We start from the raw sequence: 57,093 nt of genomic DNA, 5'->3' as shown, positions 1-57,093 counted from the left end.
TAGGTGTTGATGATCGCGTAGGTTTCCTTCCAGTCCCACTTGCGATTCTGCGCTTCAGTGGCCATGGCCGCGCCCTGTTTCTGACCGACTTCGAATGCGGCCATGCCCAGGTACGGCACGTCTTCCATGAACTTGCCCTTGGCGTCGACGAACCGGTCATCCACTGCCATGACCTTCAGGTCGTTGGCTTTGGCCTTGGCGACGATGGCAGGGCCCAGCGATACGTCAGGCGGGCAGATGACGAAACCCTTGGCGCCGTTGGCGGCCAGGTTATCGATGGCGGTGAGGGTCTTCTCGCCGTCAGGCACGGCGATCTTGATCACTTCAAAGCCGTGATCCTTGCCGGCTTTTTCGGCGAACTGCCATTCGGTCTGGAACCAGGGCTCTTCAGCCTGCTTGACCAGAAAGCCGATCTTGACCTTATCGGCAGCAGTGACGCCGCCGCTCATTCCGACAATGGCGGTGGCAACAGCGGCACAGCACAGGGAACGAATCCCGTGGCGACTCAACATAGCTAACTCCTTATTTTTATTGACTAGCTACAGCGTCCAGCAGTGGATGTCGTGACAGTTGCGCGTGCTTTCGCATCGCAGACCGTACGACTGAAAACAGTCATATCATATTATCAATGACGTCTATGTAACCGAGTGTCACACCCTTGTTGCAGTAAAGGCTCAACCTGCAAAGCGATTCGAAGCCAACCCTCTGATGCCGGTTTCAACCCTGATCACACAGCCGTCCAGTTCCAGCGCGTCGCTGGCAGGTCTGGCACTGGTGACGAACAGGGTCGTCATGTCAGGTCCGCCGAATACACAGCTGGTGGGATGACTCAGCGGTACTTCGACGATCCGGTCGACACTGCCATCCGGGGCGAACCGGATCAGGCAATGGCCGCCCCAGCGTGCATTCCAGACATAGCCTTGCGCGTCCATCGCCGAGCCATCTGGCACGCCGCGAACATGCCTGGCCGCCCAAATGCGCCGTTCGCCAAGAGCACCATCAGCCTGAATCGAGTAGCGGTAAATCACTCCGTCCAGGCTGTCTGCGGTGAGCAGCGTGCTGTCGTCATCGGCCCAGAGCAGGGTGTTGACGATGCCTTGTCCTTGCAGCAACGGCGTGACCTGCGCGTCGCCGTCGACTCGGAACAGCCCACCCGATCGGCGTTCCAGCGGCAAGTCAGCGCCTTGGGCGTCGAGGTTGTTTTGCATGCTGCCCAGCCACAGTCGGCCCCGGCTGTCGCAGCGCGCTTCGTTGGCGCGGTTGCCTGTCACCGGGTCGGCCACGCACAACAAGGATAGCGCCGGCTCATCAGCGTGGGATTCGAGGTTCAGGCGGTATACGCCACTGGCCAACGTCACCAGCGCATCGCCCGCAATGGTGGGAATGAAAGCAGACACTGGCTCGTTGAACTGCCAGTGCCGCACCTGGCCCTGATGCAGGCGCAGTGCGCGGAATCCGGCGATGTCCACCCAGTACAAACTGCCCTGGATAGCATCCCAGAACGGCCCTTCGGCCAATTTGAATCGCTGGTCACAGACCGGTTGCCAATCCATCACGATGTCCTGTTTTTTATTGTTGTCGAGTGTTCAGCCATCTTGTTTCTTCATCACTGTAGCGGCGACACCGGCTCGCCCGGCCCTGCTCCGTCGTCACTGCGCCAGCGAGCGGGAAATCACCTCACTGGCGTTTTCGATCAGGCTCATGCAGGCCCAGACCCCACGGCCCGCATCGCGTGTGGCGATGGCGTCGGCCAGATCCTTGTGCAGCGGCAACGTGCGACCCAGCTCGCCCGGCACGGCCGACGACACCTCGAAGGAAATCGCCAGCAACGCACCCAGCGCAGGCAGCATCTGCTCGATGAACTGGTTGTGACTGGCCGCCAGCACCGCCTCGTGAAAGCACTGGTCGGCGTGGTTGTAGTCACCCTTGTCCGCCACACTGGCCGCCAGCTGCACATAGGCCGCCTGGATCTCGACAATCTGCTGCGGCGTCGCCCGTTCGCACGCCCAGCGCACGGCCATCGGCTCGATGGCGCGCCGCAGGTCCAGCAGATCCATCACAAAGCTTTCCGGCAAACCCTTGGCCGCCAGCCAGCCAACCACCTGTGGATCGAACAGGTTCCAGCTGCGCACCGGCAACACCCGTGTGCCGACCTTCGGCCCGACTTCCAGCATGCCCTTGGCCACCAATGTCTTGATGGCTTCGCGAATCACCGTGCGACTGACCCCGAACTCTTCACCCAATGCCGCCTCGACCTTAAGCGCCTGTCCCGGCCCGACACTGCCTTGAGCAATCCAGGCCCCCAGACGGTCTACAGTCGACGCGTGAAAACTGTTGCTCATGTCATCCGCCCCTTCACGCGGTGTTTTCCGCGATTCGAGGCTAATCATCATACGATTGAGTGTCAAACGCCTGTACAACCTGCAAAACCTGGGCTAAACCTGACCGGCGACTGACGCAAGCTTGAACTTGGGTAAATAGTATTACAATTTATTTTTAAATCGAGAATTTTTGCTCTATAAATCGATAAATCGTTTTTTTGCCTGATGAATAGTATGACCAATTCAAGAGTGAGCTTGCTCGCGATACCCCAGGACCCGGCGACATGAGGTCCATGCCCGGAACCGCATCGCGAGCAAGCTCACTACTACAGAAACGGCTGTATCCATAACAACAAAAGGAAGGACGCAATGAGGAAGACGCTGATCCCTGCTATCGGACTGTCACTGCTGGCTGCGGCACTGCAAGTCAACGCCGCCGGACTGTCCAGCGAACATGCTGCTTTCGGCAAGATGCCGGACGGCACGGCGGTTGAAAAATATACCCTGCGAAACAGTCTGGGCATGCAAGCCACGGTCATCACCTATGGCGCCACGCTTCAGTCGCTGCTGGTGCCGGACAAGCACAAGAAGGCCGAAGACGTCGTGCTCGGTTTTGACGACCTGGACGGTTATCTGCACGGCACGTCCTTCTTTGGCGCCACCATCGGCCGTTTCGGCAACCGCCTGGCGGACGGCAAGTTCAGCCTCGACGGCAAGTCGTATCAGGTTCCGCAGAACGACAAGACCAACGCGTTGCATGGCGGCACCAAGGGCTTTGACAAGCAGATATGGAAAGCCGAGCAGGTCAAGGACAAAGGGTGGGTCGGGGTCAAGCTGACTTACGTGTCGGTGGACGGCGAGATGGGCTTCCCGGGCACCCTCAAGACCGAGGTGACCTACAGCCTCAACGAGAAGAACGAGTTGCGCATTCAGTACCACGCCACTACCGATAAGCCGACCGTGCTGAACCTGACCAACCACAGTTACTTCAACCTGGCGGGTGCGGGCAACGGTGACATCCTCGACCAGGTGGCGATGGTCAAGGCATCGCACTACACGCCGGTCAACGTCAAATTGATCCCGACCGGCGAGTTGCCGCCCGTGGCGGGTACACCGCTGGACTTCCTCAAACCAACTGCGTTCGGCAAACGGATTCGCGAGGACAATGAGCAGTTGAAATTCGCCGAGCCGAACGAAGGCGGCTATGACCACAACTGGGTGCTGGACACCAAGGGCAAGGTGTCGGCACTGGCCGCCGATGTGGTCGATCCGAAGTCCGGGCGACGCCTGCAGCTGTTCACCAGCGAGCCGGGCGTGCAACTGTACACCGGTAACTTCCTCGACGGCACGGTCAAGGGCAAGGCGGGCAAAATCTATCCTCACTGGGGCGCCTTCACCCTCGAAACCCAGCATTACCCGGATTCGCCGAACCAGCCCAACTTCCCGTCAACACGACTGGATCCGGGCAAGGCTTACAATCAGACCACCGTGTTCAAGTTCCTGAGTAAATAAGCCGCCACTGACAAACACTCAGAGCAGTCCAGCTTCACAGCGTGGGTTATCTGGCACTTGCCGGCCAGATAACTACGCAATGCCGGGCTGCTCTTAGTTATCTGGCAACGGCGCGTGAACCATCCATTTGTTCACATCTGCACCATCCTATCCATTCGTTCTGTACGACTCCTAACCGTTTGGTAGTAAAAGCATTATTTCGAGTGAATTTTCCGCGTGACAGCGACTCAGTGGAATGTGAGCGACTGATAGGGAGGTTCGCAAGAGTGGGACAGTACAAGCACTTCAGAATCGATTATCTGCTGCATGGCAAATACAAAAGCTTCTACATCAGCGCCGAGGCCATGGACAATGCATCCGCCTGGCACTGGGCATCGGTGGACGCAGGATTTGGGCAGATACCGAAATACCGTTCGGACAAAGTGCCGAAAGTCAGTAAGCCCAAAGCCGAACAACTTGGCCTGACGGATGTGGAGTGGGCGGAATCCTGATTTGCCGAAGCAGACCTGAATGACCCATCCCCGCCGATACGTTTAACCCACGTATCGGCGGCGCGATGTCAGGCCTATGACCTGACCTCCCGCCTATCGGTCCTGCGCCCCCCGCGCGGGAACTGTTCACCGAGAAACAGCCAATACGCAGTTTGCTGACTCAGGTACAGCCCCTCCCACGCGCTTGCGCGTACACCTGCCTGCCACGAAGCGTGTCAGCCGAGAGAAAGTGCCTGCCCCCCGGCCAATGAGCCATTAAACGCCAGTGAACGCCGTCGCCCCGTCATGGCACATCCCCTGCAATCTTGAGTCCACGTTCAGGCCCATCCTGTTCGCCTCAACTTCTGATGTCGGCACCTCCCCCTCCTGACCGACGTTCACCGAGACGCTTGAATGACCCTTTCGCGCTTTATTCGCCATGGCCTGGCCTCATTGGCCCTGCTCACCCCGCTGGTGCATGCCGCCGCTCCCGTTACCCTGGTGGTGGGCGATCAGAACTACTACAACGTCCGCGCCTCGGTAGAGGCCTCTGGCGTGCTCAAGGACGCCCCCTACACCGTGGAATGGAAGCATTTCCAGTCGGCGGCACCGGTCGCTGAAGGCCTGGAAGCCGGAGCGCTTGACCTGGGCTTTCTGGGCGACTCGGGGTTTATTTTCCTGGCAGCCAAGGGCGCACCGGTGAAGCTGATCGGGGTATCGCGACAAAACCTGGACACCATTGCCTTGCTGGTGCCCAAGGATTCGCCAGCGAAAACCATCGAAGACCTCAAAGGCAAGAAAGTGGCCTATTGGCCCGGCGCCTGGAGCCAGCAATTGACCCTGCGCGCACTGGAGAAAGCCGGACTGCCAAAAGACTATGTGCAGTTCGTCAAACTGATGCCCATCGACGCAGCTGCCGCACTGCCCCAGGGCAGCATTGACGCCTTCCCGGTATGGGAACCCTACATCTCGCAGCAACAGGTGTTCTCAGGCGCCCGACCGATCATCACCGCCCGCGGCCTGATGCCCGGTCTGTCGAGCATTGCCGCCAACGCAGGCTCCATCGAGCCCAAGCGCGCGGCCATCGCCGACTTCCTCACACGTCTGCAACAAGCACGAAGCTGGGTGCAGGGCAACAAGGAAGCGTATGCCGATTTATGGGCCAAGAGGGCCAATCTGGATCAGGCCGTGTCGCGGCACTGGATCGGGCAAGCTGACATGAGCGTCGGCGCGGTCGATCCTGGCGCCGCCAGGGATTATCAAGACACGGCCGATTTTCTGCTGCAGACCGGGGCACTGCCCAAGGCCTTTGACATCAAGAGTGTGATCGACACCTCGTTCAGCGGCGCATTCCACTGAACAGGTTTCTGACAATTGGCCCGCTCGCTCCGGGCCTTTGGACAAACTGATCATTAAACGACCATTGCGAGTAAGGCCTTGCATTTGTTGGCTTACAGCCAGTTATCCACAGAGATATTCACGTTTTCCGTGGACAACTTTTCGAACCAAGTGCCGTTGACTTTTGCTCAAGACAAAGCGTAGGCCGTGGCACCTCAGGCCACATCGGTTTTGGCTTGCTGCTCCAGATGCACCTGCAGTTGAGCGTCGATGTGCAGCGCCGCAGCCAGCTCATCGAGGTACCTGCGCTCGGCGTCCTGCTGATCGTCCACCAGCAGGACGCTGGCCAGATACATCTCGGCGGCCATGCCAGGCTCGCCATTGGCTTGCTGCGCGACCTCGACCGCATCCAGCGGTTTGCCCAGCTCATTTTCCATCCATTGCTGCAGGGCCGGATCATCGGTGTGGCGCGACAGCTCTGCGGCAATGATCCGGTGCTCCTTTTCGTCAACCTTGCCGTCAGCCTTGGCCGCCGCGATCAGGGCGCGCAGGATCGCATGACTGTGATTCTCGGCCTCGGGCCCGGCCAGTTGATCCACCGTGCGCGCCGCCTGCTGCGGCGCCGATGCCTGTTGCTGCTGCCAGGCCTGATAGGCCTTGAAAGCCATCATGCCCAGCGACGCCAGCATCGCGTATTGGCTGCCGCTGCCGGAACGCGTCTGCGCGCCGCCCGCCACGCTGCCTGTCGAACCACCTCCCAGGATTGCTCCCAGCAATCCGCCCAGACCGCCGCCGCTTGCCCCCGAGGAGGCTCCGCCGCGCAGCAAACCGCCCAGCAGTCCGCCCAGACCACCCTGCCCGGTCTGCGCTCCAGTACCGGTGCCTTGCTGCGTGCTTGTGCCTTGGCTGGCACGCAACAGTTGCTCGAGTAGATCGCTGGTATTCATGGTCCTGACCTCATCCGATAAGTGTGACTCCTGAAACCAAACGATAGCCCCCGGACAGTGGTGTGCCATGACCGTCCAGCCGACGCAGGCCCAGGACACAAGCGTTTGCCTGCCGCGCTGTCAGACAGATCGCGTGCTAGCATCGGGTCAATGGTGATTCTGAAGGAGACAACGGCATGCTGGATCAACACTCATTCGCCGCCTTTCTGTTCGACATGGACGGCACGCTGACCAACTCAATCGCCGCCTCCGAGCGCGTGTGGACGAAATGGGCCTTGAGCAAGGGCCTGGATGTCGAGACATTCCTGCCGACCATTCACGGCGTGCGTTGCGTCGAAACCGTGCGAGGGTTGAATCTGCCAGGCGTTGATCCTGAGCATGAGGCGGCGCTGCTCACCCAGGCTGAAATCGACGATGTCGAGGGTGTGGTGTCCATCGCCGGCGCCGCTCAACTGCTGCGCATGCTTCCAGCAGGCCGCTGGGCAGTGGTCACGTCAGCGCCGCGTCGCCTGGCCGAGCGCAGGATTGTCGCCGCAGGCTTGCCAATGCCAGCGCTGGTGATCGCGGCCGAAGACGTTGAGCACGGCAAGCCGGCCCCGGATTGTTTTTTGCTGGCGGCCGAGCGTTTGGGTGTCAAACCCGATCAATGCCTGGTCTTCGAGGATGCGCCTGCTGGCATCGCTGCCGCCGAAGCGGCCGGGGCAAAAGTGGTAGTGATCACCGCGGCGCACAAGCACGCTATCGAAACCGCGCACCCGTCGCTGAACAGCTATGACGGTTACAGGGTGACGCAGGATGAACACGGATGGTTGCAACTGCTTTCACGCTGAAGTCGGGATGCTGTCAAGGGGCCGATTGCCGGCCCCTGCAGCCTTGGACGATCAGACCGCGCCAAGCACCCGCGCCAGGGTCGCTTTGACTTTGTCGATCCCCTGATGCAACGCTTGCTCGATTTCAGCCATGGTAATCACCGCTGCGGACTTGCCCGCAGCCGGGTTGACCACCAGCGCCAGACAGGCGTATTCCAATTCAAGCTCGCGCGCCAGCGCGGCTTCCGGCATGCCTGTCATACCGACGATATCGCAGCCGTCGCGCTCCAGCCGGACGATCTCGGCCACGGTTTCCAGACGCGGTCCCTGAGTGCAGGCGTACACGCCGAAATCGCTGAATGCACAGCCCTCGGCGGCCAGCGCATCAATCAGGCGGGCGCGCAGTGGCGCGCTGTAGGGGTAGCTGAAGTCGATGTGCGTGACCTGCTCAAGATCGTCGGCGAAGAAGGTGTGATCGCGACCGCTGGTGTAATCCACCAGATCATGCGGCACGCAGAAATGTCCGGTGCCCATGTCAGGATGAATACCGCCCACCGCATTGACCGCCAGAATCGCCTGAGCGCCAGCCTGCTTCAGCGCCCAGATGTTGGCCCGATAGTTGACCCTGTGCGGCGGCAGGCGATGCGGGTGACCATGACGGGCGAGAAACATCACCTCGCGGCCGGCGTATTCACCGATCTGGATCTCGCCGGAGGGCGCGCCATAAGGCGTGTTCATCGGCAGCGACTGACGAATCGTCAGGCCTTCGAGTTGCGTCAGGCCGGTGCCGCCGATAATTGCGTAAACAGTCATGGCAAATCCTTAATCGATCAATTGTGCGGCGCGCAAGGCACTCAGCGCTGCCAGCCAGCGTGGCTGCTGGCGATATTCGGTGGTCGCAAGACCCTGCCCGCGCATCCTGGCGAGACGCGCAGCCGGGGTAACTTTCATTCGCTGCGCGGCCGTCAATGCCAGTTCGGCAGCGCCGCGGTCATTGCACACCAAGCCCATGTCACAGCCTGCAGTCAAGGCAGCCTCGATCCGGCTGGCGGCGTCGCCCACCACATGCGCGCCGGCCATGGACAGATCGTCGCTGAAAATCACCCCGTCAAAACCCAGTTCGCCGCGCAGGATGTCCTGCAACCAACGGCGCGAAAAGCCTGCTGGCTGGGAGTCGACCTGCGGGTAAATCACGTGCGCCGGCATCACTGCCGCCAGCTGTTTGCTCAAACGCGCGAACGGCACCAGGTCATTGGCACGGAGGGTCTCCAGGCTGCGCTCGTCATTGGGAATCGCCACATGCGAATCAGCCTCGGCCCAGCCATGCCCCGGAAAATGCTTACCAGTGGCGGCCATGCCCGCTTCATTCATGCCCTGGATGAACGCGCCAGCCAGCAATGCCGCGCGCTCAGGGTCGCCTTCGAATGAGCGACTGCCCACCACTGCACTGCGTTGGTAATCCAGATCCAGCACAGGGGCGAAACTCAGGTCCAGGCCTACCGCCAACACCTCGGTCGCCATCAGCCAGCCACACTGTCGGGCCAGCAATTCGGCATTCGGGTGGTCGGCGATGGCACGCATTGCTGGCAGGCGCACGAAGCCCTGACGCAGTCGTTGCACTCGCCCGCCCTCTTGATCCACCGCCAGCAGCAGGTCAGGACGAATTGCCCGAATGGCGGCGCTCAGTTGGCGAACCTGCCGAGGGGATTCGATGTTGCGCGCAAAAATGATCAGGCCGCCCACCTCGGGCTGGCGCAGAAACTGGCGGTCTTCGGATGTCAGCCAGGTACCGGCGATATCCACCATCAGGGAGCCTTGCAGGCCAGAACGCATATGAAGATCCTTCAACAACCATTGCTCAGTTGCGGCATGGTGAGGGATCGCCGGGTGCGATGCAAATGCTCGGCACCCGTCTGCCAGGCCGTCAGACCTTGGCGGGGGCTGGCGCCGGGCTTTTGCTGCGAGGCTTGAGTTGGGCGCTGATCATCGCCGAGTCAGTGACGCCGGTTTCGGCACGCATGCCGGCGGCCAGAAACGGCACCATCAGGCGCATGACCTGCTCAATCGAAGTGTTGACGCCGAAGTCGGTTTCCGCGATCGCCCGCAGCGCCTTGATGCCGGACATGCTGAACGCCGCGGCACCGAGCATGAAGTGCACGCGCCAGAACAGCTCGATGGGCGGAATACGCGGCGCGGCCTCATTGACCAGCAACATGTAGCGGCGGAACACCTTGCCGTACATGTCCTCCAGATAACGCCGCAAATGCCCTTGGCTCTGACTGAATGCCAGGCCCAGCAGGCGCATGAAAATCGACAGATCATTGCCGCTGCGAGGTTGCACCACCAGCGCCTGCTCGACGAGGATTTCCAGCAGTTCTTCCAGCGAAGGCTTGTGCTCGGGCCGGGCCTGGCGACGCTCCAGCTCCTTGTCGAGACTGATGCAGAACGGCCCCAGAAAACGTGAGAACACGGCCTGGATCAGCGCTTTCTTGGAGCCAAAATGATAGTTCACCGCAGCAAGGTTGACTGATGCCTTGCTGGTGATCAGCCGCAACGACGTTTCGGCAAAACCCTTTTCTGCGAAAAGCTGCTCCGCAGCATCGAGAATTCGTTCAACTGTTTCCGACTGAGCCATGGTGATTCGCCTGACAAACACTTGTTTGAAACATACGTTTCAGCCGACTGCATGTCAACCCTGACTGTCCGTTTTCTGCCTGATCAGTCACGCCATTTAACCATATAAACCGTGGCTGTCAGAGCGTCCTGTGACAAACCCGCAGCGTACGGCGAATGGCGCTTGCGGGCGCCTTGTAAAAAGGAGGATTGCCAAGACGCGATCACTGTATATAATCCCAGTCACTGTATAAAAAGACAGAGCGATGCACATGATCAAACTGACGTCACGCCAAGCCGAGATTCTGGACTTCATCAAACGCTGTCTCGAAGACAACGGCTATCCGCCTACCCGTGCGGAAATCGCTCAAAAGCTCGGATTCAAATCGCCCAATGCGGCCGAAGAGCATCTGAAAGCGCTGGCGCGCAAAGGGGCCATCGAAATGACCCCGGGCGCTTCACGCGGCATCCGCATCCCAGGCTTCGAAGCCAAGAGCGAGGACAGCGGCCTGCCCATCATTGGTCGAGTCGCAGCCGGTGCGCCGATCCTCGCCCAGCAACATATCGAAGAGTCGCTGGCCATCAACCCCGCCTTCTTCCACCCCAGTGCCGATTACCTGCTGCGCGTCCATGGCATGAGCATGAAGGACGTCGGCATTCTCGATGGCGATCTGCTTGCAGTGCATACCACCCGTGAAGCCCGCAACGGCCAGATCGTGGTTGCCCGGATTGGCGATGAAGTCACCGTCAAACGCTTCAAGCGTGAAGGCAGCAAGGTCTGGTTGCTTGCCGAAAACCCGGATTTCGCCCCCATCGAAGTCAACCTCAAGGATCAGGATCTGGTCATCGAAGGGCTGAGCGTCGGCGTGATTCGCCGCTAAGGAGAACGTTTATGCAGTTCCCACAGACACCGCAACAACATGCACAACTGCCGCTGTTCGAAGCATTCATGGCACCTGGCGTGCCAATGCTCGAGGTTCCTCTGCTGCAGGTAGCGGTTCTCGACGAAGTCGTTGAAACGCCCTGGAACAACGAACCAGAAGTCTTCAGTGAATTGTCATTGCGCGGCGCTGCCGGAAACTGCCTGAACCTGCTGGCTCCCATCCTGCGTGATTTGAGCCAGGACAGAAACGACCGCTGGCTGACCTTGATCGCCCCGCCATCGAGCGTCACTCAAGCCTGGTTGCGCGACGCAGGCCTGAACCGCGAACGCATTATCCTGATGCATCCTCGAGGCAAACAGAGCGCGCTGGAACTCACCCGGGAGGCGTTGCGCCTGGGCCGCAGCCACACAGTGGTCAGCTGGATAAACCCGATTACCAGTGGCGCGCGCCAGCAGCTGATCAGCGCGGCACGCATCGGCGACGCACAAAGTCTCAACATCCGCCTGGGCTGAACACCTGAGCAGACTCAACACGTCAGTAACGAGATTTGCATCCGGGCCTCTTGATGGAAAGAAGCCGCCAGAGACAGAACTACGACACTGATCCCGAACAGGATCAGTTGAATCAATGCAGGACCCGTGGCCCCTCTTCTTCTTTGGTCAACTCGCCTTCAGCCAGGCGACCGGCCATCTGCACGCCAACGCTGAGCATCGCCTTGGCGACCTCGACGTGCTGACCTTGCAGGAAGGACTTGGCGTCTTCGGAGAAATTCAAGGTCACCAGAGACCCTTCATCCTCGGCGCGACGCAGCTCAATGCGGCCGTCAGGCAGCTCGACAATTTCCAGAAAAGAGGTTGGCATCAGGACAGTTCTCCACGAAAGGCGGGCATTGTAACAGCCTGATGTCTCAGTCCCTAGTCCATCGATCACTCTGCATCAACACTCGCTCAACCCCTCCCGAAAGCGAATGGCCAGGCTCTTGAGCTGCTGACGCCAGCTTTCCATCTCCTCCCGCGTGATTGCCACCTCAACCTCTTCCTGCGCGCCCACCGCGATAATCAATGGCTGGGTCACGTCACCCTTGGGCTTTTTCGGAGCTCGAGGTGGCAGGAACAAGGCGTTATAGGAAGCCAACAACTGCGCGAGCCAGGTTTCACGATGCTGCGCCAGCTCCACCAGCTCGGCCATCTCGGGAATGGCGATCGCTTCCAGCATTTTCGGAGTCAGCAGGTCTTCGGCACGCGCCGTACTGGCCTGAGGCAGACGATAGAATCCGGCGATCTCGTGGCACAGCCCCAACAACGCGCCATACAGATGAAACACCGCGGATTCACGCTCGGCCTGTTCAAGCCCCTGTGCGTTCATCGCCGGGCTCACCGACGCTTTGGCCATCGCTTCAAGCGCAAGCCCGGCGAAGAAGATCTTCTGATTGGTGCGGGTATAGAGTTCGTGTGCCATGACAGTGGCCTCCACATCAATGAAATTTGAACGAGCAAGCCAGAGGCAAAAAAATCCCTCGATGCACCGCTGCACACCGAGGGACTGTTTTAACGCAAAGCGCAGCCGCTCGCCAGCCGCCCGCGCATCAGAACGAAGCGATCAACGCTTGTCTTCGACCTTCCAGGTGCCGCCATCGTAGAACGCGCGCCAGCCGGTAGGCTTGCCGTCCACTTCGGTCTGCACATATTGCTCCTTGGACTTGCGGCTGTAACGAATCACTGCCGGACGGCCATCAGGGTCTTTCTTCGGTGCCTCGCAGAGGAAGTGATACTTGGGATCGATTTCGTCCTTGTGCGGGACGATTTCCAGTACCAGAGGCGCACGCGTCTCACGATTTTTCGGGAACTGGCTAGCTGCCAGAAACAATCCCGAAGCGCCGTCACGCAGGATGTAGGTGTCGTCGACTTTTTCGCACTTGAGCTCCGGCATCTTCACCGGATCCATCTTCGGCGGCGCCGCCTCACCGCTTTTGAGCAGCTTGCGGGTGTTCTTGCAGTTGGTACAGCCGAAGAACTTGCCGAAGCGGCCAGTCTTGAGTTGCATCTCGCCGCCACACTTGTCGCACTCGACGCTCGGGCCCTCATAGCCCTTGATCCGGTACGTACCCTCTTCGATCTCGTAGCCTGCGCAATCGGGGTTGTTACCACAGATGTGCAGCTTGTGCTTTTCATCGAGCAGGTAAGCGTCCATGGCCGTGCTGCAGATCGGGCAGCGGTGCTTGCCACGCAGCACGCGGGATTCGGATTCGCCCTCATCGTCTTCGGCAATCTCGTCACCCGGGGTCAGGTTGACGGTGGCCTTGCAGCGCTCCTTGGGCGGCAGGCTATAGCCCGAACAGCCAAGGAACACGCCGGTGGACGCGGTACGGATCTGCATTGGACGACCGCACACCTTGCACGGTATGTCGGTCATCACCGGCTGGTTGGCACGCATGCCGCTGTCGCTGGCTTCGGCCACTTCCAGCTTCTTCTTGAAGTCGCCGTAGAACTCATCCAGCACGTTTTTCCAGTCGCGCTCGCCCTGGGCCACGTCGTCAAGGTTCTCTTCCATGCCGGCGGTGAAGCCGTAGTCCATCAGGTTGGAGAAGCTTTCAGACAGACGCTCGGTGACGATGTCGCCCATTTTTTCCGAGTAGAAGCGGCGATTGTGCAGCGCAACGTAACCACGGTCCTGAATGGTCGAGATGATCGCAGCGTAGGTCGAAGGACGACCGATACCGCGCTTTTCCATCTCCTTGACCAGGCTCGCTTCGGAGTAACGCGCAGGCGGCTTGGTAAAGTGCTGGCTCGGGTCGAGCTTGATCAGCTTCAGGTTGTCGCCCTGGGCCATGTCCGGCAACACGTCGTCATCACCAGGCTTGCTCATCTGCGGCAACACCCGGGTGTAGCCGTCGAACTTGAGAATGCGGCCCTTGGCGCGCAGCTCGAAATCGCCGGCAGCCACACTGACGGTGGTCGACAGGTATTGCGCAGGCGGCATCTGGCAGGCCACGAACTGGCGCCAGATCAGCTCATACAGGCGCTCTGCGTCACGTTCCATGCCGGTGAGCTTGCTCGGATGGGTATTGACGTCGGAGGGACGAATCGCTTCGTGAGCCTCTTGCGCGCCTTCCTTGCTGCTGTAGACGATCGGTGACTCGGGCAGGTACTTCTTGCCGAATTCGCTTTCGATGTAAGTGCGCGCCATTTCCACGGCGTCGGCCGACAGATTGGTCGAGTCGGTACGCATATACGTGATGTAGCCCGCTTCGTACAAACGCTGGGCCATCATCATGGTTTTCTTCACGCCGTAACCCAGGCGGTTGCTCGCTGCCTGCTGCAGGGTGGAGGTGATGAACGGCGCCGACGGCTTGCTGCTGGTCGGCTTGTCTTCACGCTTGGCGATGCTGTAGGACGAAGCCTTGAGCTTTTCCAGGGCCGCCATGGCATGGGCTTCGTTCAGCGGCTTGAACGCCTCGCCTTTTTCACGAGCGACTTCGAAACGTACGTTGGCGCCTTTGGCAGTGCCCAGATCGGCGTGCACTTCCCAGTACTCTTCGGGAATGAACGCGCGGATCTCGCGCTCACGCTCCACCACCAGCTTCACGGCAACCGACTGCACGCGGCCAGCCGAAAGACCGCGGGCGATCTTCTGCCACAGTAGTGGCGAAACCATGTAGCCCACCACGCGATCGAGGAAGCGCCGCGCCTGCTGGGCGTTGACCCGATCGATGTCCAGCTCGCCCGGCTTGGAGAAGGCTTCCTGGATGGCTTTTTTGGTGATCTCGTTGAACACCACGCGCTTGTAGCGGTTGTCGTCACCACCGATGGCTTCGCGCAGGTGCCAGGCAATGGCTTCCCCTTCGCGGTCCAAGTCCGTTGCCAGATAGATGGTGTCGGCATCCTTGGCCAGGCGGCGCAGTTCCTCGATCACCTTCTCCTTGCCGGGAAGGATTTCGTACTTGGCTTTCCAGCCATGTTCGGGATCGACGCCCATGCGCGCCACCAGCTGGCGCTTGGCCTTTTCCTTGGGCGACAGCACAGGCGCTTCAGACGCGGTCTTGCCGCGCTTGGCAGCAGGCTCTTTGGCGGCGCTCGCCGAACCGCTGGTGGGCAGGTCTCGGATATGGCCGATACTCGACTTCACCACGTACTGGTTGCCCAGGTACTTGTTGATGGTCTTGGCCTTAGCCGGGGATTCCACAATGACCAGCGATTTGCCCATGGATCGGAAAATTCCTAATGCGAGAAAAAAGACGTTGGAGCCGTCAAGGCCCCGCTATATATAGTGGCTTCAAGGTGAGGTCAAGCACAGGCTACTGCAAGGTCTCCCCTCACGACCTTGAAAAAAGATCAGGTTCGGCCTGAACCAAAGCAAAGCGCGGCACTTGCTCGCCGTCAACCTCGACCGACTCCAGAAACATGCTCAAGGGGCGCACCCAAAGCCCGTATTCGCCATACAGGGCCTGATAGAACACCACCTCATCTTCAGTCTCCGAATGCTTGGCGACACCGAAAACACGGTACTCGGGACCTTTGTAATGGCGGTAGAGACCTGGCTGTAGCGGCATGCTGCGGACCTCACGAATCGACGCAAAAAAAATTCAAAAAACATTTCTTGAGAAAAACAAAAGCCGGGGCACCTGGCCCCGGCTTGCACACTCACATCAGTCAGACGCGTTCAAAGACCGTTGTGATGCCCTGGCCCAGGCCGATGCACATGGTGGCTACACCCAAGGTGCCGCCCTTCTGCTTCATGACGTTGAGCAATGTGCCGGAAATACGCGCTCCCGAGCAACCAAAAGGGTGACCCAAAGCGATAGCGCCGCCGTGCAGGTTAACCTTCTGGTCCATCTTGTCGAGCACTTTTAAATCTTTCAGCACTGGCAGGGCCTGTGCGGCGAACGCTTCGTTGAGCTCGAAGTAGTCGATATCGGCGATCCCCAGACCTGCGCGCTTGAGAGCTTTCTGGGTTGCCGGAACCGGACCGTAACCCATGATTGCAGGGTCGACACCGGCCACTGCCATCGAACGAATGACCGCCAGCGGCTGAATGCCAAGGTCCATGGCACGCTGGCCGGACATGACGATCATGCACGACGCACCGTCAGTGATCTGCGAGGACGTACCCGCGGTCACGGTACCACCTTTTGGATTGAAGGCAGGCTTGAGGGCCGCCAGGCTTTCCAGGGTGGTCTCGGGACGGATGGTCTCGTCGAAGTCGTACATCTTCAGGAAACCGTTCTCGTCATACCCTTGCATCGGGATGATTTCGTCCTTGAAGTTGCCTTCCACGGTTGCCTGCTGCGCCAGACGGTGCGAACGCACACCGAAGGCGTCCTGCGCTTCCCGGGTGATGCCGTGCATCTTGCCGAGCATTTCAGCGGTCAGGCCCATCATGCCCGAAGCCTTGGCGGCATACAGCGACATGTGCGGGTTGGGATCGACACCGTGCATCATGCCGACATGGCCCATGTGCTCGACACCACCGATGACGAACACGTCACCGTTGTTGCTCATGATCGCCTGGGCTGCGGTGTGCAGCGCGCTCATGGACGAGCCGCACAGGCGGCTGACCGTCTGCGCTGCCGAAGTGTGCGGGATCTGGGTCATCAGCGACGCCATGCGCGCGATGTTCCAGCCCTGCTCCAGGGTCTGGTTGACGCAGCCCCAAATCACGTCCTCGACTTCGGCCGGGTCAACCTTGCTGTTGCGCTCCAGCAGCTTGCTGATCAGGTGCGCCGACATGTCCTCGGCGCGGGTGTTGCGGTGCATGCCGCCCTTGGAGCGGCCCATCGGAGTACGACCGAAGTCGACAATCACGACGTCTCTTGGATTCAAGCTCATAAAATTTCACTCTCGCTCAAGTGTTGGACGCTTAACCGAAGAACCGTTGGCCAGTCTTGGCCATTTCACGCAGTTTCGCGGTCGGGTGGTACAGCGCGCCCAAATCAGCGTACTGGTCAGCCAGGGCAACGAACTGGGCGACACCGATCGAATCGATGTAACGCAGCGCGCCGCCACGGAATGGAGGGAAACCAATACCGTAGACCAGACCCATGTCGGCTTCGGCGGCGGTTTCAACGATGCCGTCTTCCAGGCAGCGCACGGTTTCCAGGCACAGCGGGATCATCATCCAGTTGATGATGTCCTCGTCGGTGACTTCGCGCTGCTCGTAAACGATCGGCTTGAGCACTTCGAGCACCGACGGATCGGCAACTTTCTTCTGCTTGCCTTTCTTGTCGGCCTCGTAGGCATAGAAGCCCTTGCCGTTCTTCTGGCCCAGGCGCTTGGCTTCGTACAGCACGTCGATGGCCGAACGGCGGTCATCCTTCATGCGGTCCGGAAAGCCCTCGGCCATGACGTCACGACCGTGATGACCGGTGTCGATGCCGACCACATCCATCAGGTAGGCCGGGCCCATCGGCCAGCCGAATTTTTCCATGACCTTGTCGATGCGCACGAAGTCCACACCGGCGCTGACCAGCTTGGCGAAACCGCCGAAGTACGGGAACAGCACGCGGTTGACCAAGAAGCCCGGGCAGTCGTTGACGACGATCGGGTTCTTGCCCATTTTCTTGGCGTAGGCAACGGTGGTGGCGACCGCCAGCTCGCTGGATTTCTCACCGCGAATCACTTCCACCAGCGGCATCATGTGCACCGGATTGAAGAAGTGCATGCCGACGAAGTTTTCCGGGCGCTTGAGGGCCTTGGCCAGCAAGGTGATAGAGATGGTCGAGGTGTTGGACGCCAGGATGGTGTCCTCCTTGACCTTGTCTTCCACTTCAGCCAGGACCGCCTGCTTGACCTTTGGATTTTCGACGACAGCCTCGACCACCAGGTCCACGTGGCCGAAGTCACCGTAGGACAGGGTCGGACGGATGCCGTTGAGCACTTCGGCCATTTTCGCCGCCGTCATGCGACCTTTATCAACGCGACCGACCAGCAGCTTGGCGGCTTCGGCCAGACCCTGCTCGATACCGTGCTCGTTGATATCCTTCATCAGGATCGGCGTGCCTTTGGAAGCCGACTGATAAGCGATACCGCCACCCATGATGCCGGCGCCCAGTACAGCGGCCTGCTTCACATCGCGAGCGATTTCATCGTACGCCTTGGCCTTTTTCTTCAGCTCCTGATCGTTCAGGAACAGACCGATCAGGCTCTGCGCGGCAGAGGTCTTGGCCAGTTTGACGAAACCGGCGGCTTCGACTTCAAGCGCCTTGTCGCGACCGAAGTTGGCGGCTTTCTGGATGGTCTTGATCGCTTCGACCGGCGCCGGGTAGTTCGGACCGGCTTGACCGGCGACGAAACCCTTGGCGGTTTCGAAAGCCATCATTTGTTCGATAGCGTTGAGCTTGAGCTTTTCAAGCTTGGGCTGGCGCTTGGCCTTGAAGTCAAACTCGCCGGAAATCGCGCGGTTGAGCAGTTCAAGGGCCGCTTGCTGAAGTTTTTCAGGCGCGACAACGGCATCCACGGCGCCCACTTTCAGGGCGTCTTCGGCGCGGTTGTCCTTGCCCGAGGCAATCCACTCAACGGCATTATCGACGCCGATCAGGCGTGGCAGGCGCACAGTGCCGCCAAAACCCGGGTAGATGCCCAGTTTGACTTCCGGCAGACCGATCTTGGCGGTCGCGGACATGACGCGGAAATCCGCTGCCAGGCACATTTCCAGGCCGCCGCCCAGCGCGATGCCGTTGATGGCAGCGACGGTCGGCACGTTCAAGTCTTCGAAGGCACTGAAGATTTTGTTCGCTTCAAGATTACCGGCGACCAGTTCGGCGTCCGGCAGCTTGAAGTTTTCGACGAATTCGGTGATGTCGGCGCCGACGATGAAAACGTCCTTGCCGCTGCTGACGATGACACCCTTGACCGAGGCGTCGGCCTTGATGGCTTCGACAGCCAGGTGCAGCTCGTTGAGGGTGAGGCGGTTGAACTTGTTGACGGACTCACCCTTGAGGTCGAATTTCAGTTCGACGATGCCACTTTCAAGAGCCTTAACCGTGATGGCTTTACCTTCGTAAATCATCAACTGATCTCCACGATATGGAAGCTGAACAATACGCGTCAGACGCTGAAATCCGGCGAAGGACACGACGTTTCCGTCGATACGCACACCAAACGCCAGGCACCCCGTCGACACGCTTCGAGCGTCTGTCAGAGTGTTCTTGCGGCAAACACTCAATTCATACGCCCGTTTGATTTGGGTGCGCCTACCTTCAGGCATATTCCAGCAATTGTCAATTCACCCGACAGCGGGCAAAACCGGCAAAACGCAGGTAAAACACGCTTTTGATAGGCGAGCATTCAAGCTGATGATTGCGGCAACCGCAGGCAAGGCGCAGGCGTATGCGGGAAGCGACGACCGGCGCCAGAATTTCGAGAAATAATTGGATCCGCAGCAGACAAATGCACCAATAAGGTCTACATTCAGCGCACTGCGCATCAAGACGGTTCGTTTTCGGGATTCAACGTGAAACGATTTAGTACGTCTTTTGCGGTATTGCACCGCAAAGCATCACCTATTACGGCCTGCCTGGCCAACCCCAGCCCGATGTTGCTATCGGGCTTTTTAATGCCTGGAATTCGGCTCAGGGCGTTATCCCGTCGTTAAGCCAGCGCCTTGAGCACTGCGCCAATGCGCTGTAACACCTCGGTCTCGCCTCTCTCTGCCCAATACAGTGCAATCAGCTGCCTGCCGGCCTCGATCTTGTAGACGTCGCCCGGCAGGGTCTGCAGGTGCGGCAGCAAACGCGCATCCTCGCAGGGCTCGCGCCACTGGTTGACCCACTGCCCGGGAGACATCTGCCAGTACACCCAGGTGTCTGGCTCGCGTGCGCGGCGCGGATGATGGTACTGCGCGCATGTACCTGGCGGCTGGACCAGCAGCCAGTGCGGCCAGTCCTGTGGAATCAACTGCATCGCCAGCCCCATGCGCCGCGCCTCCATGCGCATGGCCATCCGACCGCTCTGGGAACGCGATGGCCGAAGCCATACCAAAGGGCTCAAGACCACGGCAATGATTGACAGCACTATCCACACCGTCATATGTGTATGCCCCCGCCGCAGGTAGCGGCGCGCAAAACACATCGGCGTGCCATGAGGCGCGTGAAAAGAGCCATAATCAAAACCATCGCAGACCTCAGAAGGAACATCCCATGTCCTATGAACATATCCTGGTAGCCGTGGACCTCACTGAAGAGTGCGATCCGGTAATCAAAAAAGCCATCAACCTGGCCCTGGGCACCCACGCCAAGCTGTCACTGGTGCACATCGTCGAACCCATGGCCATGGCCTTTGGCGGCGACGTGCCTATGGATCTCTCGCAACTGCAACAGCAGCAGTTCGATCAAGCCAAGGAGAAACTCGAAGCCCTGAAACTCAAATACCCTGACGTGAAAACCGGCGACAGTCACCTGACTTACGGCCAGCCTCGTCAGGAAATCCACAACCTTGCCAAGGAGAACCACGTGGATCTGATCGTCGTCGGCAGCCATGGCCGCCACGGCCTGTCATTGCTGCTGGGCTCTACAGCCAATGACGTACTGCACGGCGCGCCGTGTGACGTGCTGGCGGTGCGTCTGGTCAAGCGCGTCGACTAGGCCGCTGCAAACGCCACAGCAAACGGCGGTGCCGGCGCTGTACTAAAAAGCCCGAGCCCTTGAAGGGGCTCGGGCTTTTTGTTGCAACCGACTCAACGAATCACTCGTCCAGTTCAGCCCAGCGCTCAACCAGCACGTCCAGCTCTTTATTCAACTGCTCAAGGAAGGCAAGCACCTTGGCGGTTTCGGACGCCGCAAGCTGATAGAAACCCGCATCGGCGATCTGCGCCTCAACGGCTGCGATCTGCTGCTCCTTGGCGTCGATATCACCCGGCAATGCTTCCAGCTCACGCTGCAGCTTGTAGCTGAGCTTCTTCTTGGCCACTGGCGCTTCGCCAACCGCTGCCGGAGCAGGCGCCGCTGCAGCCACCACGGCGGTGTTGAGTTCGGCCTTGCCCGACTTGCTGTCGCTTACGCCCAGCAAACGCGGGGAACCGCCCTGACGCAACCAGTCCTGATAACCACCGACGAATTCACGAACCTTGCCCTCGCCCTCGAACACCAGGGTGCTGGTAACAACGTTGTCGAGGAATGCCCGGTCGTGGCTGACCATCAGCACGGTGCCCTTGAACGTCAGCAACACCTCTTCAAGCAGCTCGAGGGTCTCGACGTCCAGATCGTTGGTCGGTTCGTCGAGCACCAGCAGGTTGGCAGGCTTGCTGAACAGCTTGGCCAGCAACAGCCGCGCACGTTCGCCACCTGACAGCGCCTTGACCGGCGTGCGGGCACGTTGCGGGCTGAACAGGAAGTCGCCCAGGTAGCTGAGCACGTGACGGCTCTGACCGTCGATATCGATGAAATCGCGCCCTTCGGCAACGTTGTCGATAACGGTCTTTTCCAGATCCAGCTGATGGCGCAACTGGTCGAAGTACGCCACATCAAGGCGCGTACCGACTTCCACGCTACCGCTGGTGGGCTGGAGATTGTCGAGCATCAGCTTGAGCAAGGTGGTCTTGCCGGTGCCGTTTGCCCCCAGCAGACCAATGCGGTCTTCGCGCTGCAGGACCATCGAGAAGTCCTTGATCAGCATCGGACCACCTGGATGCGCGAAGCTGACGTTGTCCAGGACCATGACTTGCTTGCCTGACTTGTCAGCGGTATCCAGCTGGATATTGGCCTTGCCGGTGCGCTCGCGACGCTCGCCGCGCTCGACCCGCAGGGCCTTGAGCGCGCGCACACGGCCTTCGTTACGGGTGCGACGGGCCTTGATGCCCTGACGGATCCATACCTCTTCCTGCGCCAGGCGCTTGTCGAACAGAGCGTTGGCGGTTTCTTCGGCCGCCAGTGACGCCTCCTTGTGCACCAGGAAGCTGGCGTAGTCGCCGTTCCAGTCGATCAGGCCGCCGCGGTCCAGTTCAAGAATGCGCGTGGCCAGGTTTTGCAGGAAGGAACGGTCGTGGGTGATGAACAGCACGGCGCCCTGAAACTCCTTCAAGGCCTCTTCAAGCCAGGCGATCGCACCGATATCCAGGTGGTTGGTCGGCTCGTCGAGCAGCAGCAGGTCGGGTTCGGAGACCAGGGCCTGGGCCAGCAGCACACGACGACGCCAGCCGCCGGACAACTCGGCGAGAGTCTTGTCGGCCGGCAGTTGCAAACGGCTCAGCGTGCTGTCGACCAGTTGCTGCAGGCGCCAGCCGTCACGGGCTTCGAGGTCCGACTGCACGTGCATCAGCTTGTCGAGGTCTTCGGCGGTGACGATGTTCTGGCTCAGGTGATGGTACTCGGCGAGCAACGCACCCACGCCGTCCAGACCTTCGGCCACGACGTCGAACACGGTCCGCCCATCGGCCACCGGCAGTTCCTGGGGCAACTCGCCGATCTTCAGGCCCGGCGCGCGCCAGACGTTGCCGTCATCGGGCAATTGAACGCCCCTGACCAGCTTCAACATGCTGGATTTGCCAGTGCCGTTACGGCCGATGATGCAGACCCGCTCTCCACGGGCGATCTGCCAGGACACCTTGTCCAACAACGGCATGGCGCCGAACGCAAGGGACACATCGCTGAATTTGAGCAGGGTCATGAGCTTCTCCAAAAACCGGGGGCGCATTCTACCTGAGATACCTGGTCGATGGTTGGGGGATTCGATGACAGGGGGTTCATGCCGGGATCGGGGTCGGGTGTATATCCCACTCCGCGGGCGTTTGTCGGGCCCGCCGCCATTCACGCCGCCCGGCCCAATCCCGACGAAGGAGGGACCAAACCGGGAGCCAGGGCCCTTGGTTACTTGGGGTCCTTTCAAGCAACTTGCCGAAGGCGAAATAGCTCTGGCGTTAGCCAAAGCCCTATCGGCAACTCCCAAGAGGACGGATCAACACGCCAGGCCCGAACCCAAAACAACCACCGTTTGTTTCCATCTGTGACCACCCTCAAGCCAACGCTTCAACCCACGCGGGCAACAGGCTAAGCTAGCGGCACTTTTCACGGTTCATCTGCACGGAAGTCTCATGCGCAGTCGTTTGTTCAGCCTTTTGTCCTGCCTGCTTCTGTCGGCCACTGCCGCCCAGTCCGTCCAAGCGGTCGATATCACCACCCAACGCGACTATTACGATCAAGCCAAGCGTGCCCTGGCCAAGGGCGATGCGGGCCCCTACCGCATGTACGGCTCAGCGCTGGCCGATTATCCGCTGGAGCCTTATCTGGCCTACGACGAACTGACCGCTCGGCTCAATACCGCGAGCAATGAGGAAGTCGAGAAGTTCTTCGCCGATCACGGCGACCTGCCCCAAGCCAATTTCATGAAGTTGCGCTGGTTGCGTTTGCTGGCTTCGCGGGGTGACTGGCAACCGTTCGTCCAGTATTACGACCCCAAACTCAATTTCGTCGAGCTCGACTGCCTCTATGGCTCCTACCAGCTGAGCCACAACCTGCGCTCTGAAGGCTACGCCAACGCCGAAAAGATCTGGATGACCGGCAAAACCCTGCCAACCGCCTGCGACACCTTCTTCACCCAGTGGGCAGTCGAAGGCCAGCTGACCGAACAGAAACGCTGGCAGCGCGCCAAGCTCGCGGCTCAGACACGCAACTACGCGCTGGCCAATCAATTGGTCAACAGCATGACCACCCTCGCGCCACAAGGACGGCTATTGATTGCCGTCGCGCAGAAGCCGGAAATGGTCAACAACCAGGGGCAGTTCATGCCCGCCGACGAAGCCATGTCCGACGTGGTGGGTCTGGGGCTGCGGCGTCTGGCCAAGCAGGATCCGCAGCGCGCCATGGAGCTGCTTGACAGTTACTCGCCGGTGCTGCGTTTCTCCCACGAAGAACAAGTCCAGATCGCCAAGGAAATCGGCCTGACCCTGGCCCGCAGCTACGATGGCCGCGCGCTGGAGATAATGACCAGGTACGACCCGGACCTGCGCGACAACACGGTCACTGAATGGCGCCTGCGCCTGCTGCTGCGTCTGGGCCGCTGGAACGACGCCTACGAGCTGACACGCCGCTTGCCGCAGGATCTGGCCACGACCAATCGCTGGCGCTACTGGCAAGCCCGCTCGCTGGAGCTGTCGCAGCCCAACAGCCCGTTGTTGCCAGCGCTGTACAAAAGCGTATCGAAGGAGCGTGACTTCTACGGTTTCCTTGCGGCCGACCGCACGCAGACGCCTTACATGCTCAACAACAAGCCGCTGCCGCTCAGCCAGGCCACCATCAACAAGGTGCGCAACACCCCGGGCGTGCGCCGGGCGCTGGAGTTCTATGACCGCGGCGAGGTGGTCAACGGCCGTCGCGAGTGGTACCACGTGACCCGTCGCTTCAGCCGTGACGAGATGGTCGCCCAGGCCAAGCTGGCGTACGACATGCGCTGGTACTTCCCGGCCATCCGCACCATCAGCCAGGCCCAATACTGGGATGACCTGGACATCCGCTTCCCGATGGCGCATCGCGACACCCTGGTGCGCGAAGCCCAGATCCGCGGCCTGCATTCGAGCTGGGTGTTTGCCATCACGCGCCAGGAAAGCGCCTTCATGGACGACGCTCGCTCGGGGGTCGGCGCCAGTGGCCTTATGCAGTTGATGCCGGCGACGGCCAAGGAGACCGCGCGCAAGTTCAGCATTCCGTTGGCCTCGCCGGCGCAGGTGCTCGATCCGGACAAGAACATCCAGCTGGGTGCGGCCTATCTGAGTCAGGTTCATGCGCAGTTCAACGGCAATCGGGTGCTGGCCTCGGCAGCCTACAACGCAGGTCCCGGGCGCGTAAGGCAATGGCTCAAAGGCGCGAATCACCTGGCCTTTGATGTCTGGGTCGAGAGCATTCCGTTCGACGAAACCCGCCAGTACGTGCAGAACGTGCTGTCCTATGCGGTGATCTACGGCCAGAAGCTCAACGCCCCGCAGCCGCTGGTGGACTGGCACGAGCGGTTCTTTGATGATCTCTAAGGACTGCGCAGTTCTGTAGCCGCTGGGCATGCCGGCGCTGGTGTATTCAAGATCGCCACCGTCGGCAGGCTGAACGACTACAGGACATTCGGGACCCCATCAGGATGATGCCCCGAGCACTCTCTGAAGCGCTCAAGCCTCACTCCAGAACCTGGACCTTCATCCCGACTTCCAGCACACCTGGCCCGTCATTGACCATGTTCTGCCCGAACCAGATCTCGCCTTCCCTCTCCCGATAAGTCTTGAGCGTGCTCAGCGGCTCGCGGTCTTCGTTGCGCTCGCCGGTGGCGGGGTCGATGGTGGTGAGGATGCAGCGCGAGCAGCCTTTGAGCAGGCGAAATTCAAGATCACCGATGCGAATGCGCTTCCAGCCGTCCTCAGCGAAGGCCTCGGCGCCCTCCACCACCAGGTTCGGGCGAAAGCGCAGCATCTCTTGCGGGCGACCGATCCTGGTCGACAGATCGTCGAGCGACGCCTGACCGATCAGCAGCAGCGGGAAACCATCAGCGAAACCCACCTTGTCCTCGACCGTACCGTAGCCTGACGGCAGCCAGCGGGCGCGTTCCTTTGGCACATGGACCATGCGGGTTGGCTTGCCGATGAATTCGCTGACCCAACGCGCGGCTTGGTCTCCGGCATCGGGCACACGCAAGGTGTCGCGCCAGACCGTGACACCGCGCAGGTTCGCTTCCAGGTCTTGCGGAACAGGGACATCCAGCGCCTCCAGGCCAGGCGCCGACAGCGTCACGCCGCCATTGGCGTTGCATGACACCGACAACTGCGACATGTGCGGCAAGGCGCGCTGGGTAAAGAATCGGCCGTTGCTCTCATCCACCAGCATCCAGCGTCGGTCGCCGCTCAGCCCCAGCTCATCGAAGCTGGCCTGTTGCAGCGGTTCGGCCTTGCAGGACTTGAGGGTATACCGATACAACGCACTGAGATGCATGAACGCGTCCTTGAAGTGATTGAGCACAAGGGCGTCACTTTATACGAGCGGCCACACCAACGATCGGTACAGATGCAAAAAAGCCCCTCCATACAGCGAGGGGCTCGAAACCGTGCCTGATCAGTTATCCAGCATCAAGCGCTCGCGCACCACATCCACCAGCTTGTCCGGCTGGAACTTGGAGAGGAAGTTGTCGCAACCGACCTTTTTGACCATCGACTCGTTGAAACTGCCCGACAGGGACGTGTGCAGCACCACGTACAGGCCACGCAGGCGTGGGTCGTTGCGGATCTCCGTGGTCAGCCGATAACCGTCCATTTCCGGCATCTCGGCATCGGTGAACACCATCAGCAGTTTGTCGGTCATGACCTCGCCAGTGTCGGCCCAGGCCTTGAGCATGTTCAGCGCCTTGAGACCATCGCGGGCCACATGCATCTTCACGCCCAACTGGGACAAGGTATCGCGCAACTGCGACAAGGCAACGTTGGAGTCGTCGACCAGCAATACCTCGCGGCCCCGGGCCCGTTCCAGCACCGGGTCTTCAAGTTTCTCGCGGGAAACCTTGGCGCTGTAGGGGACGATCTCGGCCAGGACTTTCTCGACGTCGATGATCTCCACCAACTGATCGTCGACCTTGCTGATGGCGGTCAGGTAATGCTGGCGCCCTGCGCTGGTCGGCGGCGGCAGGATGGCTTCCCAGTTCATGTTGACGATGCGATCGACGCCGCCCACCAGAAACGCCTGCACCGAGCGGTTGTACTCGGTGACGATGATGGTGCTCGCAGGACCCGGTACCAAAGGACGCATACCGATCGCCTGAGACAGGTCAATCACCGGCAGGGTCTGGCCGCGCAGGTTCACCACACCGCAGACAAACGGATGGCGTTGGGGCATCAGGGTCAGCTTGGGCAGCTGCAGCACTTCCTGGACCTTGAACACGTTGATCGCGAACAGTTGCCGACCGGCCAGGCGGAACATGAGGATTTCCAGGCGGTTCTCACCCACCAGCTGTGTACGTTGGTCTACTGTGTCGAGAATGCCAGCCATCTGTTGCTCCTGGAGCAGGGTTCTAGTGAGTCCGCTTACCCGTTATCGGCAGCGCCGGTGCAGACCTTAATGACAATAAACATGCCCTGCGGCAATCATTGATATCACATTAACATCATGCTTAACTGACGCATATCCCGCCGGCTGCACCGTCACATCAGTAGTGGCTCTTTGCCTAGTCGCTGCTGCAACCTATTGCAGGTTCTAGGGGTATTCCTTAATCACAATCAGGGCAAACCTGATATTCGTGCTTTCTATTAGCCATTATTGTGACGCCATTCTCATTGAATGAATGGAGTCAGACACGTGGTCGCGTTCGTGGAATCCCTCGATCCCCCCGTCAAAGCAGCGATAACCGACGTGACAGTTCGGGCTGCCGCATGGGGCACTGCATACGACCGGATCGAGTCGACTGCAAACAATCAACAACATTCAGAAATGCCCTACAGACTTTTAATTGCCTTCGACATTAACGTTGGGCCACTCGCCCGCTGCGACATCGGATCGCAGTCCATGAAGAGTGGAGATTCCACATGCTGAACGGCAATGAATGGCATGCACTGCACGGTGATTTTCTCAGCCACGCTCACCAACTCATGGGCCGTGCGGATGAATGCCTGAGTCATCTGGAACTGATCAGTGATGACAGGGATGCGATCGAATGCCTGCTCGGAGCGCTGCAGCAGATCGCCGGCCGCGCCGATGCTGCCTGCGTTGCGCCTATTGCCGGGCTGTCTCGGCAACTGCGCTATCTGCTGTACTTCGCCAGCGCTGCCGGGCGCCTGCAGCCCAGGGCTCTGGCGTCCCTGCGCCAATGCCTGTCACTGCTGTCATGGCAGATCGAACTGGTCGATCCGCTGACCGGGTTACTGCCTCTTGATGAAACCGAGCAACAGCAATTGCTCGAGCAGTTCGGCTGCTGCTGCGGTATCGGCGCCGTCGAAAGCACCCAGGCAAGCGCCGTGGAATGGCCAGTGAGGCGCACGCTCAGCCATCCGGATATCAACGTGGAAGGACACCCCGGTCCGCTGGGCGCCGGTCAGGTGTAAGCCCCTGCTGGCTACCGACACCAGCGCCGTGGCGGGCTACCTGAAACGACAAATCGACCCTTCTGTGCCCTGCTAATTATCCATTGCGACATGGACGTGACGCGCTGTTGCAGCGCAACTTGGCAACCCACAGGCAAAAGTTCAGCCGTGCACAGCGGGTAGTGTGAACGGTTTATGCCGCCATACTTTAGCACCATCGTTCCAGAACTTATTCCTGACTAACCAGACAGTTATCGATAAGCCCTTATTCACACTTAAGGCTTAATTGCCTCGCTATTTAAGGTAAGATCTGCCGCCGCGAAGGAAAGTGACAAGTCTTCACTGCATATCCAGTTGCCATTAAGTCGACCCTGGTTTTTCTACGCAGGTAAAAGGTCAACAGGCGCATGCGCGCTGTTGACCTCCGAAAGCAGCCTGGCCTCATGTGTTTCAGGCATCCGCAACATTTACCCGACGGCTTCATCCGCTATGCATGGCAGCAACAAGACCTCCAAGTTACGGCCCATGAATTCGAACAAAGCGGTTCGATGGGCAGCGGTGTCATGCCTGGCGACAATGGCGTGCAATACCGGCGCCTGGTTGTTTGCCATCGGCCAGCCGTGGCAACTGGCACTGCTCAATGCACTGGCATTCCTAAGTCTGGGCTACTGCATGAGCCGCCCCGACCGGACCATTGAGTTCCAACCTCAGGAACTGGCCGATCATATGCTCCAGGTTCAGGAAAAGGAGCGTCACCGCCTGAGCCGTGAACTGCATGACGATATCGGTCAGATGCTGACGGCCGCCAAACTGCAAAGTGACTGGCTGCAACGACGGGCTGCGCCGGATCTGCTGCCGCATTGCAGCATGCTCAACAACATACTCGATGAAACATTGGCAAAGGTGCGCGACGTTTCGGCCATTCTCAATCCCCGGCAACTGACCAGTCTTGGGCTGGAAGCCAGTCTGCGCGCCCATCTTCTGCGCACGCTGGTCGACACGCCCATTCTCTGGAGCCTTGAGTGCCAGCAGCGGCTGGCGGGCATTCCCGAAGAAATGGCGGTGGCGGCCTTCCGGATCACCCAGGAAGCCGTAACCAACATGCTGCGCCACGCCCAGGCGAAAAACCTGCTGGTGCGTATCCAGCGTCGTCCCGAGGGGCTGGCGCTGCACATTTGCGATGACGGAAACGGCTTTACCCCGGCAGACAATCCCGGCCAGCAAGGCCAGCGCGGAATGGCCGGCATGCACGAGCGGGCGATATTGCTCGGCGGGCAACTGACCGTCGAAAGCGAAGCCGGTCAAGGCACCCACATCCGCGCCCTGTTCCCCTGGGCGCCCCGCGCCCGCGAACGCGCTGAGATAAGAAAGCACTCATGACCTGCACCCTTCTTCTGGTCGACGACCACGCCCTGATTCGCGCGGGTGTTCGCGCGCTGGTCAGCGATATTCCCGGCTATCAGGTCATCGGCGAAGCGGCCGACGGCGAGCGGTTGCTGGAGATGACCCTGGAGCTTGAGCCGGACATCATCCTGCTCGATATTTCCATGAAAGACAGCAACGGACTGGACGCGCTGGAGCGTCTGCACCGAGCCTTGCCCAATAGCAAAGTGCTGATCCTGTCCATGCACACCGACCCGCACCTGATCATGCGCGCCCTGGAAGGCGGCGCGCATGGCTATCTGCTCAAGGACGCCACCGGCACCGAGATCGAACAGGCGCTGGATGCCTTGCGTAACGATGAGCGCTACCTGAGCCCGGCCATCGCCCACACAGTGATCAATCAAGCGCTGGTCAGCGCGCAGTCAAGCAGACCGGAGCCGGTAGAAAACCATAATCTCACCGCGCGCCAACTGGAAATCCTGCGCCTGATCGTGCGGGGTAAATCGACCCGGGAAATCGCCAACGGCCTGAGCCTGAGCGTAAAGACCGTCGAAACCCACCGCTCACAGATCATGAAGCGTTTGCAGATCTTCGATGTGGCGGGCCTGGTGTTGTTTTGTGTGAGAGAGCAGATCATCAGTCTGGATGATTGATACAGCGATCTGCGACTGAAAGTCACCGCACTCCCCGTACCAGCATGGCTTGCCGGCGGCAGCGATTTAAAGGCCGCCGCCACCGGCAAGCCGGACTGCTAAAGGCTCAGGCAAGTCTGTTCGCCTGTCCGAGCAACGGCGAGTGCGCCGGCAGGTGAATGCGCAATACGCCAGGCCTGGCCTCGAAGCGCAAACTCTCGCCGCGCAGGGGTTCACCGTCCAGATTGATGTCCAGCCCCTGCGCGGATTTGAGCTCCACCCATGGCAGACGGGCGCGAACGAACAGGTTGTCGATCCCAAGGCCGCCTTCGAGCAGACTCTTGAGGGTGCCGACCACTTCCTGGGGCGCGGGCAGGATGCTGATATCGAGCAGTCCGTCATCGGCCAGCGCCTCCGGGCATAACGGGTGTCCGCCCCCCGCCTGTCGGCCATTGCCGATGCCAAGGGCCAGCAGATCACCACGCCAGTGGAAATCCGGCCCGCTCAATTCGCCGTAGGCGGTCTTCAGCTCGCTGAAACGCGACAGACCGGTAAACAGATAAGCCGCGCCACCGAGGACCTTTTTCAGGTCCTCCGAGGTACTGGCAGTGACCTGGCTGCCAAAGCCGCCGGTGGCCATGTTGAGGAACAGCTGGCCATCGACCGAGCCCATGTCAACGGTGCGCGCAGGCACGTCGAGAAGGTCCAGCGCCCGCTCGATTTCCAGCGGCACGCCCGCCGAACGGGCAAAATCGTTGGCCGTGCCCAAGGGCAAAATGACCAGGCTGGCGTCACTTTCGGCCAGTGCCAGCGCTTCGGCGATGTCACGCAGGGTGCCATCTCCCCCGCCTGCGATGATTTGCCGGTGTCCGGCGGCCAGCGCCTCAGTCACCAGCCGTGCGGCGTCGCCGGCCTCCCAGGTCAATCGCACATCCAGCGTCCAGCCGTGCTTGCGCTTGCGCTGGACGGCAGCGCGAACGTTCTCGTTGAGCGCCTGCTTGCCATGAAGAATCAATAATGCCCTGCGCTCTGTCATATCCCTGCCCCCGCCTGTGCGATTCGTTGCGTGTGATGTTGACCGCAAAGCGGGAAAAAAAAGCCATCGAAGCATTTTTTTTCTCGCGTCGAACGGTCGCTGAACGCCCCGCATTCATTGGATCCCATCTAGGGCCATGGCGGGTATAACACCTCAATCGGGTCCACGACCCTTCGCTGAAGCAATCTTGCGCCATGACGGAAGGTGTTTCATGGGCTTTACTCACAACCGTGCACTCATTTGGGGGTTTTACTGATCTGCATTCGAATTAGTCCTGCACCGCTTGGGAACAAACAGGAGTTTTTCTCATCGGTGGGATTGAAATGCACATCAAGAGAGTGCTTAATCGACAAATAATTGGCTTATCTTGAAGCTTCCTGCAATAAAGTCATTATATTGACTTTTACCCTCAGGATGCCGGGCGGGTAGGTCAGTCATGGATTCATGGATCGAAGATGTGAGGACGTTTTATGCGACTGCAGCCAGTCGATAGCCTTATGCTCACACGCACCAGCCTGATCGAATACTTTCTGTTCGGCGTCAGGCTGGTCCACGGATTGACCTCCGTGCTGCCCGGCATCCTGATTCTTGCCTTCTGGAAACACCACACGCCAGAGACCCCCGACAGCTACGTCATGATGCTGGTGCTGTTCGGCGTGGTGTGCGTGTTGATGTTCCAGGCGCTCGGGGTGTATTCGGAGACCATCTTCAGCAACCGCTCGCGCTTCAAGATGATCCTGTTCGTCTGGTCCTCGGCGTTCTGCGTGTTGCTGTTCATGCACAAGACCATGGGCCTGCTGCACTACATCACTCAGGAACAGCTGATGATCTGGTTCGCTGCCAGCCTGCTGATGTTCTGCGTCGAGCGGGTGCTGTTGCTGCTGATCTTCAAGCGTCTCATGGCCCGCGGATTTTTCCTGCAAAAGGCGGTCATCCTCGGTGCGACCGAAAATGGCCAGCGCCTGGCCGAGTACATGCTGCAGAACCAGGACATTCGCTCCGGTGTTCTGGGCTTCATCGACGATCGCATTGGCCGCATGCCCAAGACCATGGCCAATCTGCCGCTGCTGGGCAATACCCGTGATCTGGAAACCCTGATCCGTGAGGAAAGGGTCACTCAAGTGCTGGTCGCCCTGCCTTGGTCGGCAGAAAACCGCATGGACCACATTATTCGAGAGTTGCGGCGGTTCCCGGTCAACGTGCTGCTGGTGCCGGACATGGTCGCCTTCAGGCACGCCCACAACCGCATCACCGAGGTCGCCAGCCTGCCGATGTTCAATGCATCGGAGGTTCCCTTGCGCGGCTGGTCGCCGTTGTTCAAGCGGGTCGAAGACATGGTCCTGTCGAGCCTGGCGATTGCCTTGCTGTCGCCGGTCATGTTGCTGATCGCCGCCGCGATCAAGCTGGATTCGCGCGGGCCGGTACTGTTCTGGCAGAAGCGCTACGGTTACAACAACCGCTTGATCACGGTGTGCAAGTTCCGCTCGATGCACACTCATCAAGCCGACGCCACGGCCGAGCAACAGACTGTCAAGGGTGATGCCAGGGTCACCCGTGTCGGACGCTTCATCCGCAAGACCAGCCTGGATGAGTTACCGCAACTGTTCAATGTATTCGCGGGCAACATGTCGATGGTGGGGCCGCGCCCACATGCCACGGCGACCAAGGCTGCGGGCATTCTGTTCGAACAAGCTGTCAAGGAGTACACCTCGCGTCATCGAGTCAAACCGGGCATCACCGGGCTGGCTCAGATCAACGGCTTTCGCGGTGAGACAGACACGGTGGAGAAAATCGAAAAGCGAGTGGAATTCGATCTGGAATACATCGAAAACTGGTCGGTCTGGTTCGATCTGTACATTCTTCTGCGCACTGTTCCGGCAGTGCTCTTCTCTCGCGAGGCTTACTGATGGGCACCCTTATTCCCTGCATCATTGCCGGCGGTGCCGGCACCCGGTTGTGGCCGGTCTCCCGTGAGGCCATGCCCAAGCCGTTCATGCGCTTGCCCGATGGCGAAAGCCTGCTGCAAAAAACCTTCAACCGCGCCAGCAGTCTGCAAGACGTGCAGAGCCTGCTGACGGTGACCAACCGTGAAGTGTATTTCCGCACCGTCGATGACTACCGGCTGCTCAACAAAAACCGGCTCTACCTGGATTTCCTCCTGGAACCCTTCGGCCGCAACACCGCGCCGGCCATCGCCGCGGCCGCGCTGCATGTGCAAGCCCATCATGGCGACGACGCACAGCTGCTGATCCTGCCTGCCGATCAGCTGATCGGCGATGCGGCGGCGTTCAACGAGGCCGTGGCAGACGCGCGGACAATCGCCGACCAAGGCTGGCTGGTGACGTTCGGACTGATCCCCAGCCGCGCCGAAACCGGCTTTGGTTATATCGAAAGAGGCCAGGCGTTGAGCGACAAGGCCTACCAGGTGGCGCGCTTCGTCGAAAAGCCAGACGCTACCACTGCCCAGGAATACCTGCACAGCGGGGTGCACCTGTGGAATGCCGGCATGTTCTGCATGCGTGTCGACGTGCTGATCGACGAACTGCAAACCCATGCCCCCGATGTGCTGGCAGCCGTGCGCCACTGTCTGGCTCAGTGCAACAGCAAGGAAGGCAGTCACGAGAAGCAGATGGAACTGGACGCGACCAGCTTCGCCCTGGTGCCGGACATCTCCATCGATTACGCCCTGATGGAACGCTCGCAGAAAGTCGCGGTGGTGCCGTGCGAACTTGGCTGGAGCGACATCGGCTCGTGGCAGGCGATTCGCGAACTGGTGCCGGCCGACGAAAACGGCAATCAGTGCAACGGGCAGGTCGTGCTGCAGGATGTCACCAACTGCTACATCGACTCCAAAAAGCGTCTGGTCGGCGCCGTTGGCCTGGACAACCTGATCATCATCGACACCCCCGACGCCCTGCTGATCGCCGACGGCCAGCGCACTCAGGAAGTCAAAATCATCGCCCAGGAGCTCAAGCGTCAGGGCCACCCCGCCTACCTGCTGCACAACACCGTGACCCGTCCATGGGGCACCTACACGGTGCTGGAGGAAGGTAAGCGCTTCAAGATCAAGCGCATCGTGGTCAAGCCTCAGGCCTCGCTGTCGCTGCAGATGCATCACCATCGCAGCGAGCACTGGATCGTGGTCAGCGGCATGGCCCGGGTCACCAACGGCGAACGCGAATTCATGCTCGACACCAACGAGTCGACGTTCATCAAACCCGGCCACACCCACCGCCTGGTCAACCCGGGGGTCATCGACCTGGTGATGATCGAGGTACAGAGCGGTGAGTATCTGGGCGAAGACGACATCGTGCGCTTTACCGATGTCTACGGTCGCGTACCGGACGCGCCGAAAACCTGACCGATACAGCCGCCTGCATCGCGGCTGATTTCAATAATGCGCGGCACCGCGAGGCATTTGATCTCTCCCACAGCCACACCGCGACACCCCTGACATTGGATTTGGCAGTACCGCCAACATGATTGTTTTACCCGCAAGGGAGCCGTATTCATGCATGACAGGAGTTCTGGACCAATGACACGCCTATTGCTGCTCGCCAGCATGCTGACGCTGTGTGCCTGCAACACACCCGCCCGGATCGGCGTGCCCGAGGCGGCGCAAATAAAGGCCGCGCAGGATGCCGGCCGGGCACTGGCCGGCAAACCCCTGCCGCCGGAACGCATCCACGCCGGCGACACCTTGCGTATCGTGCGCAACACCGGCGAGGCGCCGTCGATCTCGGCCTTCACCGCCAACTCGATCTACGAACTGACGCTGTTTCCGGTGCTCAACGACGGCACCTTTTCCTATCCTTATATCGGTTCGGTCAAGGCCGCGGGCCTGACCGTGCCACAGCTGATCGAGGTGCTGGAAGACAAGCTGGCGCCGGTCTACCGGGAGACCGCCCTGACCATCAACATCAGCCAGGCGCCGAGCAACGTGGTGTACGTCGGCGGCGCGGTGCGCAACCCGACCAATCTGCCGGTCTCGGTGGTCACCAACCTGGAGCAGGCGCTGGTGGGCGCCGGCGGCATCAACCCGGATGCCGATGCGCGTCTGGTGGCGTTGCTGCGTCAGGGCGACGACGGGCTCTACAAGACCTATTTCTTCGACTACAGCAAGCTGCTGCTCGCCGGCAACGGGGGACCGACCGCGCCGGTGCTGCTGCAACGCGGAGATGTCGTGTTCGTGCCCAAATCCTCGGTGGGCGACAAGATCGATGGCGTGAACCTGTATTTCAATCAGCTGATCCCCTTCTCCAAATCCCTGGGTTTCGGTGTGAACTACAACCTGCGCGACACCAATTAATCGGAAGGGACACCGATATGATAAGCATCCGCTCCTTTCGCGATCTGCTGCGTCTGTTCTTCATCTTTCGCCGTGAAGTGCAAATCACCGTGGTCGCGACGTTCGCGATCATCGTGCTGGGGGCATTCCTGCTGCCCAACCGCTACGAGTCCACGGCGCTGCTGCTGGTCAAGCCCGGCCGCGACACCAGCACCGTGCCGATCGAGCTTGCCGACCGACAGTCGATCTCCATGCCCAGCGCGGTGCGCGATCCATTGCTGGACGAGGAGCGGATGCTCAGCGGTCGGCCGATCATTCGCCAGGTCGCGCGACAGTACCTTGAGGCGTTTCCCGAGAGGCCAGAGCCAACGGGGTTTATCGACACGCTCAAGAACGCGCCGAACGCCATCCTGCACGGCATCGTCAGCGGCGTGCGTCGCGCATTCGAGCTGGTAGGCCTGGTCGAGGAACGCTCCGCCGAAGAGCGTCTGGCCGAGGAGCTGGAAAAGAACTTCAAGGCCAGCCATGAGCCCGGCTCCTCGGTGATGGAATTGACTTTCACCTGGAACGATCCGCACATTGCCCAGGCGGTGTTGCGCAGCTGGATCCAGCAATACGGCAATGAGCGCGCCTTGACCCTGAGCCGGGTGAGTCTGTATGCCTTCTATGAGCAAGAGGTCAAGGACACTCAGACCAACATTCTCGATCACAAGCAGAAGATCCAGACCCTGCTCGACCAGGTGGGCACCGTCAGCATCAAACAACGCCTGGCCGACGTTGCCCAGGGGCTCAACGACCTGCGCACCGAACGCAATAACACCGCGCGCTCCATCGCCTCGACCAAGGCCGGGATCGACAAGATTCAGGAGCAGATCAACAAGCAGGCACGGCTGATCAGTTCGGGCAAGGAACTGGCGCTCAACCCCAGTCGTCAGGACCTGCAGAACCGGATCAACAGCAAGGAAGTCGAGCGTCAGGAAATGCTGCGTTCGTTCAAGGAAACCGCGCCTCCGGTCAAGGCCCTGGACAGCGAGATCAGCAACCTCAAGCAGCTCTGGGGCAGCCAGAACGCGACGGTTCAGCGCACCGAGAACATCGCGCCCAATCCGCTGTTCACCCGCCTGCAGAACATCCTCAACGATCAGCAGGCCAGCTACACCCGGCTGTTGATCCAGCTGCAGCAACTGGACGCGCAGCTGGCGCAACTGGAAAAAGACCGGCAGCAGGCCCTGGGACTCGAACCGCAGTTTTCACGCCTGCAAAACGAACTGGACAGCGAGGAGAAAAACTTCGTTCTGTACACCGACAGCCTTGAGAAGGCGCGCATCGACCGCGAGCTGGACAACAAACAGATCAGCAATATCGCCCTGATCGAGCCCGCCACCCTCAACCCCGCCAAGGTGTTTCCAAAGAGTCTGATGTTGCTGCTGGTGGCGGTTCCGTTGAGCCTGGGCGTCGGTTTGCTGGCCCTGTATCTGTTCTACCTGCTGGACCAGCGCATACACGACGGCGACGGAATCGAGGCAAAATTCGGCGTGCCGGTATGGACCAGCCTGCAGGATCTGAGCACCCAGCAATCCCACCATCGCAGCGCGTTCACCGCCAGCCTCTACCGCCTGTACAGTGTCTTGCCACTCAAGCAGGTGGCCGACCGGGGATTGAGCATCGGCATCACCTCGGCACACGCTGGCGAAGGTGTGACGTTCGTGGTCGAGCACCTGCGAGACCTGCTTGCCGAGCTTGGCCACAGGGTTCGGGTGGGCGATGGTCGCCCCGCAGAGCCTGGGGAAATCCAGCTGATCGATGCTTCGGACTTCTACATCAACCAGCAAGCCTTCATCCATCTGCGCGATGCCGATCTCATCGCGCTGGTCATCCGCGCCGAAACGTCCACGGTGCCCAAGCTGCAGAACGCAGTGGCGACCCTGTCTACCGCGTTCAAGCATGTCGACGGCATCATCCTCAACCGCCGGCGCTTCGAAATCCCGGAAAAAGTGCTGACCTGGCTCGCCCGTTACCGGAGCCAGCACTAAATGCAGATCGCCCTTCTCGCCCCCTTGCCGCCGGAACAGAACGGCATCGCCGATTACGCCGGACACCTCAAACAGGCGCTGGAGGATCTGGGCGTACGCGTCAGAACGCCGCTGCAAGGCATCGGCAACGACCCACAGGCTGCCCGTCAGCGCGTGGCCGAGGCGGACTGGCAAGGCATCAACCTAGTGCACGCAGAAATCGGCGGCGGCCGCCTGGCCGAGTTTCATGCGCTGCGAGCGCTGCGCCAGCGATTCCCGCATTTGCCGCTGACGGCCACGGTTCACGATCCGGAACGCCTGGTCTGGCGCCGCCAGGCGCTGCCATGGCCGTTGTCGCTGGCCGCCTCGCTGCGCTCGCCGCTGCCGGAAATCGCCACGGTGCTGGCCGATCCGTTGTGCCTGCATGAGGAGCGCCAACTGGCGCGGCAAATGACCCGCCTGATCACCCTGACCCAGACAGGGAATCGTTGCCTGCAACAACGCATGGGCCTGAGGCAGGAACAGATGGCCGTGATCGCCCACGGTAATCTGCCGATTGCGCCACTGCCGCTGCCGCCTTTGCGTCCGTTGAAACTGCTTTATTTCGGCTTCATCTATCGCGGCAAGGGGATCGAGGATCTGCTTGAGGCACTGGCGCGGTTGTTCGTGGAAAAACCCGGGTTGCGTGCGCGCGTACGCCTGACCCTGGCCGGAGGCAGCGAGCCGGAAATGGCCTTCGGTGCATCCGGCAGTTACCTGGAGCAACTGCGCCAGCGCATTCGCGAGCTGGGCCTCAGTGATCTGATCGGCTGGCACCTCGACCTGCCGGCAAGCGACATCCCGCATGTCATCCAGGCCCATCATGTGATGGTTCTGCCGTATCGCGAGTCCAGCAAACTGAAGATCCTCGGCCAGCTGCGCGGCACCAGCGGCGCGCTGTCATGGGCCACCGCCTGCGGGCGCGGAGCCATCACCTCCGATGCCCGCTCGTTTGCCGAAGAGGTGTCCCACGGCAACGGCCTGATCTATGCGCAAGGCAACGTCCAGGCCCTGACCCAGGCCCTGGCGAGTCTGTGCGAGCAGCCACAGCTGGCCCAGACCTGGGCCGATCAGGCGGCAATACTCGGGCGCCAGAGGGTCTGGAACCTGACCGCCGAACGCTTCCAGCAACTGTTTCAACACGCTTGCGAGGTGCATTGAATGAAGGGTAAAGCGTTACTGGCCATGGCCGTCCTGAGCGCCTGCGTCGGGTGCCTGGGCAGTGCGACAGTGCAGGCCGAGACCGTGTTGCGTGGGCAACGGGCGGTGACCTGGAAAGACTTTCTGGGGGTCAATGTCCAGTTCCAGTACTTCACCCCCGACACCTACCAGAAGCAGATGACCCGGCTCGATCAACTGGGTCTGAACTGGATCCGCTGGACCCTGCACTGGCCGATCCTGGAGCCGGCGCAAGGCCAATACAACCTTGCCGACCTGGACGCGGCGATGAACAGCGCAGCAACGCACCACTACAACACTGTGGCCTATCTGGTGGGTTCGGCGACCTACGCCAGCAGCGCGCCCCAGGGTGCCAGCAATGCCGACCAATATCCGCCGCAGGACGACACGCTGTTCGCCGAGCGCATGACCGCCCTGGCCCAGCATTATCCGCAGGTCAGCCACTGGCAGGTGTGGAACGAGCCGAACATCATCTGGCTGCCGCAAGCTGACCCGGTGGCCTATTACAACCTGCTGACCACCACCGCCACCGCCATTCGCAGCGTGCTGCCGGACAAAGCCATCGTCACCGCCGGCGTGGCCTACTACGGGCAGATGCGCGGCTCGACCGGCTACATGTTGCAGTCGATGGTGGACCAGGGACTGGCGAGCCAGAACATCATCGCGGCCTATCACCCGTACTCCGAATACCCTGAGGGCGACTCGGTGCCCGACCGGGATTTCCTGGTGCGCGCCAACGCTCTGAACAAGAGTCTGCACGATGCCGGGGTGAGCCAGGTATGGGCCACCGAATGGGGCTGGTCGAGCTACAGCGGGCCGGTGGAAATGCAGCACATCATCGGCCTCGACGGCCAGGCCGATTACACCCTGCGCCGCCTGGCGATGATGAGCACGCTGGATTATCAACGCATTTTCCTGTTCAACCTCACTGATCTGGACCAGCGTGCCAGCGCGCGGGATCGCGGCTACGGTCTGCTGGATCTGGCAGGCGAGCCCAAGCCGGTCTACAACGCGCTCAGGCATTTTTTCGAGATCACCGGACCCCGCCTGCTGCCTGCCGACCCGCCAGCGGCCACGGCGGTGCCTGAGGATCTGTTCGCCATCGCCTGGAACCGCCCGGACGGCTCGCACCTGCTGATGGCCTGGAGCGCCAGCGGCGCGCACCTGAACTTGCCGGGGATCAAGAGCGCGACGCTCTACGACCCTCTGTCCGGTAGCCATAACGAGCTGAGCAATGCCAAGGGTGTCGATGTGCCGCTGACACCCACCTTGCAAATCCTGGTCTGGAATCCATAGCCATGCGCATTCTCTGGACACTGCCCTACCTGCCCTGGCCCACCACCAGCGGTGGCAAGACACGCGAATATCATCTGCTGCGCAACCTTGCCGCGCGCGGCCATCGCATCACCTTGCTGGTGCAGTCCAAGACCGAACTGGACGACACCACCCGTGCCGCGCTGGAGCCTTGGCTGGAACGGCTGATCGTGGTTCCCCGACGGCCGTTGCGCAGCGTGCGGACCCTGCTCGCGGTGGCCTTTGCGCGCCCGCCGATGCTGGCCAGCGCCAACGGTTTTTCAGCGCAACTGGCGCAGGCATTCGAGGCGCTGCTGCAGGAGCCGTGGGACGTGATCCAGATCGAACACAGCTACAGCTTCCAGCCGTTCGAAGCGCCGCTGCGCCGTGCCGGCAAGCCTTTCATCATGACCGAACATAACCTCGAATCGGGGCTGGGCGCGGCCAGCTATCTGCAATTTCCGCCTTGGGCACGCCCCTTCACCCGCTTCGATCAATGGCGTTACCGGCGCTGGGAAAAACGCGTGCTGGCGCAGACCTCGGAGCTGATCGCGGTCACCGAAGACGACGCCAAGGGCCTGGCGCGCCTGACTTCCCGAGCGACCAATCTGGTGGTCAACGGCGTGGATTGCGACTACTACGCCAAGGTCTGCCCGGATCGCTACAGCCGGCGCCTGTTGTTCATCGGCAACTACGAATACGGGCCGAATCTGGACGCCGTGCAATGGGCCCTGGAGCACATCATGCCCAGGGTCTGGCGGCTCGACCCGCTGGTGCGTCTGACCATCGGCGGCTATGCCTTGCCCGAGCACTGGCGCGAGCGCTGGGCCGATCCTCGGATCGACTGGCTGGGGTTCGTCCCGGACCTGCGCACGGTGCAGAACGAAGCCGCGATTTTTTTCGCTCCGCTGCGTCAGGGTGGCGGGTCCAAGCTCAAGGTCCTCGAAGCGATGGCCGCAGGCCTGGCAGTGGTCACCACCGCCCAGGGTTGCTCGGGCCTGAAGGTAGACAATGGCACGCATTATCTGGGCTGCGAGGATGCGCAAGGCCTGGCGCAGTTGCTCGCCGGGGCCATCGAGCAACCGGCGCAGCTGGCGAAAATCGGCGAGGCCGGACGCGCCTACGTGCGCCAGTATCACGACTGGTCGGTGTCCGCCACGCAACTGGAAGGCATCTACTCCCGGGTTCACCAGCACAAGGACGTTCAGGTATGCGTGTAGGACTCGATTACCGTCCCGCTACGGGCTTTCCCAACAGCGGCATCGGCCGCCAGGACATCGCCCTGGAACAGGCGCTGCGCGCCAATACGCAGGTGCAGCTGCAATTGTTCAGCGTTGCGCCCCAGCAGCACCCGATCAGAAGGATCGCCCATTGCCCGGACTGGGCAACACCGCTCGACGGTATTCATCGCTTGCCAGAGCGTCTGCGTTTCGAGGCCCTGTTTCTGCCCCAGGCGCTGCGCGATGCGCAAATCCAGGTGTACATCGCCAACATGAACATGGGCCTGCCCATCGGCCGTAAACCGCCCGGCATGCGCTATATCCTGCAACTGCACGATCTGTTTCAGCTGACCATGAACAACCACCATGGCTCCAGGCTCAAGGCGAAGATCTACGGCTTGAGCGACCGGCTCTCCATCGGCCATTCGGTGCGACTGGCCGATCGCATCTGGACGCCGTCACAGTTCACCGCCGACGAAACCGTGCGCTTGTTTCCCCATGCCCGGAGCAAGGTTCGCGTCATGCCGCACGTGGTGGAGGGCTTCACCGATCAAGCACGCGCTCCTGCCACGCCGCTGCCTGAGCGCTACTGGCTGTGCGTCGGTACCCGCGAGCCGCGCAAGAACATCCCGTTTTTCGTCGAGGCCTGGCAGATCGCCCGTCGACAGTTTGGGAAAACCCCGGACTTGCTGCTGGTCGGTGGCAATGACTGCCTCAACAGTGCCCAGCGCAACGCGCCGGGGCTGCACGCGCTGACCGGGATCAACGACAGCGAGCTGCACCACGTCTACCGGCAGGCCGAGCGCCTGTGGCAACCGTCCTGCGGCGAGGGCTTCGGCCTGCCGGTGATCGAAGCCCTGAGCGTCGGCACACCGGTCGCGGTGGCCAGCGGCTCGTCGCTCGATGAAGTGACCCCGCCAGACAGCCCACGCTTCTCGCCAACCGACCTTGGCGCGCTGGTGCGCTTGATGGGTGTGCTGTCCACGGCCGGGCCCGAGGATCCAGGCCCCGCGCAAGCCTGGGCGAGCAACTTCGGCGTCGAGGCCTTTCAGCGCCACTTCAACGAGATGTTCGATGAACTGTTCGAGGAGGCGCGCTGATGCCATTGGCGATGCCCGCTGGCGTGCTGATTGCGCTGCTGTTCGGCCTGCTGGTGTGGGTGCTGCCGGCGCTCAAGGTCACCGCAGCGCTGATCGGCGTCGCGGCGGCGGTGACGATCATCCGCCGCCCCCTGCGAGGCCTGCTGCTGTTTGGCCTGCTGGCCACGTTCCTGCCCTACGCTACGGTGCAGATCGGCATTCGCACCACGGTGTCCGAAGCCTTGCTGATGCTGGTCTGGGCCAGCCTGTTGGCACACCGCATGTTCGCGCTCTACAACGCGCCGCTGAATCTGTTGCGCACCGAACGCTGGCTGATCGCGCTGATGCTGTTCAGTGCCTTGCCCTTCGTGGCAGGACAGCTGACGGTCGATGCCCAGGGCAACGGACCGATCAACTGGGTGCGCTGGCTGTTCAATTTATCACCGCTGTTTCTGGTGCCACGCCTGCTCGACGACGTCAAAGCCCGCGAGCAGATGATCATCGCGATGCTGCTGGGCACGCTGTTGCTGTTGTTGCTGTCGATCCCGGTGTACCTGAAAAACGGCAATTCGGCGGCGATCATTTCCATCATTGGCGGCCTGGGCTACAGCAACCTGGACACCCTCAACGAAGGGCTGAGCGGCTTTTCGACACGCATGGGCTCACCTTGGACACATCCCAATATCACCGGGGGTGCGTTGGCCATGCTGCTGCCGCTGGCCTTTTGCATAGGCATGACGCGCCAAGGTGCGGTGCGTCTGCTGGGCCTGGCGGTGGCCCTGCTGGCAGCGGCCGGTCTGTTGTTCTCCGGCTCACGCGGCGCGCTGGTGAGCCTGCTGCTGGTCATGTGCTGGATGGCACGCCGTCGGGTGCCCTACGTGGGACGGATGCTCATGGCCGCGGGGGTTCTCGGTGCCCTGCTGCTGATGCTCTATCCTCCGCTGCAGGTACGCCTGCTGGGACTGTTTTCCAATGACGACGCGAGCACCGCAGTGCGGTTTCTGGAGTATTCGCACTTTCCCGAGGCGATGAGCATGTTCCCGCTGGGAATCGGCTTCAAGGTTGATCCACCGGTGCCGGGCACCGGTCTGTGGGGCATTTCCAACCTGTGGCTGAACTACATCTACAAACTGGGGGTTGCGGGGATGCTGCTGTTCGTCGCGGTGACCGTCAGTTGGTGGAAAGAAAGCCGACTGCCCCACGATGCGGTGACGCTCAATCGCGACACCGCGCTATGGCTCGGCAGCCGCGGCGGGGTCATGGCGGCGTTGCTCAGTGGCATCTTCGACCACTATTTCAGCTTCACCATGGTGCTGATCGCACTGTTCTGGCTGCTGCTTGGGCTTAACCTGCATGAAGCCCGGCGTTTGCAGCAACTCACGCCAGGCGTTGCATCCGAGTCGGGAGAACGACCATGAAACACCGCATGATGCACTCACATGACCTGCGCCAGGCGTTGCCCGAGTACGCCCACAAGATGGGGGTCAGCCTCCAGGAGCTGGAAAGCACTTACGACTGGATGCTGGAAAACGAGGTGTGCTTTGAAACGCCGATCAAGGACAAGACGATGTGTTTCATCAGCTACCTGAACATCGAGCCGCGCATCGAGCCGCCGTTGGCCAGGCGCTTCTATCGCCTGCTGGCCAAGGAAACGCCCGGCGCCCTGATCCCGCTCTACGGAGTCAACTGGCCGACCCTGCGCGACCGCATGTTGCGCACCTGGGAGCAGGCCTACAACATCCTAATCTGCAAGATCCCCAGCCACACCTTGCGCTTGCTCTGGCTGCGCATCGGCGGGGCGAAGATCGGCAAGGGCTCGACGGTGTGGCGCAACACCGAAATCCTCGGCGTCGATGGATTGCGCATCGGCCAAGACAGCACCGTGGGCTGGCATTGCCAGCTCGATGCACGGGGTGGGCTGTTCATCGGTGACCACGTGACGATTGCCTCGCATGTACTGGTCATCGCTGGCGGCCATGACCTCAAGGCGCCGGAGTTCTGGGCGGTCGGCGGGCCGGTGTACATCCGCGACTATGCCTGGATCGCCAGTCGCGCCTTGCTCTCCTTTGGTGCCGACATCGGCGAGGGCGCGGTGGTGGGCGGCGCTTCGGTGGTGTCCAAACCGATCCCGGCCTACGCCATCGTCAGCGGGCCCAATGCCGAAATCAAAGGTGAGCGTGCCCGTGGCCTGAACTACAAAGTGGGCGGCAAAGGCCTGTTCACTTTGTTCCACTGAAGGCGCCTGCATGTTCGGCTCAACCCTATGGCTGACCCTGGCCACCCTGACCGGCCTGGCGGCAGGGTTCGCCCGCGAATGGCTGCTGGTCGCCGCTTGGGGCGCGGGTGGGCGCAGCGATGCGTTTCTGGTGTCGTTGTTTCTGCCCGAAGCGTTGCGCATGGCCCTGGCCGCCGGTTTGCTCAGCGCCGCCGCCTTGCCGTTGTATCAGCAGCGCAGCGCCCAGGCGCAGCAGGACTGGCTGGGCGCCTTGGTGCCGCGCCTGCTGCTATGTGGGTTGGGTTTGAGCGTGGTGCTCAGCGCCGGCTCAGCGCTGTGGGTGCGGGTGATCGGCCCCGGTCTGGATGAGGCCGGTTACGCCCAGGCCGCCAGCTCACTGCAGTGGCTGGCCTGGTCGGCGCCAGGGCTGTTGTTGCATGCCCTGCTCTGCGTGCCCTTGCAAGCCCGCGCACGCTTCGTGCTGGCCGGGTTGGGCTCGCTGCTGTTCAACCTGCCGCCCCTGCTTTACCTGGGTTTGATGCGCCATCAGGCAACACCCACCGGGCTTGCCAGCGCCTGCCTGCTCGGCAGCCTGCTGATGCCCGCAGCCCTGCTTCCGGCCCTGCTGCGCGATGGCTGGCGGCCGTGGCGGGTGCCCCGGGCTCCGGGTGCCGGCCGCGAACTGCTGCAACGCATCGGCCCGCTGCTGAGCAGCAACCTGGCCAGTCAGGGCCTGGCGCTGCTGGAGCGCATGGTCGCCTCAATGCTGGGCGAAGGCGCGGTGACCTGGGTCAACCTGGCGCGCAAGCTGATCAATCTGCCGCTGATTGCGCTGATGAGCCTCAACCAGGTGCTGCTGGGGTTGATGAGCGGCAGTCAGGGCGACCAGCGCCTGGCTTTATTGCGCAAAGGCCTGGGCAGCGCCACCTTGCTGACCGTGCCTGCGGTGGCCGGCCTGATCGGCGCTGCCGGGGCACTGGTCACGTTGCTGCTGCCCAATCAGGCAATCGACAGCCCCCTGCCCGGCCTGTTGGCATGGTTTGCGGTGCCGCTGATGTTCGGCGCCTGGAACGCCCTGCTGGCGCGCTACGCCTACGCGGCGGGCGACACACGCCTGCCGCTTAAGTGCGAGCTGACCGGCAGCCTGCTCAACGCACTGCTGCTGGCCGTGTTGCCGTGGTTTTTTGGCCTGATCGGTATCGCCATGGCCGCCGTGTGCGGCGCCATTCTCACCGGCTTGCTGCTGATGCGCCGTCAACAACTGCTGCAGCAACTGCCCTGGCGTCAACAGTGGCTGTTCGGCACGGCCGTCATGTTGCTCGCGGCGACAGTCCTGCATCCGCTGAGCAATATCTGGCTGCAACTGGGCCTGAGTTGCGCCTACGCAGCGGCGTTACTGGCCTGGCTTGCGCTGTGGCTCAAGCCTTGGCGCAACCTTGACAGCTGACCCTCATACTGGGCTGCTACGGGGCTTTTCGTGGGTGTGAATAATTTACAGACGCCATGAATCTGTAGCAGCACGGCTTGCCGGCAGTAGCGAGTTCAAGGGCGCTGCTGCTGGCAAGGCGGACGGGCTTGCCTCGGCCTGCAGGGGCGTGAGGACACACACATTCATCAGACCGCTTCCGATATCTCGATCAGATTGAGATCCGGATCGCGCACGTACACCGAGCGGATCGGCCCGGTGGCGCCGGTGCGCAGAACCGGCCCTTCGATGATCGGCCACTGCGCCTCGCTCAACCGGGCGATGACCTGCTCCAGCGGGATCGAGGCAATGAAACACAGGTCCAGCGCGCCAGGCACGGGCAGATGGGCCTTGGGCTCGAATTCGTTGCCGCGCTCATGCAGGTTTATTTTCTGGTTGCCGAAACTGAATGCCATTCGCCCGTCGCCGAAGCGCTGCAATTGCATGCCCAGCACGCGGGTGTAGAAATCCACCGTGGCCTCGACGTCGACCGCGGTCAGTACCAGATGGTCCAGATGATCAATCATGGGGTTGCCTCCAGACAGGTTTCAAATCAGCCCACGCTCACGCCAGGCTGCGCGCTGCCGAGAGTCGATACCCAGCGCTGCCAGTACCTCGTCGGTGTGCTGACCCAGGGTCGGTGCCGGGCGTTCGACGCCTCCCGGGGTGCTGCTCAGCTTGGGCACAATGCCTGGCAGGGTCACCGGGGTGCCGTCATCCAGCTGGCTGGCCAGCAACATGTCCCGCGCCTGATAGTGCGGATCGCTGGCGATGTCGGCGGCGTCGTAGATCTTGCCAGCGGGAATGCGTGCGGCGGTGAGTCTGGCCAGTACATCGTCCAGATCCAGGCTCGCCGCCCAGGCGCTGATTGCCGCGTCGATCAGCTCGACCTGCTGCACTCGCCCGTCGTTGTGCGCCAATGCCGGATCCGCTGCCAGGTCAGGCCGCTCGATCAAGGCCATCAGGCGCTGGTAGATGCTGTCGCCATTGCCGGCGATCAGTGCATAGCGGCCATCGCGGCAGCGGTACGCGTTGGACGGCGCGATACCCGGCAGGCTGCTGCCGGCAGGTTGGCGCACGGCACCGAACACCGAGTATTCCGGAATCAGGCTCTCCATCATGTTGAACACCGACTCATACAGCGCCACATCGATCTGCTGGCCTTGCCCACCGTGCTGATCGCGGTGACGCAGGGCAAGCAGCACGCCGATCACCCCGTGCAGCGCCGACAGCGAGTCGCCGATGGAGACACCGACCCGCACCGGGGTGCGCTGCGGCTCGCCCGACAGATGCCGCAGACCGCCCATGGCCTCGCCCACCACGCCGAAGCCGGGACGATCCCGGTAGGGGCCGGTCTGGCCATAACCCGAGACCCTGAGCATCACCAGTTTCGGGTTCAGCGCGTGCAGCTCTGCCCAGCCAAGCCCCCAGCCCTCGAGCGTGCCAGGGCGGAAGTTCTCGACCAGGACGTCGGCTTCAGCGATCAGTTTGCGCACCACCTCCTGACCTTCGGGCTCACGCAGATCCAGGGTCACCGAGCGCTTGTTGCGCGATGACACGGCCCACCACACCGAGGTGCCTTCGTGCAGCAAGCGCCATTTGCGCAGCGGATCACCGGTGCCCGGCGGCTCGATCTTGATCACATCGGCACCGAACTCGCCGAGCATCTTGGCCGCGAACGGCCCGGCGATCAGCTGCCCAAGCTCGATGACCCGAATGCCTTGCAGAGGCTTTTGCATGACCTGCCCTTTGTTGTTCTGGAAAATGTCGGAACGATTGTCTGCTCCCCGGCGCCTGATGAAAACGCCTGATTTCCACTCTCAGCTTTTTTTTGTGCAACGAGCCAAACTCATCCATTGCCCGGGGCCGGTCGAAATCCTCGGCCTGTGGGAGCGGGCTTGCCCCGCGAGCTGAAACGGGCACCGGCAGTAACCCAGACACCCTGGCCGTATCAGGCAGACCGCATGCACAGGGTCTGCTGCACCTCAAGCATGCTCACTGTCCCAAAAGCGCTTGTACATCCCCAGACGGCGCTTCAAGGGTCGCGACAGCCGCGCCTCTTCCTTACCGAGCTTGAACGCCAGCAGCTTGAGGCCATTGCGCAGAAAGGAGGCCGGCCACAGGTACCAACGGCGCAGTCCGAGGAAATCCAGTTCCGATCTGACGTAGCGCATGCCTTCTCCGCGCACGCCGCCGAAGCGGGCGTGAATCCATGACTCGCGCGCCTGGAACACCCCGATATCGAAGTAGCGCCGGAACTCCTCGCGCAGGCTGTAGTTGTGCGAGTGGCGGCACACGGCCGAGCCCTGATAGGCGACTTTCCAGTGCGACAAGAGCATTTTTGCCGCGACATACATGTCTTCGGACAGAATCACATGGCGGGGAAATCCGCCCACGGCGCTTAACGCGTCGCGTCGATAGGCGGCAAAGGAATTGGACATGAAAGGCACCTTGATCCCCAGCTCCGGAACATCGGCCATGCTCTTGATTCGCGATACCGGCGGGTAGTTGAACCAGCGCGCGTGCTGGGACAACACGGTGGCATCCAGATGCGGCAACTGCCGGCCGCAGACGGCCCCCACCAGCGGGTCTTCAAACGGCGCAAGAATGTTCTCTACCGCGCGGGGGTCTTCGAGATAGGCGTCCTGGGTGAGGTACACGAAGACGTCATAACCAGGGTGGGTCTGGGCCATCATCTGCCGGGTCCCACCGTGATTGAAGTCCGTGCCCTGGATCTGGACGGCGTCTTTGCAACGCGCCCGTGCCAGCTCCCACGTGCCATCAGTGGAACTGGAATCGACGATCAGGGTGTCGAACGCCACGGTCTGGGCCGCCAGGGAATCGAGCAGTCGCTCAAGCTCCCTGCGCCCGTTGTAAGTCGGGATCACACAGGCAACGCGCAAAGGCTGCATAACAATACTCCAAGGCAAATACTGGATGCCTACTTGTCATGACACGCCTTGAGGTTAGCCCAGCCACCCGACTTGGATCCAACCGCTGGTCAGCCCATCACCTCGCTCAACGGGATGAAATTGAGCAGATCGCCCTGCGCGACGGTGGTGCCTTCGATCACCTCGATCAGACCATCGGCCCACGCCGCACTGCGCAAGACACCCGAGCTCTGATTGCGATCGGCGATCAGACGACCCTGCTCGATGCGCCCGCGCAGGTATTCGCGACGATTGCCGGGCTTGTCCCAGACAAAACCCGCCGGCACCTTGAACTGCAGGGGCTTGACGGCTTGCACGCCCAGCCGACGCAGCAGGTAGGGCCTGGCCAGCAACGCGAAGGTCACCAGGGTCGATGCCGGGTTGCCTGGCAGGCCAATCACCGGCACGCCGCGAAAGTGGCCGAAGGTCAGCGGTTTGCCCGGTTTGATGGCCAGCTTCCATAGCGAAATCTCGCCCTCCTCGCGCAATGCGTGGCCGAGGAAATCCGCCTCGCCCACCGATACGCCGCCGGTGGACAGGATCAGGTCGACGTCGCCCAGCGCACCCAGCGCAGCGCGGGTTTTTTCAAGATCGTCGGCAAGAATGCCAGCGTCAACCACCTCACAGCCCAGACGCTTGAGCCAACTGCACAACAGCACGCGATTGCTGTTGTAGATCTGTCCGGGCCCCAGCGGCTGCCCAGGCTCGATCAGTTCATCGCCCGTGGACAACACCGCAACCCGTGCGCGTCGCACCACTTCCAGCCGGGCCAGGCCCATGGTCGCAGCCAGCCCCAGCTCGATCGGCGTCATCACCGTGCCGGCATCCAGCACTTTGTCGCCGACCGTGGTCTCCTGGCCTTTGGGCCGGATGTTCTGCTGCACGCTCAACGGCTCGACAAAACGCACACGCTGATCAGCCTGGACTTCGGCATTTTCCTGCATCTCTACGCAATCGGCGCCTTCAGGCACCGGAGCGCCGGTGAAGATCCGCGCGCAGGTGCCTGGCTGCAGAGGCAGCGGCGCCTGGCCGGCGAAAATCCGTTGACTGACCGGCAATGGCTCGCCGGTCCAGTCGGCCACGCGCAACGCGTAACCGTCCATGGCGCTGTTGGGCCAGGGCGGCAGGTCCAGCGTGGAAATCAGGTCTTCGGCGAGAATCCGCCCCTGGGCATCGGCCAGCGTCACCGTTTCGCGCTCGCTGATGGCCGCCGCTTCGGCCAGGCGCATCAAGCGCTCCATGGCCTCTTCCACCGCCAGCAGGCCGCGTATGTCAGGTTGGCTCATCGATACTCACCCACGGGTTGCGCACGGCTCGGCTTTTTTCAGGTGCGGCACGAAATTGCACGGGCGGAAGGCGTTGTTCAACTGATCGGCAAGGATCCCGTCCCAGCCGGTGCGCACCGCATTGGTGGAGCCCGGCAGGCAGCACACCAGCGTGCCATTGGCCAGGCCTGCCAGCGCGCGCGACTGAATCGTCGAACTGCCGATGTCCGGCACCGAAATCTGCCGGAACAACTCGCCAAAACCGTCCACTTGTTTGTCCAGCAGGCAGGCCACCGCTTCCGGGGTGCTGTCACGGCCGGTGAAGCCGGTGCCGCCGGTGATCAGCACCACCTGTACCTGATCATCGGCAATCCAGGTGGCGACCTGGGCGCGAATCCGGTACAGATCGTCCTTGAGCAATACCCGCTCGATCAACCCGTGACCGGCGGCGGTCAGGCGATCGACGAACATCTGCCCCGAGGTGTCATTTTCAAAGGTGCGCGTGTCGCTGACAGTCAAAACGGCAATGTTCAACGGCACAAAAGGTGCATCAGCCTTGGCTTTCATCGGCTAGGTCCGGTTGTAGGGGAAACAGTGCGGTGTTATATCACAGCACTCCTTTTTGCCGCGCTGACCGAGTTCGCCATGACTGTTGCCGACACCCTTGCCCCCTGCTCGATTCTGCTGCTCGCCGGTGGCCAGGGCCTGCGCATGGGAGGGCGCGACAAAGGCTTGATCGAGTGGCAGGGTGAGCCGCTGATCGAGCATCTGTATCGCCTGACCCGGCCGCTGACGGACGATTTGATCATCTCCTGCAACCGCAATCGCGAGCAGTACGCGCGCTTCGCCGACCAGTTGGTGCAAGACGACGAGAGCGGTTATCCCGGGCCTTACGCCGGTATTCGCGCAGGGCTTGCGGTGGCCCGCCATGGCTTTTTGCTGGTCGTGCCGTGCGACACGCCGTTGCTGGACCTGGAACTGTTGCAAGGCTTGCGCCGTACCGCCGCCGCCCACCCGTCCAAGCCGGCGATGGTTCGTCAGGGCGAGCAATGGGAGCCGCTGCTGTGCTGCATCCCTACGGTACATGCCCGGGTTTTCGAACAACACTGGCAGCAGGGCCAGCGCAGCCCCCGCCGGACCATGGCCGAGCTGGGTGCGGTGGCGTTGCAATGCGCCGCCGGTGACCCGCGCCTGGCCAACCTCAATACGCCGGACTTGTTGACCTTCATCAAGGCGTGAGCGTGCGGGCAAGGTTTAATGGAACTTTGCCGACAACCGCCGCGTCAGAACCCTTACTACACAAAGAATGACTCTCGGAGACACAGTAATGAACCAACGGACCCTTCCCGCAGCCTTCCTGCTTGCACTTGGCCTTGCTTCCCTTGCCGGTTGCTCCTCGCCGACTGTGATCACCTTGAACGACGGGCGCGAAATCCAGGCCACGGACGCGCCCAAGTACGACGAAGAATCAGGTTTCTACGAGTTCAAGCAGCTGGACGGCAAAGAGACGCGCATCAACAAGGATCAGGTGCGCACCGTCAAAGAGCTGTAACGCCGGATTGAACACAAAAAACCCGCCAGGTTGGCGGGTTTTTTTGGTTCTCATTTTCATCGGTACGACCGGGCGTACCGTCGAACTGCGCCGGGCACCGTTGTGGTCACACCTTGGATCCGCCGCGCACGCCAAACCTGCAGGAGCGGGCTTGCCCCGCGAGCTGCCGGGCACCGGCAGTAGAATCAGGCATCCTCATCCTCTCAGACACCCCGCGCTGGCCAGGTTTACTGCCGCTGCGCGCCAGCTCGTGCGGATGCGGCCAAGACACAAGCCACGCCACGGATTTTTCAAACCAGCTCCTTCAACCGATACCACATCATCCCCAACGCCAGCAGTGGCGAGCGCAGCAGCTCGCCGCCCGGGAAGGTGCGGTGCGGGACCTTGGCGAACAGCTCTACCGCCCGGCTGTCACCCTCGGCGATGGCTTGGGCGAGGATCCTTGCGGCAAAATGAGTCACGTTCAATCCATGCCCTGAGTAACCCTGGGCGTAGTACACGTTGGGGGCCTTGGGCAGGTAACCGATCTGCGGGAAACGATTGGCGCTGATGCCGATCATTCCGCCCCACTGGAAATCGATGCCGACCCCCTTGAGTTGCGGAAAAACCCGCTCCATCTTCGGCCGCATGTAATCGGCGATGTTCGCAGGATCACGCCCTGAATAATGACAGGCGCCGCCGAACAGCAGTCGGTTATCGGCGGACAACCGGTAATAATCCAGGGCCACGCGCTGGTCGCACAGCGCCATGTTCTGCGGGATCAGCGACTGCGCACGCTCGGCCCCCAAAGGCTCGGTGGCGATGATGTAGCTGCCGGCCGGCAGCAGTTTGCCGGTCAACGCCGGTTCGAGTTTCTGCAAAAACGCATCGCACGCCAGGACCACATGACTGGCCGTCACCTGACCGTGATCGGTGAGCACCTGCACCTTCGACCCATGCACGATGCGGCGTACGGGGCTGGCCTCGTACACCACCGCACCCTTTTGCTCAGCCAGCCGCGCCTCGGCCAGAATCAGCTTGAGCGGGTGCAGATGGCCGGACCCCATGTCGATCAGCCCGCCGGCATAGGCTTGCGAGCCGACCACCTCGTGCAGCGCATCCTTCTCCACCAGACGCAGCGGATGCGGATAACCCTGAGCGGTCAAGGCCGCAAGCTCATCCTGCAGGCCCTGCCAGTGCCTGGCGGTATTGGCCAGATCGCAATACCCCCAGCGCAGGTCGCAATCGAGGCCGTGGCTCTGAACGCGCTGGCGGACGATATCCACCGATTCGGTCCCCGCCTGCTGCAGATAACGCACCCCCTCCTCGCCTACCCAACGCCCGACAGCGCTGACGTCGTGCCCCAGGCCGCGAATCAGTTGCCCGCCATTGCGCCCGCTGGCGCCCCAGCCGATGCGCTGGGCCTCCAGCAGCACCACCGACATGCCGCGCTCAGCCAGTTCCAACGCCGTGTTGACCCCGGTAAACCCCCCACCGATGACGCAAACGTCGGCGCTGACGCGGGTATCGAGCGAGGCGCGCTCAGGCACCGGGCCGACCGAGGCGGCGTAGTAGGAAGCGGTGTGTGGCAGCGCAGCAGGCATGAGGCTTTCCTTAACGATTGGATTTGACGTCGGTCCACTTGCGCGTCATCAGGCGCAGGGTCGCGGGACTCAGTTCCGAGGAGATATAGAATTTGTCCCTGACCTGTTGGCTCGGGTAGATGGACAGGTTCCCGGTAATGTCGGTGCTCATCAGTTTGTCGGAGGCAAGATTAGGGTTGGCATAACCGACCGCCTCGCTGACCTTGGCGATTACCTGCGGGTCGAGCAGGTAGTTGATGAAGGCCAGCGCCTGCGCAGGGTGTTCAGCGTCCTTGGGTATGGCGAGCATGTCAAACCAGACGTTGGCGCCTTCCTTGGGAATGGAATAGGCGATGTTCACGCCGTTCTTCGCCTCCTCTGCACGGGACTTGGCCTGCAGCACGTCACCGGAGTAACCAAAAGCCACGCAGATGTCGCCATTGGCCAGGTCCGACACCCATTTGGAGGAGTGGAAATAGGTGATGTAAGGCCGCACGGCCTTGAGCTTGGCGGTGGCTCGCTCGTAATCCTTGGGGTTTTCGCTGCGCGGAATAATGCCCATGTAATTGAGCACGGCCGGGAAGACTTCATCGGGCGAATCGAGAAACGACACCCCGCACTTTTGCAGCTTCTTCATGTTTTCCGGTTCGAACAGCACCGCCCACGAGTCGATGCTGTCGACACCCAACACCGCCTTGACCTTGTCGACGTTGTAGCCGATGCCGTTGGTGCCCCACAGGTAGGGCACTGCGTACTGGTTGCCAGGGTCGTTGGCCTGCAGCTGTTTCATCAACTCAGGGTTCAGGTTCCTGGCATTGGGCAGCTGACTCATGTCGAGCTTCTGAAACGCCCCGGCCTTGATCTGACGACCGAGAAAGTGGTTCGACGGCACCACCACGTCGTAGCCCGAGCGCCCTGTAAGCAACTTGCCCTCCAGGGTTTCGTTGGAGTCGAACACGTCATAGGTCGGGGCAATGCCGGTGGCCTTCTGGAAATCGGCAAGGGTCGTGGGACCGATGTAATCGGACCAGTTGTAAATCTTCACGGTGTTGCCTTCGGCGTGTGCCTGAGTGACTGCGCCGGCGAGTATAACCGGCAGAAACAGCGCGGATGCGATCGACTTCATGGTGCCCCCAACGTCAATGGAAAAGACTGCTGCGCCTACACGCTCATCATCAGGAACTGGCGTTCCCACGAGCTGATCACGCGCTTGTAGTTCTCATGCTCGGCGCGCTTGACCGCGACATAGCCCTGCACGAATTTTTCGCCCAGCATGCGGCGTACCGCAGCGCTGCCTTCCATGCGCTCCAGTGCATCCTCGATGGTCAGCGGCAGGCGCAGACTGCGGCGCTCATAGCCACGGCCCTGCACCGGCGCGCTGGGATCGCACCCTTCGATCATGCCCATGTAGCCACACAGCAGGCTCGCGGCGATGGCCAGGTACGGGTTGGCGTCGGCGCCCGGCAGACGGTTCTCCACCCGGCGCGCCTGGGCATTGGACGCCGGCACGCGCAGACCCACGGTGCGGTTCTCCTCGCCCCACTCCACGTTGACCGGCGCCGAGGTGTCCGGCAGGAAGCGACGAAACGAATTGGCATTGGGGGCGAACAGCGGCAGCACCTCGGGGATATAACGCTGCAAGCCGCCGATATGCTGCAGGAACAGCGTGCTCGGCTCACCTTCAGGCGTGCTGAAAACGCTGAGACCGGTCTTGATGTCGACCACGCTCTGATGCAGATGCATGGCGCTGCCCGGCTCGTCGGTGATCGGCTTGGCCATGAACGTCGCGGCCACATTGTGCTTGAGCGCGGCCTCGCGCATGGTGCGTTTGAACACGGTGATCTGGTCGGCCAGGTCCAGCGCATCGCCGTGGCGGAAATTGATTTCCATCTGCGCCGGGCCGTCTTCGTGAATCAGCGTATCCAGGTCCAGCCCCTGGGCTTCGCACCAGTCGTAGACGTCTTCGAACAATGGATCGAATTCGTTGGCAGCCTCGATGGAGAACGACTGCCGACCACTTTCCGGGCGCCCCGAGCGGCCCGTTGGCACTTGCAGCGGCAGGTCCGGGTCGGCACAGCGCTGGGTCAGGTAGAACTCCATTTCCGGCGCTACCACCGGTTGCCAGCCCTGGGTTGCATACAGCTGCAGCACTTTTTTCAGCACGTTGCGGGGTGACAGTTCGATCGGGTTGCCGTAGCGATCAAAGGTGTCATGGATGACCATTGCGGTCGGTTCGATGGCCCACGGCAGCACATACACCGCCTGCGGGTCGGGCCGGCAGGTCATGTCGATATCGGCAGGGTCAAGCAGGCTGTAATAGATATCGTCGTCGACGTAATCGCCCGTCACCGTTTGCAGCAGCACGCTTTCGGGCAGACGCATGCCGTGCTCGTTGAGAAACTTGTTGGTCGGCAGGATCTTGCCGCGGGCGATGCCCGTCAGGTCACTGACCACGCATTCGACTTCGGTAATGCCGTAGCTTTTCAACCACTCGGCAAGTGGGTCTTTCACGCTGCTGTCCATGGGGCCTCTGCCGTCTGCGACGGATGGTTGCGCAACGGGCGGCGGCCCGGGCGCTGTGCTGACGCCTATGCTGGAAGATCGACAGGGCGTCGGTCTATCCACTTTCGCGCGGCAACAGCGCCTCATTTCGGTGCGTGCAGATCAGGCCGCGGCCGTGTTGCTCGCTGCCCGAGCCGACTGCTATGGTGCCCGCACCTCACCACAACAGCGCCCATTTATGTCGGTCAAGGTATTCGAAACCGTCGCCGCCGATCAGCAGGGAAAATCCGACACCGGATGGCGCCTGCATTACGCGCAGATGTCCGCCGGGCAGTTCAAGGGGCGTCTGGTCGAGGCGGAACTTGGCAATGTGCAAGTCTACGAAGAGCACATGAACACCCGCATCGAGCAGTACTACCAGGCGCCCAGCGATGCCCTGGTGTTCAGCTTCGACATGACCGACCGCGCGCTGTACCTGCTGGATGCCAGCACCCAGAACCTGTGGATCACCCCCGAGAATTACCGGGAAATCGCCGTGGTCATCAGACAGGAATCCCTCGGCACACGGCATCTGCATCGCACCTTCGAAGACCTGCTGCTGACGCCGCTCACCTCCAGCCACGGCGCGCTGTTCAGTGGCTGGCTGAGCACAATGCTGAGCCGGATGACGCAACAGCCTGGCAGCCAAGCAGCGAGCCACCTGGGCGACCAACTGATCGATGATTGTCTGTACGTGCTCGACCAGTCCGCCCCTGCCCGGCTGTCGGGCACCAGCCTGCGGCTGCGCGACCAACGCAAGATGGTGCAACGGGTGTTCGAGATGGTCAGTGCTTTCCCGACCGAGAATTTCAGCGTGGTGCAGTTGGCCGACAGCGCCGGGACCTCGTTCCAGCAACTGCGCAGCGCGTTCAACCAGTGTGTCGGCATAGCCCCCAGCGCATGGCTGCGCTCGCGGCGCCTGAACCTGGCTCGTCAGGACCTGCTATCAGCCAGCGCCGAGCAGACCAACGTGGCGGAAGTGGCAATGCGTTATTCGTTCTGGCATCTGGGTCGTTTCTCCGAAACCTACCGCGCGTTGTTCCTGGAATACCCCAGCCAGACCCTCGCCAGACGCCCCGCACGAGGCTGAAACCCCCTGCCTTGCACGCAAATGAGCTGCCGCGCCCGGCAGTAGGATCAGGCGCCCTGGTCGGGCGCCGCACCCGATTCTGCTTCTGCCCGGAGGGCGTGGGAGCCTGGCTTGCCGGCGATCTGCCGGGCACCGGCAGTAGAATCAGGCGCCCTGGTCGTGTCAGGCACGCCGCGCTGGCAGGGTTTGCTGCCGCTGCGCGCCAGATCGTCGGCAAGCCGGACTCCCACGCCCTCCGGGCAGAAGCAGGATTGCGGCATGCCGTGATGTTTGAATCTGGCCGAAAATCTGTAGGAGCGGGCTTGCCCCGCGATCTGCCGGGCACCGGCAGTAGAATCAGGCGCCCCGGCCGTGTCAGGCACGCCGCGCTGGCAGGGTTTGCTGCCGCTGCGCGCCAGATCGTCGGCAAGCCGGACTCCCACGCCCTCCGGGCAGAAGCAGGATTGC

52 protein-coding genes (1 of these 52 running past the window's edge) are annotated in these 57,093 nt (G+C 61.4%); 25 read left to right on the top strand and 27 right to left on the bottom strand.

The annotated features are described in order from the left end of the window. From ACI2KS_RS13155 to ACI2KS_RS13145, 3 genes are all read right to left on the bottom strand, one after another. A protein-coding gene (locus ACI2KS_RS13155) for a substrate-binding domain-containing protein (protein ID WP_404620827.1) crosses the window boundary here: on the bottom strand, positions 1-512 show its 5' portion. It extends 493 nt beyond the left edge of the window; the window shows 512 of its 1,005 coding nt (coding positions 1-512); it begins with the start codon at positions 510-512; its stop codon lies beyond the left edge, outside the window. Positions 513-674: 162 nt separating this feature from the next. Continuing rightward, the gene (locus ACI2KS_RS13150) at positions 675-1,553 is read right to left on the bottom strand and encodes an SMP-30/gluconolactonase/LRE family protein (RefSeq protein ID WP_404620825.1); all 879 of its coding nucleotides are present in this window, start codon (positions 1,551-1,553) and stop codon (positions 675-677) included. Positions 1,554-1,649: 96 nt separating this feature from the next. Then, the gene (locus tag ACI2KS_RS13145) at positions 1,650-2,342 is read right to left on the bottom strand and encodes a FadR/GntR family transcriptional regulator (RefSeq protein WP_404620823.1); all 693 of its coding nucleotides are present in this window, start codon (positions 2,340-2,342) and stop codon (positions 1,650-1,652) included. Between the two features lie 348 nt (positions 2,343-2,690). On the opposite strand from ACI2KS_RS13145, the gene ACI2KS_RS13140 reads away from it, so the two are divergent. The 3 genes from ACI2KS_RS13140 to ACI2KS_RS13130 all read left to right on the top strand — a co-directional run bounded on the left by ACI2KS_RS13140 (position 2,691) and on the right by ACI2KS_RS13130 (position 5,662). Continuing rightward, on the top strand, positions 2,691-3,833 hold the full coding sequence (locus ACI2KS_RS13140) for an aldose epimerase family protein (protein ID WP_404620821.1): 1,143 nt from the start codon (positions 2,691-2,693) through the stop codon (positions 3,831-3,833). Positions 3,834-4,099: 266 nt separating this feature from the next. Then, a complete protein-coding gene (locus ACI2KS_RS13135) occupies positions 4,100-4,324 on the top strand; it encodes a DUF6555 family protein (protein ID WP_404620820.1) in 225 nt (74 codons plus the stop codon). A 393-nt stretch (positions 4,325-4,717) separates the two neighbouring features. Beyond that, positions 4,718-5,662, top strand: coding sequence for an ABC transporter substrate-binding protein (locus ACI2KS_RS13130; RefSeq protein WP_404620818.1), 945 nt, complete (start codon positions 4,718-4,720; stop codon positions 5,660-5,662). 194 nt (positions 5,663-5,856) lie between these two features. On the opposite strand, the gene ACI2KS_RS13125 is transcribed toward ACI2KS_RS13130, so the two are convergent. Next, on the bottom strand, positions 5,857-6,588 hold the full coding sequence (locus ACI2KS_RS13125; RefSeq protein WP_404620816.1) for a DUF533 domain-containing protein: 732 nt from the start codon (positions 6,586-6,588) through the stop codon (positions 5,857-5,859). A gap of 176 nt (positions 6,589-6,764) precedes the next feature. Here ACI2KS_RS13125 and ACI2KS_RS13120 point away from each other — a divergent pair, with 176 nt between their 5' ends. Beyond that, on the top strand, positions 6,765-7,418 hold the full coding sequence (locus ACI2KS_RS13120) for an HAD-IA family hydrolase (protein ID WP_404620814.1): 654 nt from the start codon (positions 6,765-6,767) through the stop codon (positions 7,416-7,418). 51 nt (positions 7,419-7,469) lie between these two features. Here the strand turns inward: ACI2KS_RS13120 and ACI2KS_RS13115 are convergent, their stop codons facing one another. From ACI2KS_RS13115 to ACI2KS_RS13105, 3 genes are all read right to left on the bottom strand, one after another. Beyond that, the gene (locus ACI2KS_RS13115) at positions 7,470-8,210 is read right to left on the bottom strand and encodes an S-methyl-5'-thioinosine phosphorylase (RefSeq protein WP_404620812.1); all 741 of its coding nucleotides are present in this window, start codon (positions 8,208-8,210) and stop codon (positions 7,470-7,472) included. 9 nt (positions 8,211-8,219) lie between these two features. Then, positions 8,220-9,218, bottom strand: coding sequence for a beta-N-acetylhexosaminidase (gene nagZ, locus ACI2KS_RS13110; RefSeq protein WP_404621599.1), 999 nt, complete (start codon positions 9,216-9,218; stop codon positions 8,220-8,222). Positions 9,219-9,321: 103 nt separating this feature from the next. After that, positions 9,322-10,032, bottom strand: coding sequence for a TetR family transcriptional regulator (locus ACI2KS_RS13105; RefSeq protein ID WP_404620810.1), 711 nt, complete (start codon positions 10,030-10,032; stop codon positions 9,322-9,324). 250 nt (positions 10,033-10,282) lie between these two features. Between ACI2KS_RS13105 and lexA the strand changes: the two genes are divergently transcribed. Together lexA and sulA are read left to right on the top strand one after the other, a co-directional pair. Beyond that, positions 10,283-10,891 (top strand): transcriptional repressor LexA, encoded by a 609-nt coding sequence (lexA, locus tag ACI2KS_RS13100; RefSeq protein WP_404620808.1) that lies wholly within the window; start codon positions 10,283-10,285, stop codon positions 10,889-10,891. A gap of 11 nt (positions 10,892-10,902) precedes the next feature. Continuing rightward, positions 10,903-11,406: an SOS-induced cell division inhibitor SulA gene (gene sulA, locus ACI2KS_RS13095; RefSeq protein WP_404620806.1), complete on the top strand. Its 504-nt coding sequence runs from the start codon at positions 10,903-10,905 to the stop codon at positions 11,404-11,406. A gap of 112 nt (positions 11,407-11,518) precedes the next feature. Here the strand turns inward: sulA and ACI2KS_RS13090 are convergent, their stop codons facing one another. From ACI2KS_RS13090 to ACI2KS_RS13060, 7 genes are all read right to left on the bottom strand, one after another. Beyond that, positions 11,519-11,755 carry a hypothetical protein gene (locus tag ACI2KS_RS13090; RefSeq protein WP_081566183.1) on the bottom strand — a complete coding sequence of 79 codons (237 nt, stop codon included), beginning with the start codon at positions 11,753-11,755 and terminating at the stop codon, positions 11,519-11,521. A gap of 75 nt (positions 11,756-11,830) precedes the next feature. Continuing rightward, on the bottom strand, positions 11,831-12,352 hold the full coding sequence (locus ACI2KS_RS13085) for a DUF6586 family protein (RefSeq protein WP_404620804.1): 522 nt from the start codon (positions 12,350-12,352) through the stop codon (positions 11,831-11,833). 141 nt (positions 12,353-12,493) lie between these two features. Beyond that, positions 12,494-15,097 (bottom strand): type I DNA topoisomerase, encoded by a 2,604-nt coding sequence (gene topA / locus ACI2KS_RS13080; protein WP_404620802.1) that lies wholly within the window; start codon positions 15,095-15,097, stop codon positions 12,494-12,496. 109 nt (positions 15,098-15,206) lie between these two features. Further along, on the bottom strand, positions 15,207-15,443 hold the full coding sequence (locus tag ACI2KS_RS13075) for a DUF1653 domain-containing protein (protein ID WP_404620800.1): 237 nt from the start codon (positions 15,441-15,443) through the stop codon (positions 15,207-15,209). A 100-nt stretch (positions 15,444-15,543) separates the two neighbouring features. Continuing rightward, positions 15,544-16,719, bottom strand: a complete 1,176-nt coding sequence (fadA, locus tag ACI2KS_RS13070) for an acetyl-CoA C-acyltransferase FadA (protein WP_404620798.1) — start codon at positions 16,717-16,719, stop codon at positions 15,544-15,546. 31 nt (positions 16,720-16,750) lie between these two features. Then, on the bottom strand, positions 16,751-18,898 hold the full coding sequence (fadB, locus tag ACI2KS_RS13065; protein WP_404620797.1) for a fatty acid oxidation complex subunit alpha FadB: 2,148 nt from the start codon (positions 18,896-18,898) through the stop codon (positions 16,751-16,753). Between the two features lie 581 nt (positions 18,899-19,479). Then, positions 19,480-19,917 carry a hypothetical protein gene (locus tag ACI2KS_RS13060; protein WP_404620795.1) on the bottom strand — a complete coding sequence of 146 codons (438 nt, stop codon included), beginning with the start codon at positions 19,915-19,917 and terminating at the stop codon, positions 19,480-19,482. Between the two features lie 110 nt (positions 19,918-20,027). Between ACI2KS_RS13060 and ACI2KS_RS13055 the strand changes: the two genes are divergently transcribed. Then, positions 20,028-20,471 carry a universal stress protein gene (locus ACI2KS_RS13055; RefSeq protein ID WP_404620793.1) on the top strand — a complete coding sequence of 148 codons (444 nt, stop codon included), beginning with the start codon at positions 20,028-20,030 and terminating at the stop codon, positions 20,469-20,471. Positions 20,472-20,571: 100 nt separating this feature from the next. Here ACI2KS_RS13055 and ACI2KS_RS13050 read toward each other — a convergent pair whose 3' ends face one another. Next, the gene (locus ACI2KS_RS13050; protein ID WP_404620791.1) at positions 20,572-22,491 is read right to left on the bottom strand and encodes an ATP-binding cassette domain-containing protein; all 1,920 of its coding nucleotides are present in this window, start codon (positions 22,489-22,491) and stop codon (positions 20,572-20,574) included. A 424-nt stretch (positions 22,492-22,915) separates the two neighbouring features. Here ACI2KS_RS13050 and ACI2KS_RS13045 point away from each other — a divergent pair, with 424 nt between their 5' ends. Next, positions 22,916-24,844, top strand: coding sequence for a transglycosylase SLT domain-containing protein (locus tag ACI2KS_RS13045; protein WP_404620789.1), 1,929 nt, complete (start codon positions 22,916-22,918; stop codon positions 24,842-24,844). Positions 24,845-24,983: 139 nt separating this feature from the next. On the opposite strand, the gene ACI2KS_RS13040 is transcribed toward ACI2KS_RS13045, so the two are convergent. After that, complete coding sequence (locus ACI2KS_RS13040; protein ID WP_404620787.1) at positions 24,984-25,790, bottom strand: MOSC domain-containing protein; 807 nt, start codon at positions 25,788-25,790, stop codon at positions 24,984-24,986. A gap of 120 nt (positions 25,791-25,910) precedes the next feature. Further along, positions 25,911-26,837 (bottom strand): chemotaxis protein CheV, encoded by a 927-nt coding sequence (locus tag ACI2KS_RS13035; protein WP_404620785.1) that lies wholly within the window; start codon positions 26,835-26,837, stop codon positions 25,911-25,913. Positions 26,838-27,370: 533 nt separating this feature from the next. On the opposite strand from ACI2KS_RS13035, the gene ACI2KS_RS13030 reads away from it, so the two are divergent. From ACI2KS_RS13030 to ACI2KS_RS13020, 3 genes are all read left to right on the top strand, one after another. Next, the gene (locus tag ACI2KS_RS13030; protein ID WP_404620783.1) at positions 27,371-27,886 is read left to right on the top strand and encodes a hypothetical protein; all 516 of its coding nucleotides are present in this window, start codon (positions 27,371-27,373) and stop codon (positions 27,884-27,886) included. Positions 27,887-28,354: 468 nt separating this feature from the next. Beyond that, the gene (locus ACI2KS_RS13025) at positions 28,355-29,245 is read left to right on the top strand and encodes a sensor histidine kinase (RefSeq protein ID WP_404620781.1); all 891 of its coding nucleotides are present in this window, start codon (positions 28,355-28,357) and stop codon (positions 29,243-29,245) included. Then, positions 29,242-29,901, top strand: coding sequence for a response regulator (locus tag ACI2KS_RS13020; RefSeq protein ID WP_404620779.1), 660 nt, complete (start codon positions 29,242-29,244; stop codon positions 29,899-29,901). The genes ACI2KS_RS13025 and ACI2KS_RS13020 overlap by 4 nt, the downstream gene beginning before the upstream one ends. Positions 29,902-30,007: 106 nt before the next feature. Here the strand turns inward: ACI2KS_RS13020 and yegS are convergent, their stop codons facing one another. Then, entirely contained in the window at positions 30,008-30,916 is a 909-nt protein-coding gene (yegS, locus tag ACI2KS_RS13015; RefSeq protein ID WP_404620777.1) for a lipid kinase YegS, read from the bottom strand. A 470-nt stretch (positions 30,917-31,386) separates the two neighbouring features. On the opposite strand from yegS, the gene ACI2KS_RS13010 reads away from it, so the two are divergent. The 11 genes from ACI2KS_RS13010 to ACI2KS_RS12960 all read left to right on the top strand — a co-directional run bounded on the left by ACI2KS_RS13010 (position 31,387) and on the right by ACI2KS_RS12960 (position 45,688). Beyond that, positions 31,387-32,823: an undecaprenyl-phosphate glucose phosphotransferase gene (locus tag ACI2KS_RS13010; protein ID WP_404620775.1), complete on the top strand. Its 1,437-nt coding sequence runs from the start codon at positions 31,387-31,389 to the stop codon at positions 32,821-32,823. After that, positions 32,823-34,277, top strand: a complete 1,455-nt coding sequence (locus ACI2KS_RS13005) for a mannose-1-phosphate guanylyltransferase/mannose-6-phosphate isomerase (RefSeq protein ID WP_404620773.1) — start codon at positions 32,823-32,825, stop codon at positions 34,275-34,277. The genes ACI2KS_RS13010 and ACI2KS_RS13005 overlap by 1 nt, the downstream gene beginning before the upstream one ends. 174 nt (positions 34,278-34,451) lie before the next feature. Then, positions 34,452-35,225, top strand: coding sequence for a polysaccharide biosynthesis/export family protein (locus tag ACI2KS_RS13000; protein WP_404620771.1), 774 nt, complete (start codon positions 34,452-34,454; stop codon positions 35,223-35,225). A gap of 17 nt (positions 35,226-35,242) precedes the next feature. After that, the gene (locus ACI2KS_RS12995; protein WP_404620769.1) at positions 35,243-37,237 is read left to right on the top strand and encodes a lipopolysaccharide biosynthesis protein; all 1,995 of its coding nucleotides are present in this window, start codon (positions 35,243-35,245) and stop codon (positions 37,235-37,237) included. Then, entirely contained in the window at positions 37,238-38,416 is a 1,179-nt protein-coding gene (locus ACI2KS_RS12990) for a glycosyltransferase (RefSeq protein ID WP_404620767.1), read from the top strand. Continuing rightward, the gene (locus ACI2KS_RS12985; protein WP_404620765.1) at positions 38,417-39,730 is read left to right on the top strand and encodes a cellulase family glycosylhydrolase; all 1,314 of its coding nucleotides are present in this window, start codon (positions 38,417-38,419) and stop codon (positions 39,728-39,730) included. A gap of 2 nt (positions 39,731-39,732) precedes the next feature. Then, positions 39,733-40,947, top strand: coding sequence for a glycosyltransferase family 4 protein (locus ACI2KS_RS12980; protein WP_404620763.1), 1,215 nt, complete (start codon positions 39,733-39,735; stop codon positions 40,945-40,947). Next, a complete protein-coding gene (locus tag ACI2KS_RS12975; RefSeq protein WP_404620761.1) occupies positions 40,938-42,047 on the top strand; it encodes a glycosyltransferase family 4 protein in 1,110 nt (369 codons plus the stop codon). Before ACI2KS_RS12980 ends, ACI2KS_RS12975 begins: the two co-directional genes overlap by 10 nt. Beyond that, positions 42,047-43,444, top strand: coding sequence for an O-antigen ligase family protein (locus ACI2KS_RS12970; protein ID WP_404620759.1), 1,398 nt, complete (start codon positions 42,047-42,049; stop codon positions 43,442-43,444). The genes ACI2KS_RS12975 and ACI2KS_RS12970 overlap by 1 nt, the downstream gene beginning before the upstream one ends. Continuing rightward, complete coding sequence (locus ACI2KS_RS12965; protein WP_404620757.1) at positions 43,441-44,262, top strand: acyltransferase; 822 nt, start codon at positions 43,441-43,443, stop codon at positions 44,260-44,262. The genes ACI2KS_RS12970 and ACI2KS_RS12965 overlap by 4 nt, the downstream gene beginning before the upstream one ends. 10 nt (positions 44,263-44,272) lie before the next feature. Then, positions 44,273-45,688 (top strand): lipid II flippase MurJ, encoded by a 1,416-nt coding sequence (locus tag ACI2KS_RS12960; RefSeq protein WP_404620755.1) that lies wholly within the window; start codon positions 44,273-44,275, stop codon positions 45,686-45,688. Positions 45,689-45,855: 167 nt separating this feature from the next. On the opposite strand, the gene ACI2KS_RS12955 is transcribed toward ACI2KS_RS12960, so the two are convergent. The 5 genes from ACI2KS_RS12955 to moaB all read right to left on the bottom strand — a co-directional run bounded on the left by ACI2KS_RS12955 (position 45,856) and on the right by moaB (position 50,468). Beyond that, positions 45,856-46,233, bottom strand: coding sequence for a VOC family protein (locus ACI2KS_RS12955; RefSeq protein WP_404620753.1), 378 nt, complete (start codon positions 46,231-46,233; stop codon positions 45,856-45,858). 21 nt (positions 46,234-46,254) lie between these two features. Further along, complete coding sequence (locus tag ACI2KS_RS12950; protein WP_404620751.1) at positions 46,255-47,445, bottom strand: CaiB/BaiF CoA transferase family protein; 1,191 nt, start codon at positions 47,443-47,445, stop codon at positions 46,255-46,257. A 246-nt stretch (positions 47,446-47,691) separates the two neighbouring features. Continuing rightward, positions 47,692-48,618: a glycosyltransferase gene (locus ACI2KS_RS12945; RefSeq protein ID WP_404620749.1), complete on the bottom strand. Its 927-nt coding sequence runs from the start codon at positions 48,616-48,618 to the stop codon at positions 47,692-47,694. An 89-nt stretch (positions 48,619-48,707) separates the two neighbouring features. Further along, positions 48,708-49,922 carry a gephyrin-like molybdotransferase Glp gene (gene glp, locus ACI2KS_RS12940; protein ID WP_404620747.1) on the bottom strand — a complete coding sequence of 405 codons (1,215 nt, stop codon included), beginning with the start codon at positions 49,920-49,922 and terminating at the stop codon, positions 48,708-48,710. Between the two features lie 6 nt (positions 49,923-49,928). Then, positions 49,929-50,468 carry a molybdenum cofactor biosynthesis protein B gene (moaB, locus tag ACI2KS_RS12935; protein WP_404620745.1) on the bottom strand — a complete coding sequence of 180 codons (540 nt, stop codon included), beginning with the start codon at positions 50,466-50,468 and terminating at the stop codon, positions 49,929-49,931. 78 nt (positions 50,469-50,546) lie between these two features. Between moaB and mobA the strand changes: the two genes are divergently transcribed. Next, positions 50,547-51,140, top strand: a complete 594-nt coding sequence (gene mobA / locus ACI2KS_RS12930; protein ID WP_404620743.1) for a molybdenum cofactor guanylyltransferase MobA — start codon at positions 50,547-50,549, stop codon at positions 51,138-51,140. 88 nt (positions 51,141-51,228) lie between these two features. Continuing rightward, complete coding sequence (locus ACI2KS_RS12925) at positions 51,229-51,453, top strand: YgdI/YgdR family lipoprotein (protein ID WP_074749638.1); 225 nt, start codon at positions 51,229-51,231, stop codon at positions 51,451-51,453. A 290-nt stretch (positions 51,454-51,743) separates the two neighbouring features. Here the strand turns inward: ACI2KS_RS12925 and ACI2KS_RS12920 are convergent, their stop codons facing one another. From ACI2KS_RS12920 to ACI2KS_RS12910, 3 genes are read right to left on the bottom strand one after another with little or no spacing between them, the layout of a single operon-like run. Continuing rightward, positions 51,744-53,036, bottom strand: a complete 1,293-nt coding sequence (locus ACI2KS_RS12920; RefSeq protein WP_404620741.1) for an NAD(P)/FAD-dependent oxidoreductase — start codon at positions 53,034-53,036, stop codon at positions 51,744-51,746. A 10-nt stretch (positions 53,037-53,046) separates the two neighbouring features. Beyond that, positions 53,047-54,141, bottom strand: a complete 1,095-nt coding sequence (locus ACI2KS_RS12915) for a polyamine ABC transporter substrate-binding protein (protein ID WP_404620739.1) — start codon at positions 54,139-54,141, stop codon at positions 53,047-53,049. A 35-nt stretch (positions 54,142-54,176) separates the two neighbouring features. After that, positions 54,177-55,526 carry a glutamine synthetase family protein gene (locus ACI2KS_RS12910; RefSeq protein WP_404620737.1) on the bottom strand — a complete coding sequence of 450 codons (1,350 nt, stop codon included), beginning with the start codon at positions 55,524-55,526 and terminating at the stop codon, positions 54,177-54,179. 229 nt (positions 55,527-55,755) lie between these two features. On the opposite strand from ACI2KS_RS12910, the gene ACI2KS_RS12905 reads away from it, so the two are divergent. Beyond that, a complete protein-coding gene (locus tag ACI2KS_RS12905) occupies positions 55,756-56,646 on the top strand; it encodes a helix-turn-helix domain-containing protein (RefSeq protein WP_404620735.1) in 891 nt (296 codons plus the stop codon). Positions 56,647-56,693: 47 nt separating this feature from the next. Here ACI2KS_RS12905 and ACI2KS_RS12900 read toward each other — a convergent pair. Then, positions 56,694-57,093 (bottom strand): hypothetical protein (locus ACI2KS_RS12900; protein WP_404620733.1); only part of this gene is annotated, 400 nt, incomplete at its 5' end.

The organism is Pseudomonas sp. NPDC087358, assembly GCF_044900785.1.
Lineage (GTDB): Bacteria > Pseudomonadota > Gammaproteobacteria > Pseudomonadales > Pseudomonadaceae > Aquipseudomonas.
Note: the sequence above shows the minus strand (reverse complement) of the source record. Positions and strands in the feature narration are given on the sequence as shown.

Bases quoted from the DNA above. Each gene is read 5' to 3' on its own strand.
- ACI2KS_RS13150 (WP_404620825.1), bottom strand. From the start codon at position 1,553: ATGGATTGGCAACCGGTCTGTGACCAGCGATTCAAATTGGCCGAAGGG.
- ACI2KS_RS13145 (WP_404620823.1), bottom strand. From the start codon at position 2,342: ATGAGCAACAGTTTTCACGCGTCGACTGTAGACCGTCTGGGGGCCTGG.
- ACI2KS_RS13140 (WP_404620821.1), top strand. From the start codon at position 2,691: ATGAGGAAGACGCTGATCCCTGCTATCGGACTGTCACTGCTGGCTGCG.
- ACI2KS_RS13130 (WP_404620818.1), top strand. From the start codon at position 4,718: ATGACCCTTTCGCGCTTTATTCGCCATGGCCTGGCCTCATTGGCCCTG.
- ACI2KS_RS13125 (WP_404620816.1), bottom strand. From the start codon at position 6,588: ATGAATACCAGCGATCTACTCGAGCAACTGTTGCGTGCCAGCCAAGGC.
- ACI2KS_RS13120 (WP_404620814.1), top strand. From the start codon at position 6,765: ATGCTGGATCAACACTCATTCGCCGCCTTTCTGTTCGACATGGACGGC.
- ACI2KS_RS13115 (WP_404620812.1), bottom strand. From the start codon at position 8,210: ATGACTGTTTACGCAATTATCGGCGGCACCGGCCTGACGCAACTCGAA.
- ACI2KS_RS13105 (WP_404620810.1), bottom strand. From the start codon at position 10,032: ATGGCTCAGTCGGAAACAGTTGAACGAATTCTCGATGCTGCGGAGCAG.
- lexA (WP_404620808.1), top strand. From the start codon at position 10,283: ATGATCAAACTGACGTCACGCCAAGCCGAGATTCTGGACTTCATCAAA.
- sulA (WP_404620806.1), top strand. From the start codon at position 10,903: ATGCAGTTCCCACAGACACCGCAACAACATGCACAACTGCCGCTGTTC.
- ACI2KS_RS13090 (WP_081566183.1), bottom strand. From the start codon at position 11,755: ATGCCAACCTCTTTTCTGGAAATTGTCGAGCTGCCTGACGGCCGCATT.
- ACI2KS_RS13085 (WP_404620804.1), bottom strand. From the start codon at position 12,352: ATGGCACACGAACTCTATACCCGCACCAATCAGAAGATCTTCTTCGCC.
- topA (WP_404620802.1), bottom strand. From the start codon at position 15,097: ATGGGCAAATCGCTGGTCATTGTGGAATCCCCGGCTAAGGCCAAGACC.
- ACI2KS_RS13075 (WP_404620800.1), bottom strand. From the start codon at position 15,443: ATGCCGCTACAGCCAGGTCTCTACCGCCATTACAAAGGTCCCGAGTAC.
- fadA (WP_404620798.1), bottom strand. From the start codon at position 16,719: ATGAGCTTGAATCCAAGAGACGTCGTGATTGTCGACTTCGGTCGTACT.
- fadB (WP_404620797.1), bottom strand. From the start codon at position 18,898: ATGATTTACGAAGGTAAAGCCATCACGGTTAAGGCTCTTGAAAGTGGC.
- ACI2KS_RS13060 (WP_404620795.1), bottom strand. From the start codon at position 19,917: ATGACGGTGTGGATAGTGCTGTCAATCATTGCCGTGGTCTTGAGCCCT.
- ACI2KS_RS13055 (WP_404620793.1), top strand. From the start codon at position 20,028: ATGTCCTATGAACATATCCTGGTAGCCGTGGACCTCACTGAAGAGTGC.
- ACI2KS_RS13050 (WP_404620791.1), bottom strand. From the start codon at position 22,491: ATGACCCTGCTCAAATTCAGCGATGTGTCCCTTGCGTTCGGCGCCATG.
- ACI2KS_RS13045 (WP_404620789.1), top strand. From the start codon at position 22,916: ATGCGCAGTCGTTTGTTCAGCCTTTTGTCCTGCCTGCTTCTGTCGGCC.
- ACI2KS_RS13040 (WP_404620787.1), bottom strand. From the start codon at position 25,790: ATGCATCTCAGTGCGTTGTATCGGTATACCCTCAAGTCCTGCAAGGCC.
- ACI2KS_RS13035 (WP_404620785.1), bottom strand. From the start codon at position 26,837: ATGGCTGGCATTCTCGACACAGTAGACCAACGTACACAGCTGGTGGGT.
- ACI2KS_RS13030 (WP_404620783.1), top strand. From the start codon at position 27,371: ATGCTGAACGGCAATGAATGGCATGCACTGCACGGTGATTTTCTCAGC.
- ACI2KS_RS13025 (WP_404620781.1), top strand. From the start codon at position 28,355: ATGCATGGCAGCAACAAGACCTCCAAGTTACGGCCCATGAATTCGAAC.
- ACI2KS_RS13020 (WP_404620779.1), top strand. From the start codon at position 29,242: ATGACCTGCACCCTTCTTCTGGTCGACGACCACGCCCTGATTCGCGCG.
- yegS (WP_404620777.1), bottom strand. From the start codon at position 30,916: ATGACAGAGCGCAGGGCATTATTGATTCTTCATGGCAAGCAGGCGCTC.
- ACI2KS_RS13010 (WP_404620775.1), top strand. From the start codon at position 31,387: ATGCGACTGCAGCCAGTCGATAGCCTTATGCTCACACGCACCAGCCTG.
- ACI2KS_RS13005 (WP_404620773.1), top strand. From the start codon at position 32,823: ATGGGCACCCTTATTCCCTGCATCATTGCCGGCGGTGCCGGCACCCGG.
- ACI2KS_RS13000 (WP_404620771.1), top strand. From the start codon at position 34,452: ATGACACGCCTATTGCTGCTCGCCAGCATGCTGACGCTGTGTGCCTGC.
- ACI2KS_RS12995 (WP_404620769.1), top strand. From the start codon at position 35,243: ATGATAAGCATCCGCTCCTTTCGCGATCTGCTGCGTCTGTTCTTCATC.
- ACI2KS_RS12990 (WP_404620767.1), top strand. From the start codon at position 37,238: ATGCAGATCGCCCTTCTCGCCCCCTTGCCGCCGGAACAGAACGGCATC.
- ACI2KS_RS12985 (WP_404620765.1), top strand. From the start codon at position 38,417: ATGAAGGGTAAAGCGTTACTGGCCATGGCCGTCCTGAGCGCCTGCGTC.
- ACI2KS_RS12980 (WP_404620763.1), top strand. From the start codon at position 39,733: ATGCGCATTCTCTGGACACTGCCCTACCTGCCCTGGCCCACCACCAGC.
- ACI2KS_RS12975 (WP_404620761.1), top strand. From the start codon at position 40,938: ATGCGTGTAGGACTCGATTACCGTCCCGCTACGGGCTTTCCCAACAGC.
- ACI2KS_RS12970 (WP_404620759.1), top strand. From the start codon at position 42,047: ATGCCATTGGCGATGCCCGCTGGCGTGCTGATTGCGCTGCTGTTCGGC.
- ACI2KS_RS12965 (WP_404620757.1), top strand. From the start codon at position 43,441: ATGAAACACCGCATGATGCACTCACATGACCTGCGCCAGGCGTTGCCC.
- ACI2KS_RS12960 (WP_404620755.1), top strand. From the start codon at position 44,273: ATGTTCGGCTCAACCCTATGGCTGACCCTGGCCACCCTGACCGGCCTG.
- ACI2KS_RS12955 (WP_404620753.1), bottom strand. From the start codon at position 46,233: ATGATTGATCATCTGGACCATCTGGTACTGACCGCGGTCGACGTCGAG.
- ACI2KS_RS12950 (WP_404620751.1), bottom strand. From the start codon at position 47,445: ATGCAAAAGCCTCTGCAAGGCATTCGGGTCATCGAGCTTGGGCAGCTG.
- ACI2KS_RS12945 (WP_404620749.1), bottom strand. From the start codon at position 48,618: ATGCAGCCTTTGCGCGTTGCCTGTGTGATCCCGACTTACAACGGGCGC.
- glp (WP_404620747.1), bottom strand. From the start codon at position 49,922: ATGAGCCAACCTGACATACGCGGCCTGCTGGCGGTGGAAGAGGCCATG.
- moaB (WP_404620745.1), bottom strand. From the start codon at position 50,468: ATGAAAGCCAAGGCTGATGCACCTTTTGTGCCGTTGAACATTGCCGTT.
- mobA (WP_404620743.1), top strand. From the start codon at position 50,547: ATGACTGTTGCCGACACCCTTGCCCCCTGCTCGATTCTGCTGCTCGCC.
- ACI2KS_RS12925 (WP_074749638.1), top strand. From the start codon at position 51,229: ATGAACCAACGGACCCTTCCCGCAGCCTTCCTGCTTGCACTTGGCCTT.
- ACI2KS_RS12920 (WP_404620741.1), bottom strand. From the start codon at position 53,036: ATGCCTGCTGCGCTGCCACACACCGCTTCCTACTACGCCGCCTCGGTC.
- ACI2KS_RS12915 (WP_404620739.1), bottom strand. From the start codon at position 54,141: ATGAAGTCGATCGCATCCGCGCTGTTTCTGCCGGTTATACTCGCCGGC.
- ACI2KS_RS12905 (WP_404620735.1), top strand. From the start codon at position 55,756: ATGTCGGTCAAGGTATTCGAAACCGTCGCCGCCGATCAGCAGGGAAAA.